This window comes from Sinisalibacter aestuarii (genome assembly GCF_027923545.1).
Classification (GTDB): domain Bacteria; phylum Pseudomonadota; class Alphaproteobacteria; order Rhodobacterales; family Rhodobacteraceae; genus Sinisalibacter; species Sinisalibacter aestuarii.
The window spans coordinates 337,489-386,641 of sequence record NZ_BROH01000002.1; the positions used below are offsets into that span (position 1 = coordinate 337,489).

44 protein-coding genes and 1 tRNA gene (1 of these 45 cut by a window edge) are annotated in these 49,153 nt (G+C 66.5%); 23 read left to right on the forward strand and 22 right to left on the reverse strand.

From position 1 onward, the window contains the following. The 12 genes from QMG28_RS06510 to QMG28_RS06565 all read right to left on the reverse strand — a co-directional run. Nucleotides 1–2,376: the 5' portion of a Z1 domain-containing protein gene (locus QMG28_RS06510; RefSeq protein WP_281841403.1), read on the reverse strand. 201 nt of this gene lie to the left of the window's left edge; 2,376 of the gene's 2,577 nt are visible here — the first part of the coding sequence; it begins with the start codon at nucleotides 2,374–2,376; its stop codon lies off the left edge, out of view. 187 nt (nucleotides 2,377–2,563) lie between these two features. After that, nucleotides 2,564–2,638 (reverse strand) — tRNA-Phe (locus QMG28_RS06515). Nucleotides 2,639–2,717: 79 nt separating this feature from the next. Beyond that, on the reverse strand, nucleotides 2,718–2,900 hold the full coding sequence (locus QMG28_RS06520; RefSeq protein ID WP_281841404.1) for a DNA gyrase inhibitor YacG: 183 nt from the start codon (nucleotides 2,898–2,900) through the stop codon (nucleotides 2,718–2,720). Next, on the reverse strand, nucleotides 2,897–3,931 hold the full coding sequence (locus tag QMG28_RS06525; RefSeq protein WP_281841405.1) for a ribonuclease E/G: 1,035 nt from the start codon (nucleotides 3,929–3,931) through the stop codon (nucleotides 2,897–2,899). Before QMG28_RS06525 ends, QMG28_RS06520 begins: the two co-directional genes overlap by 4 nt. Continuing rightward, nucleotides 3,928–4,524 carry a Maf family protein gene (locus tag QMG28_RS06530; RefSeq protein WP_281841450.1) on the reverse strand — a complete coding sequence of 199 codons (597 nt, stop codon included), beginning with the start codon at nucleotides 4,522–4,524 and terminating at the stop codon, nucleotides 3,928–3,930. Before QMG28_RS06530 ends, QMG28_RS06525 begins: the two co-directional genes overlap by 4 nt. Then, complete coding sequence (infA, locus tag QMG28_RS06535) at nucleotides 4,508–4,726, reverse strand: translation initiation factor IF-1 (RefSeq protein ID WP_281841406.1); 219 nt, start codon at nucleotides 4,724–4,726, stop codon at nucleotides 4,508–4,510. The genes QMG28_RS06530 and infA overlap by 17 nt, the downstream gene beginning before the upstream one ends. Nucleotides 4,727–4,805: 79 nt before the next feature. Continuing rightward, on the reverse strand, nucleotides 4,806–5,687 hold the full coding sequence (locus QMG28_RS06540; RefSeq protein WP_281841407.1) for a carbon-nitrogen hydrolase family protein: 882 nt from the start codon (nucleotides 5,685–5,687) through the stop codon (nucleotides 4,806–4,808). Between the two features lie 3 nt (nucleotides 5,688–5,690). Further along, a complete protein-coding gene (locus QMG28_RS06545) occupies nucleotides 5,691–6,164 on the reverse strand; it encodes an arsenate-mycothiol transferase ArsC (protein ID WP_281841408.1) in 474 nt (157 codons plus the stop codon). Between the two features lie 3 nt (nucleotides 6,165–6,167). Then, complete coding sequence (locus tag QMG28_RS06550; RefSeq protein WP_281841409.1) at nucleotides 6,168–6,647, reverse strand: UPF0262 family protein; 480 nt, start codon at nucleotides 6,645–6,647, stop codon at nucleotides 6,168–6,170. Nucleotides 6,648–6,712: 65 nt separating this feature from the next. Beyond that, a complete protein-coding gene (locus QMG28_RS06555) occupies nucleotides 6,713–7,498 on the reverse strand; it encodes a metal ABC transporter permease (protein WP_281841451.1) in 786 nt (261 codons plus the stop codon). Further along, the gene (locus tag QMG28_RS06560) at nucleotides 7,488–8,237 is read right to left on the reverse strand and encodes an ATP-binding cassette domain-containing protein (protein ID WP_281841410.1); all 750 of its coding nucleotides are present in this window, start codon (nucleotides 8,235–8,237) and stop codon (nucleotides 7,488–7,490) included. Before QMG28_RS06560 ends, QMG28_RS06555 begins: the two co-directional genes overlap by 11 nt. Next, on the reverse strand, nucleotides 8,234–8,728 hold the full coding sequence (locus QMG28_RS06565) for a transcriptional repressor (RefSeq protein ID WP_281841411.1): 495 nt from the start codon (nucleotides 8,726–8,728) through the stop codon (nucleotides 8,234–8,236). The genes QMG28_RS06560 and QMG28_RS06565 overlap by 4 nt, the downstream gene beginning before the upstream one ends. Before the next feature lie 93 nt (nucleotides 8,729–8,821). On the opposite strand from QMG28_RS06565, the gene QMG28_RS06570 reads away from it, so the two are divergent. After that, nucleotides 8,822–9,760, forward strand: coding sequence for a zinc ABC transporter substrate-binding protein (locus tag QMG28_RS06570; RefSeq protein WP_281841412.1), 939 nt, complete (start codon nucleotides 8,822–8,824; stop codon nucleotides 9,758–9,760). 73 nt (nucleotides 9,761–9,833) lie between these two features. Here the strand turns inward: QMG28_RS06570 and QMG28_RS06575 are convergent, their stop codons facing one another. From QMG28_RS06575 to QMG28_RS06590, 4 genes are all read right to left on the reverse strand, one after another. Beyond that, nucleotides 9,834–13,409: a hydantoinase B/oxoprolinase family protein gene (locus tag QMG28_RS06575; protein ID WP_281841413.1), complete on the reverse strand. Its 3,576-nt coding sequence runs from the start codon at nucleotides 13,407–13,409 to the stop codon at nucleotides 9,834–9,836. 52 nt (nucleotides 13,410–13,461) lie between these two features. Further along, the gene (locus QMG28_RS06580) at nucleotides 13,462–14,769 is read right to left on the reverse strand and encodes an NAD(P)/FAD-dependent oxidoreductase (protein WP_281841414.1); all 1,308 of its coding nucleotides are present in this window, start codon (nucleotides 14,767–14,769) and stop codon (nucleotides 13,462–13,464) included. A 75-nt stretch (nucleotides 14,770–14,844) separates the two neighbouring features. Further along, on the reverse strand, nucleotides 14,845–16,239 hold the full coding sequence (locus QMG28_RS06585; protein ID WP_281841415.1) for an aspartate aminotransferase family protein: 1,395 nt from the start codon (nucleotides 16,237–16,239) through the stop codon (nucleotides 14,845–14,847). Between the two features lie 78 nt (nucleotides 16,240–16,317). After that, nucleotides 16,318–17,004 (reverse strand): GntR family transcriptional regulator, encoded by a 687-nt coding sequence (locus QMG28_RS06590; RefSeq protein WP_281841416.1) that lies wholly within the window; start codon nucleotides 17,002–17,004, stop codon nucleotides 16,318–16,320. Nucleotides 17,005–17,143: 139 nt separating this feature from the next. On the opposite strand from QMG28_RS06590, the gene QMG28_RS06595 reads away from it, so the two are divergent. The 6 genes from QMG28_RS06595 to QMG28_RS06620 all read left to right on the forward strand — a co-directional run bounded on the left by QMG28_RS06595 (nucleotide 17,144) and on the right by QMG28_RS06620 (nucleotide 23,909). Further along, the gene (locus QMG28_RS06595; RefSeq protein ID WP_281841417.1) at nucleotides 17,144–18,229 is read left to right on the forward strand and encodes a polyamine ABC transporter substrate-binding protein; all 1,086 of its coding nucleotides are present in this window, start codon (nucleotides 17,144–17,146) and stop codon (nucleotides 18,227–18,229) included. Nucleotides 18,230–18,295: 66 nt separating this feature from the next. Continuing rightward, entirely contained in the window at nucleotides 18,296–19,450 is a 1,155-nt protein-coding gene (locus QMG28_RS06600) for an ABC transporter ATP-binding protein (RefSeq protein WP_281841418.1), read from the forward strand. Next, nucleotides 19,447–20,337 carry an ABC transporter permease subunit gene (locus QMG28_RS06605; protein WP_281841419.1) on the forward strand — a complete coding sequence of 297 codons (891 nt, stop codon included), beginning with the start codon at nucleotides 19,447–19,449 and terminating at the stop codon, nucleotides 20,335–20,337. Before QMG28_RS06600 ends, QMG28_RS06605 begins: the two co-directional genes overlap by 4 nt. Nucleotides 20,338–20,428: 91 nt before the next feature. Continuing rightward, a complete protein-coding gene (locus QMG28_RS06610) occupies nucleotides 20,429–21,241 on the forward strand; it encodes an ABC transporter permease (RefSeq protein ID WP_281841420.1) in 813 nt (270 codons plus the stop codon). Further along, nucleotides 21,238–22,590: a glutamine synthetase family protein gene (locus QMG28_RS06615; protein WP_281841421.1), complete on the forward strand. Its 1,353-nt coding sequence runs from the start codon at nucleotides 21,238–21,240 to the stop codon at nucleotides 22,588–22,590. Before QMG28_RS06610 ends, QMG28_RS06615 begins: the two co-directional genes overlap by 4 nt. Continuing rightward, on the forward strand, nucleotides 22,587–23,909 hold the full coding sequence (locus QMG28_RS06620) for an NAD(P)/FAD-dependent oxidoreductase (RefSeq protein WP_281841422.1): 1,323 nt from the start codon (nucleotides 22,587–22,589) through the stop codon (nucleotides 23,907–23,909). The genes QMG28_RS06615 and QMG28_RS06620 overlap by 4 nt, the downstream gene beginning before the upstream one ends. Before the next feature lie 270 nt (nucleotides 23,910–24,179). Here the strand turns inward: QMG28_RS06620 and QMG28_RS06625 are convergent, their stop codons facing one another. The 4 genes from QMG28_RS06625 to QMG28_RS06640 form a co-directional block, all read right to left on the reverse strand. Next, nucleotides 24,180–24,359: a hypothetical protein gene (locus QMG28_RS06625; protein ID WP_281841423.1), complete on the reverse strand. Its 180-nt coding sequence runs from the start codon at nucleotides 24,357–24,359 to the stop codon at nucleotides 24,180–24,182. Nucleotides 24,360–24,458: 99 nt separating this feature from the next. After that, nucleotides 24,459–24,767 carry a DnaJ family domain-containing protein gene (locus QMG28_RS06630; RefSeq protein WP_281841424.1) on the reverse strand — a complete coding sequence of 103 codons (309 nt, stop codon included), beginning with the start codon at nucleotides 24,765–24,767 and terminating at the stop codon, nucleotides 24,459–24,461. 3 nt (nucleotides 24,768–24,770) lie between these two features. After that, nucleotides 24,771–25,241 carry a GFA family protein gene (locus tag QMG28_RS06635; protein ID WP_281841425.1) on the reverse strand — a complete coding sequence of 157 codons (471 nt, stop codon included), beginning with the start codon at nucleotides 25,239–25,241 and terminating at the stop codon, nucleotides 24,771–24,773. Nucleotides 25,242–25,343: 102 nt separating this feature from the next. Next, entirely contained in the window at nucleotides 25,344–26,915 is a 1,572-nt protein-coding gene (locus tag QMG28_RS06640) for a bifunctional metallophosphatase/5'-nucleotidase (protein WP_281841426.1), read from the reverse strand. Between the two features lie 218 nt (nucleotides 26,916–27,133). On the opposite strand from QMG28_RS06640, the gene QMG28_RS06645 reads away from it, so the two are divergent. The 3 genes from QMG28_RS06645 to arsC are packed head-to-tail and all read left to right on the forward strand — an operon-like array spanning nucleotide 27,134 to nucleotide 28,880. Next, on the forward strand, nucleotides 27,134–27,475 hold the full coding sequence (locus tag QMG28_RS06645) for a DUF952 domain-containing protein (RefSeq protein ID WP_281841427.1): 342 nt from the start codon (nucleotides 27,134–27,136) through the stop codon (nucleotides 27,473–27,475). Continuing rightward, entirely contained in the window at nucleotides 27,472–28,536 is a 1,065-nt protein-coding gene (locus QMG28_RS06650; RefSeq protein ID WP_281841428.1) for a quinone-dependent dihydroorotate dehydrogenase, read from the forward strand. The genes QMG28_RS06645 and QMG28_RS06650 overlap by 4 nt, the downstream gene beginning before the upstream one ends. After that, nucleotides 28,533–28,880: an arsenate reductase (glutaredoxin) gene (gene arsC / locus QMG28_RS06655; protein ID WP_281841429.1), complete on the forward strand. Its 348-nt coding sequence runs from the start codon at nucleotides 28,533–28,535 to the stop codon at nucleotides 28,878–28,880. The genes QMG28_RS06650 and arsC overlap by 4 nt, the downstream gene beginning before the upstream one ends. Nucleotides 28,881–28,898: 18 nt before the next feature. On the opposite strand, the gene QMG28_RS06660 is transcribed toward arsC, so the two are convergent. Then, a complete protein-coding gene (locus QMG28_RS06660) occupies nucleotides 28,899–29,711 on the reverse strand; it encodes a DUF6544 family protein (protein ID WP_281841430.1) in 813 nt (270 codons plus the stop codon). A gap of 180 nt (nucleotides 29,712–29,891) precedes the next feature. On the opposite strand from QMG28_RS06660, the gene xdhA reads away from it, so the two are divergent. The 11 genes from xdhA (at nucleotide 29,892) to QMG28_RS06715 (ending at nucleotide 42,399) form a co-directional block, all read left to right on the forward strand. Continuing rightward, the gene (gene xdhA, locus QMG28_RS06665; protein ID WP_281841431.1) at nucleotides 29,892–31,271 is read left to right on the forward strand and encodes a xanthine dehydrogenase small subunit; all 1,380 of its coding nucleotides are present in this window, start codon (nucleotides 29,892–29,894) and stop codon (nucleotides 31,269–31,271) included. After that, nucleotides 31,268–33,544: a xanthine dehydrogenase molybdopterin binding subunit gene (xdhB, locus tag QMG28_RS06670; RefSeq protein ID WP_281841432.1), complete on the forward strand. Its 2,277-nt coding sequence runs from the start codon at nucleotides 31,268–31,270 to the stop codon at nucleotides 33,542–33,544. Before xdhA ends, xdhB begins: the two co-directional genes overlap by 4 nt. Then, nucleotides 33,541–34,533 carry a xanthine dehydrogenase accessory protein XdhC gene (gene xdhC / locus QMG28_RS06675; RefSeq protein ID WP_281841433.1) on the forward strand — a complete coding sequence of 331 codons (993 nt, stop codon included), beginning with the start codon at nucleotides 33,541–33,543 and terminating at the stop codon, nucleotides 34,531–34,533. The genes xdhB and xdhC overlap by 4 nt, the downstream gene beginning before the upstream one ends. Beyond that, the gene (locus QMG28_RS06680; protein ID WP_281841434.1) at nucleotides 34,508–36,025 is read left to right on the forward strand and encodes an ABC transporter ATP-binding protein; all 1,518 of its coding nucleotides are present in this window, start codon (nucleotides 34,508–34,510) and stop codon (nucleotides 36,023–36,025) included. The genes xdhC and QMG28_RS06680 overlap by 26 nt, the downstream gene beginning before the upstream one ends. Then, nucleotides 36,022–37,113, forward strand: coding sequence for an ABC transporter permease (locus QMG28_RS06685; RefSeq protein ID WP_281841435.1), 1,092 nt, complete (start codon nucleotides 36,022–36,024; stop codon nucleotides 37,111–37,113). Before QMG28_RS06680 ends, QMG28_RS06685 begins: the two co-directional genes overlap by 4 nt. Further along, on the forward strand, nucleotides 37,113–38,036 hold the full coding sequence (locus QMG28_RS06690; RefSeq protein ID WP_281841436.1) for an ABC transporter permease: 924 nt from the start codon (nucleotides 37,113–37,115) through the stop codon (nucleotides 38,034–38,036). The genes QMG28_RS06685 and QMG28_RS06690 overlap by 1 nt, the downstream gene beginning before the upstream one ends. Nucleotides 38,037–38,062: 26 nt before the next feature. After that, nucleotides 38,063–38,812: an ion transporter gene (locus tag QMG28_RS06695; RefSeq protein WP_281841437.1), complete on the forward strand. Its 750-nt coding sequence runs from the start codon at nucleotides 38,063–38,065 to the stop codon at nucleotides 38,810–38,812. Nucleotide 38,813: 1 nt separating this feature from the next. Beyond that, a complete protein-coding gene (locus tag QMG28_RS06700) occupies nucleotides 38,814–39,890 on the forward strand; it encodes a BMP family ABC transporter substrate-binding protein (protein ID WP_281841438.1) in 1,077 nt (358 codons plus the stop codon). 135 nt (nucleotides 39,891–40,025) lie between these two features. Beyond that, a complete protein-coding gene (locus QMG28_RS06705; RefSeq protein WP_281841439.1) occupies nucleotides 40,026–40,817 on the forward strand; it encodes an EF-hand domain-containing protein in 792 nt (263 codons plus the stop codon). Nucleotides 40,818–40,939: 122 nt separating this feature from the next. After that, nucleotides 40,940–41,290, forward strand: coding sequence for a DUF1801 domain-containing protein (locus QMG28_RS06710; RefSeq protein ID WP_281841440.1), 351 nt, complete (start codon nucleotides 40,940–40,942; stop codon nucleotides 41,288–41,290). Nucleotides 41,291–41,328: 38 nt separating this feature from the next. Further along, on the forward strand, nucleotides 41,329–42,399 hold the full coding sequence (locus QMG28_RS06715; RefSeq protein ID WP_281841441.1) for an NAD(P)/FAD-dependent oxidoreductase: 1,071 nt from the start codon (nucleotides 41,329–41,331) through the stop codon (nucleotides 42,397–42,399). 61 nt (nucleotides 42,400–42,460) lie between these two features. Here QMG28_RS06715 and QMG28_RS06720 read toward each other — a convergent pair whose 3' ends face one another. Beyond that, on the reverse strand, nucleotides 42,461–45,046 hold the full coding sequence (locus QMG28_RS06720; RefSeq protein WP_281841442.1) for a cation-translocating P-type ATPase: 2,586 nt from the start codon (nucleotides 45,044–45,046) through the stop codon (nucleotides 42,461–42,463). Nucleotides 45,047–45,244: 198 nt separating this feature from the next. On the opposite strand from QMG28_RS06720, the gene QMG28_RS06725 reads away from it, so the two are divergent. Both QMG28_RS06725 and QMG28_RS06730 read left to right on the forward strand, forming a co-directional pair. Then, nucleotides 45,245–47,926, forward strand: a complete 2,682-nt coding sequence (locus tag QMG28_RS06725) for a bifunctional acetate--CoA ligase family protein/GNAT family N-acetyltransferase (protein WP_281841443.1) — start codon at nucleotides 45,245–45,247, stop codon at nucleotides 47,924–47,926. A gap of 106 nt (nucleotides 47,927–48,032) precedes the next feature. Next, a complete protein-coding gene (locus QMG28_RS06730) occupies nucleotides 48,033–48,956 on the forward strand; it encodes a histone deacetylase family protein (protein ID WP_281841444.1) in 924 nt (307 codons plus the stop codon). Nucleotides 48,957–49,153: the final 197 nt, after the last annotated feature.

The window sequence follows — 49,153 nt, forward strand, 5'->3', positions numbered from 1 at the left end:
ATTGGCGTCGATCGGATAGATCAGAAGCAGCGGCACCGAGGGCCGCTGAGCCTTGTAATGGTTCCAGTCGTCTGGACCAACGACCGTCCCTTCGACATCGATCAGGATGTCCCGTTTAGACATCAGGGCCTTGATGTCAGCATAGCGGGCGGGCGCATCCTTCAGCTTCGCACGGCGGTTAGTCGGCACCTTCCCGAGCCCACCGAGCTCTCGCGCCGAAGTCGTCCCCTTGCCCGGTGTAATGACACCGACGTGCCAGGTCGCAAGCGCAACCCCGCTCTGATCAAGGTAACCCAGTAGGTGGGACTTCTTCAGGCTCATGTGTTCATCCGAGATCGAGGTATCGAGAATGAACCTGCGGACTGCCTCAAATGGGACATCTTTGAACAGCACACGGCGCTCCCGGTTCACCGGCAGACCGCTGCGGGAAATGGCCTTATCGATCAACGCGGATGCCGTTTTCCAGTTACCTCTGAGAAGGTCAGTGTTCAGATGGTCGAAGCGGATTGTCTGAATGTGCTGCCCGTCGAAACTCATGCTCGTACGGTGGGCATGTTTCATTTTGCTCGCCGCCGTGATCGCCATACCGGGGATCTCCCGGACCCTGACGGCAAAGTCCATCGGCGTCAGCTTCTTCTCTTGATAGTAGTCGATGTCTCTCCGGATTTCTTCCTCGATCACAGCGAGAGACCGAAACTTCGAGATCAGATCCGAGGTTGTCCAGAGCCTAGGCAAGTCGTCGTAACCCCCTCGGTAGCCGAACCATCGCCCCATCTGAAGCAGCGTGTCATATTGCCGTGAAGTCCTGAGGAAATAGGAGACAGTCAGGCCCTCCAGCGTGAGACCGCGAGCGAGAACAGTTCCGCCGACGACAATGGAAGTGGCGGGGCCATTCTCGTAATTCAGCCGCGACTGGCTGATGCCATTCTCGACCGGGAAATCCAAAGCATCGAGCACGGAGCCCAGCTCCGCACGGACTGCATCGAACGCTTCGGGTATCTGGTTCATTTCCTCCGGTGCTGTCCTGCTGCATTCATCTTCATACAGGGTATTGAAACGGGCGGAGATTTCGCCGGTGCCGCCGACGAGATCAGCAGCATGCATCGCCACCCACGACTCAATGAGCTCCGACATGTACTGGTGCTGCGCTACAAACTGCGAAGCATGAACCAGCATCGTCATGTGCTTATCGGCGTGCCCCCGAAGCCGCCGGATTGCGCAGGTCGCAATGAACCAGAGAATCGCATCTTCAAGGCTTCGCGTCATCTCCGGACGGAAACTCTCTTTCTCGGCGTTCTTCGTTGGGCGCACCCGCTCAGGGTCATCGTCCGCGAGGACACGGACCATATCGCGACCTTCAGCTTCATCCTCCGCCGAGTCCGAACCAAAGACCTCCGTGGCCCCGAAATAGCCTTTAGGGCGTTCGAGTGCAGTGATGAAATCGCGGGGGTAAAGATCGTCTAGATCATCGTCGTTGATCGGGAAGGGATTGATGAACACGTTGGCGAAGGGGGTCGCCGTATAGCCGACATATGAGACTGCCGGCAGGGCTTTCAGAACGCGGCGGATCTCCTCGTTAATCCGGGTCATATCGTAGTCACCGCGTGCAGAGTTCACCGAGGCCTGATCACATTCGTCATCGATCAGAAGAACCTTGAGCTTCTTCAGAATGATCGGCGGGGTTTTCTCGATCGTCTTCTTCAATTTCCGAAGACGGCTCCCCTCCTTCTTCATGACGATCAGCTGCGCCTGACCTTCCTGCGGCATGTGAAACGAACGGTTGGGTGGGAGAATGAAATCGCCATCTTCTTCGCCGGTCGTGTAGAGCTGCCAAAGATGCCGATGTCGGTTCACGACGTCGGCGTCGAACCGATCCTGCGTCTGCTTGCGCAGCTTGTTGGTTACACCCCCAAGAACGATGATCAGGTTGTAGCCGGCATCGACCGCCTTCGCGATCACCGCAGTCATGTTGGCTGTTTTCCCTGACTGCACATAGCCGACAACGAGACCTCGACACGCGAACTGCTCACGTGTCGGATTATCGAGAAGGGACACCACCTCGTTCGAGGCCTCGTCGATCGACGCGATCGTATCCGGGTCCCAACCCTTGGTGTTCTCAAGGTAGGAATGGAGTGCCGACCAGTGAGGATCGTTCGGGCCCGGGCCGTCATACCACTTCTCGCGGTCGTTGATAATCGAATGCCGGCGCAGGATTTCTACATCTTGCCCGGAACTTTGCACGACGCGCGCTGCCTCATCGACATCTGCTCGCATGGAATCTTCGAAGCCAGCACCGAACATGTCCGCGAGTTCCTGCTTGATGACATCCGCCACCTCGGCCGCACTTCCGTAGCTCGCGCGTCGATCGCGGATCATCTTTACAAACTTAGAAACTTGAGGAGTGCTATTCACCGCCCAAACCTTTCTCACCATCGCCCCACTTTCGGGAAGGGTAGCCGTGGTCCCGACGAAACCTCAACCTGAAATTGTTTGCCGTGACATCACCGCTGAGAAACGGGAAACGGAAACCGCTCCGGGCCAGCAAACAGAATGATGGTTGAAATGGTGCCCGGGGGCGGAATCGAACCACCGACACGAGGATTTTCAATCCACTGCTCTACCCCTGAGCTACCCGGGCACGGGTGAACGTCTTGCGTTCGGGTCGCGGTTTTCTAGTCGGCGGGCGGGGCGGTGTCCAGAGGGAATTTGCCGGAAATTCAGTGTGGCTTCTGTTGCTGCCGCGCGAGCTCCTCCGCCGCCTCGTCGGGTTCCTCCGCCGCGTCGCCGGGAATGGTGTAGCTGCCGCTGAGCCAGCGGCCAAGATCGACGTCGGCGCAGCGCTTCGAGCAGAAGGGGCGGTATTTGGCGGCGCTCTCCTTGCCGCAGATCGGGCAGCTCATAGAAGGCCCTCCGGCAGCGGGCGGCGTTCGCGTTTGCGTTGCAGCTCGACATTGCCGAGCGGCGTCCAGCCAGCGATGCTCGTCTCGATCGGGTCGGCGCGGAAGGCCGCCTTGAGCGCTCCTTCGAGCTGGCGGCGGTCCTTCTTGGGCGTCGGCGCGAAATCGACGATGATCTGCCCGCCGAGGCCGCGCAGGCGCAACTGTCGCGGCAGGTCGCGGGCCAGCGCGAGATTGGCCTTGATCGCGGCGGCGGGCGACGTGTCGCCCCCTGTGTTCACATCGACGGCGACGAAAGCGCGGGTTGGTTCGATAACGACAAATCCGCCGCCCGCAAGCGGGGCTTTCGGCGTGTATAATGCGGCAATCATCTCATCGACGCCATGAGTCGCGAAGCTCCCGCCCGCATCCGCGAGCAGATCGGGCGCCGGCCAGTCGCGCCAGGCGATCTCGTGCGCGTCGGGGCCGTCGACCAGCAATTCGGGCCTGGCGCCGGTGGCATCGGCCAGCACCGCCTGTGCCAGATCGCGCATCGCGGCGATATCGTTGGCGATCGCGCCGTCATCGCCTTCGGCGGCTTCGGAGCGCAGGATCAGCCCGGTCGTTCCCGGCGCGCCCATCTCCGCATGGGCGATCTCAAGAAGCCGCACCCGCGCCTCTTCGTCATGGATGCGGCGCGAGATATTGATGCCCGGCGCATCGGGGGTGACGATGGCGTAGCGCGACTTGAACAGCACCCGGTCGGTCACCGGCACCGCCTTGCCCTCCTCGGCCCAGCCCGTCACCTGCACGATGAGCGGCTGACCCGGTTTCAGCCCCTTCGCGCCGCGCAGGAAGGCGGAGCCGTCGGGCAGGCGCAGAAACATGCCGCCCTGCCCCTTCACCGGCCTGTCGCAGATCGCGCGGTAGATCGCGCCGGGGCGCGGGGTATCGTCTTCGGGGTCGATCAGCAGATCGTCGAGCCTGCCGTCGACCAGCCGCGCGGCGGCTTTGCGGCCTGCGAGGGTGTCGAGGGCGATCACGCTGCCCTTCATGCCCAGCCCTCGCGCACCGGGTAGCCCGCCGCCTGCAACAGCGCCGCGGCCTCGGCCACAGGCAGCCCCATGACGGCGGTATAGCTGCCCTGAATCCACGGGATGAAGGCCCCGGCAGGCCCCTGGATCGCGTAGGCGCCGGCCTTGCCGTGCCAGTCGCCGGAGGCGATATAGGCGTCGATCTCGGGTTTCGAGAGCCGCTTCATCTTCACCACGGTCACCACGTCGCGCGCCCAGGTGCGGGCCTCGCGGCGCACCACCACCGAGGTGATGACCTTGTGCCGCCGGCCCGAGAGCAGGCGCAGAAACGCCGCCGCCTCGCCGGCATCGGCAGGCTTGCCCATGATCCGGCGGCCAAGCGCCACCGTGGTATCGGCGCAAAGCACCACCTCGCCGGGCGCGGCCTCCATCGCGGCGGCCTTTTCGGCGGCGATCCGGCGGCAATAGTGCAGCGGGGTTTCGCCCGGCCGGGGATCTTCGTCGATATCCGGCGGGCGCACCGCATCGGCAACCAGCCCGAGCGTCGCCAGCAGCTCCGCGCGGCGCGGACTGCCGGAACCGAGGATCAGCTGCGGCTTAGCGGAAGCGGTAATTGATCCGGCCCTTGGTCAGATCATAAGGGGTCATCTCGACCTGCACACGGTCGCCCGCGAGCACGCGGATCCGGTTCTTGCGAAGTTTGCCCGCCGTGTGCGCGATGATGGTATGGCCGTTTTCCAGCTCGACCAGGAATGTCGCGTTCGGCAGGAGTTCCTTCACGACACCGGGAAATTCGAGCAGTTCTTCCTTGGCCATGTTGTCTCCTGTATTCGTTACCCGCCATGCTGCGGGCGCCCCCTAAATGGCCCCAACGCCCCAGATTTTCAAGCGCTAATCAAGTGAGTGCGACGCATTGCACGGGATTGGCGCGGGCGGGCTGCTCGGCCCAGTGCACCATGGTGAGCACGTTGCCGTCCGCCCGGGCGGCGCGCACGGCGGCAAGATCGACATCGGCGAAGACCCAGCCGGGCCTGTTCATCGCCCCTTGCGCGATCACGCCGCTGGCGGGAAAGCCCCGGTCCGGCGGGCCGTAAATGGCCGCCGCACCTGCGTTTTCGTCAAGCAGGGGCGACCAGGGCGCGCGGCCCTGCGTCGGCGAGTGCACCACCACGCACTGGCCCTCCAGAGCGCGGGCCATCGCACCGATCCGCACCCGGTTATAGCCCTCGTCCAGCTCGGTCTGCGAGGGCACCAGCAGCACCTCCGCCCCGGCTTCGACAAGGCTGCGCGCCAGCAGCGGAAACTCGGCATCGTAGCAGATCAGCACACCGATCCGGCCCAGCGCGGTCTCCATCAGCACCAGCGGATTACCGGGCACCGCGCCCAGCTCATCGCGCTCCCAGCGGGTCATGATCTGCTTGTCATGGGCCTGGCGGCGGCCATCGGGGGTGAAGAACATCGCCCGGTTCACCAGCCGCCCGGCCTCGAAGACGGGGCCGGAGCCTGCGAGGATATGCACGCCATGTTCAGTGGCGAGCCGGGCATGCAGCGCCCAGCTATCCTCCATCGCCGCGCTTACCGCCGCCAGCGAGGCGGGCAGATCCGCCGCCACCGCGCGGCCCGCGAAAGCGGCGATCTCCATCGCCGCATATTCGGGAAAGACCAGCAGATCGGCCCCCTCCGCCGCCGCCTCCGCCACCCAGGACGAGAGCTTGTCGGCGTAGCAGGAAAAGCCCTCCATCCAGTCGATCGGGTAGCAGGCCGTGGCGATCTTCATGGCTCAGCCCTCGTAATCGGCATCGGGCAGCGGCGGGCCGAACCGGGCCAGCATCCGGTCGCGGATCTGGTCACGGGTCTGGCGATAGGCCCCCAGCTTTTCCTCCCGCGCGGTGCCCAGCCCGGTCGGGTCCATCACCGGCCAGTATTCCACCTCGAGGTGATGAAAGCGGGTCAGCTCCAGCACCCGGCGCTGGCTTGCCGGGCTGAGCGCGACGATCAGGTCATAGGCGGACAGATCGTCGCCCCATTCCTGCATCTGGTCGAAGCTGCGCACCTTGTGCTGGTGCAGGGGCACGCCGATCTCTTCGCAGACGGCGACGCTGAAGCCATCCACCTCCAGCTCGCCCTTCACCCCGGCGGACTGGACATAGACCCTGTCGCCGTAGAACTTTTTCATCATTCCCTCGGCCATGGGCGAGCGTACCGCGTTGTGATCGCAGCAAAACAGGATCGACTGGGGGAGCGCCTTGCCCAAGCCCTACCCCCAGTGCAGCACGCAGATGAGGGTAAAGAGGCGGCGGGCGGTATCGCGGTCCACCTCGGCCTTGCCGGCGAGCCGCTCCATCACCACCCGCGCGCCCTCGTCATGGATGCCGCGCCGGGCCATGTCGATGGTTTCGATCTGGGCGGGCGGCAGCTTTTTCACCGCGTCGAAGTAGCTTTCGCAGATCTGGAAGTAATCCTTCACCACCTGCCGGAACGGCCCGAGCGACAGGTGAAATTCGCCCGCCTTCTCGCCCCCCGGCTCGGTGGCGATGTCGACCACCAGCCGCTTGTCGCGGATCGACAGATGCAGCGCATAGGGGCCTCCGGGCGGGGTCTGGTCGCCACGGGCGACGGGGGCGAAGCTGTTCTGTTCGAGAAGATCGAACACCGCCACCTTGCGCTCCTGCTCGATCTCGGGCGTGGGAGCGGCAAGGCCGGTATCGTCGATCTCGATCTTTGCGATGCGGTTCATGGGGCCATCCGGGGCTGTCTCGCCCAAGGGTTAGCCCAAGGACCGGATGGGCACAACGGCAGGGCTCAGTGGCGGCGGCCAAAGAGGGCGACGAGCAGGAACAGCCCGGCGGCGACGGTGACGATGCTGGGGCCTGCCGGCGTGTCGAAGCTGTAGGAGGCCCAGAGCCCGCCCAGCGCCGCAGCCGCGCCGATCGCCGCCGCGCCGAAGGCCATTCCCTCGGGCGTGCGCACGAGGCCGCGCGCGGCGGCGGCGGGGATGATGAGCATGGCGGCGATCAGCAGCGCCCCCACCACCTTCAGTGCCACGGCAACCACCACCGCCAGCGCCAGCGTGAGCACCAGCCCCTCGCGGTCGGCGTCGATGCCGGAGGCGGCGGCCAACTCGCGCGAGAGCGTCGCCGTCAGCAGCCGCGACCAGCGCCAGCCGAGCAGCGCCACCACGAAACCCGCGCCGCCCCAGATCACCGCGAGATCGGGCCGGGTGACGGCGAGGATGTCGCCAAACAGAAAGGCCGAAAGGTCGACCCGCACGCCGGGCACGAAAGAAATGGCCACGATCCCGAGCGCCAGCGCCGAATGCGAGAGCACCCCAAGCGTGGCATCCATCGCGTGGCCCTTGGTGGAAAGCCAGCTCACCGCCGCCGCCATCGCCAGCGCCACCAGCAGCGTGCCGAGCGTGACCGGGGCCGAAAAGATCAGCGCCAGCGCCACACCCAGAATGGCGGCATGGGCCGTGGCATCGCCGAAATAGGCCATCCGCCGCCAGACCACGAAGCTGCCGAGCGGCCCGGCCGCCAACGCGATGCCCACACCCGCCAGAGCGGCGCGCAGGAGGAAATCATCCAGCATGATCGCCTCCGTGGCCGTGGCTGTGGTCATGATCGTGTTCGTGGTCGTGGTCGTGCTGATAAAGCGCCAGCGCGCCATGGGTGCCGTGGCCGAACAGCGCGCGGTATTCCGGCGCGCTCTGCACCACGGTCGGCGTGCCCGAGCAGCAGACATGGTGGTTGAGGCAGACCACCCGGTCGGAGGCGCTCATCACCACATGCAGATCGTGGCTGACCATGAACACGCCCATGCCCGTCTCGCGCCGGACCTGTTCGAGAAGCTCGTAAAAGCTCGCCTCGCCCGGCTGGTCGAGGCCCTGGGTGGGTTCGTCGAGCACCAGAAGCTGCGGATCGGTGAGCAGCGCGCGGGCCAGCAGCACGCGCTGGAACTGCCCGCCCGAAAGCGCCGTCATCTGGCGCTGTTCAAGCCCTTCGATCCCGGAGCGCGCGGCCACCGCCGCCACCTCCGCCGGCGCATGCCGGGTGGGCAGCGACAGGAAGCGCGTCACCGTCATCGGCAGGCTCGCGTCGATATGCAGTTTCTGCGGCACATAGCCGAGCCGCAGACCGGGCACGCGGGTGACGGTGCCGCGATCGGGGCGCACCACGCCGAGCAGCACCTTGACCAGCGTCGATTTACCCGAACCATTGGGGCCGACGAGGGTGACGATCTCGCCCGGCTCAACCTCCACATCCACCCCGTCCAGCACCAGCGCCCCGCCATAGGAAACGTGGATATCGCGCGCCGCGATCAGGCTCATGCATCGGTCTCCCGGCAGGCCGGGCACAGGCCCAGCGCCTCGACATGGGCCCGCTCGATGGCAAAGCCGATCTCGCCCGCCGCCCGTTCGAGCGAATCCTGCACGCTGCGCCCCGGCGCTTCGGCGACCACGTGGCAGTGCTCACAGATCAGGAAAACGGGCGCGTGCTTATGCCCGCCCGGATGGGTGCAGGCAGTGAAGGCGTTAAGCCGCTGGATGCGGTGGACAAGCCCCTGATCGACCAGAAAATCGAGCGCCCGGTAGGCCACCGGCGGCTGGTGGCCAAACCCGTCTTCCGCCAGCCGGTCGAGCACATCGTAGGCCCCCATCGCCTTGTGGGTTTCAAGCAGAATCTCCAGCGCCCGCCGCCGCACCGGGGTAAGCCGCGCGCCGGTCTCGGCGCAGATTTCCTCGGCCCGCGCCAGCGCCTCGGCGGCGCAGGTGGCGTGGTCATGCGGCGCGAAGGCCTGGGCGGGATCATGGGCGTGCATCTTGTCTCTTGCGCTCCGGTTTTGGTGATATTATAACATCACCCTCACATAGCGTAATGCTATAACATCACTTAGCTCTCCACAAGGTGCCCCATGTTCCGAACCGCCTCCCTGCTCTCGCTTCTCGCCCTGCCCGCTTTCGCCGAGCCACCCAAGGTGGTGGCCGATATCGCCCCCGTACACGCGCTGGTGGCGCAGGTGATGGAGGGAGTGGGCGAACCGGACCTGCTGCTCGATCAGGACGCCAACCCCCATGCGGCGCAACTGCGGCCCAGCCAGGCGCGTATGCTGGCGGAGGCCGATCTTGTGATCTGGGTCGGCCCGGAGCTCAGCCCCTGGCTCGAACACACGATCGACGGGCTGGGCACGGCGGATTCGCTGGTGCTGATGGAGAGCCCCGCGACCACGCTGCGGGATTTTGCGGCGCCGGCGGAGGAGGATGACCACGATCACGGCGAAGACCATGACGATCACGCGGATGATGATCACGCAGAAGACGATCACGACCACGGCGACAAAGACCCTCACCTTTGGCTGTCGGTCGACAATGCCCGCGCCTGGCTTGGCCTCTTTGCCGACGAGCTTGCCACGCGCGACCCCGACAATGCCGACACCTACCGCGCCAATGCCCTGAAGGCCCAGGCCGGGATCGACGGTCTCGCCGCCGGCATCGAGGCCACCCTTGCCCCCCATGCCGGGGCCGAGATCGTCACCTTCCACGCGGCCTTTGGCTATTTCGCAGACCGCTTTCCGGTGACCGTCGTGGGCAGCGTCCGCCCCGGCGACGCCGCCTCCCCCTCCGCCGCCGCGCTCGCCGCGCTGCGTGACCTCGTGGCCGAGCACGACATCGCCTGCGCCTTTGCCGAACCGGCCTTCGATCCCGGCCTGATCGACGCCATAGCCGGCGATACCGGCCTCAGGATCGGCGTGCTCGACCCGACCGGCGCCTTGCAGGAGCCGGGGCCGGGGCACTATGCGGCCACGCTCCAGACCATTGCCGACGGCATCGTTGAGTGCATCGAACGCGAGTAAGCTCTGCCCGGCCATGCTGGTGAGAGGCCGGGGCATCCGCTCCGGCCTCTTTTTTTGTGCGCTGGTATGAGCCTCAGCCCCAGCCGCCACCGCCCGGCGTGCGCATCTCGAAAACGCCGCCCGCCGGCAGGGCCACCTCGGCGTTGCCGCCCAGCACCTCGCGCCGCCCGTCCGGCCATTCGGCGATGTTCTCGCCCAGCGCCCCCGATGCGCCGCCACCCATGCCGAAGGGCGGCACCTTGCGGCTGAGCGACAATGTGGTCACCGTCACCGGCGCGAGGAACCTGAGCCGCCGCACCACGCCATTGCCGCCATGCCAGCGCCCCGCGCCGCCCGAACCCGAGCGGATCGCAAAGCTTTCGAGCCGGACGGGAAAGCGCTTTTCCAGCACTTCGGGATCGGTCATCCGGGTATTGGTCATATGGCTCTGCACCGCATCGCATCCATCGAAGCCCGGCCCCGCCCCGGTGCCGCCGGCAATCGTCTCGTAATTCTGGAAGTCGTCATTGCCCCAGATGAAATTGTTCATCGTGCCCTGGCTCGCGGCCATCGCCCCGAGCGCGCCCATCAGCGCATTGCAGGCGGCCTGGCTCACCTCGGTATTGCCCGCGATCACCGCCGCCGGATAGGCCGGATTGAGCATCGAGCCTTCCGGCACGATAATCTCAAGAGGCTTCAGGCAGCCCTCGTTGAGCGGGATCGCGCTGCCCACCAAGGTACGAAATGTGTAAAGAACCACGGCGCGGGAGATCGAAAGTGGGGCATTATAGTTGCCTTTGTGCTGGCCGGAGGTGCCGGTGAAATCCACCACCGCGCGGCGGTTCGCCCGGTCCACCCGCACCGCCACCCGGATCTCGACGCCATGATCCAGCGGATAGACAAAGCTGCCATCGCTCAGCCGGTCGATCACCCGGCGCACGCTTTCCTCGGCATTGTCCTGCACATGGCCCATATAGGCGCGCACCACATCGAGGCCGTAGTTTTCGACCACGCGCAAAAGCTCGCGCCGCCCGGTCTCGTTCGCCGCCACCTGCGCCTTGAGATCGGCGATGTTCTGGTCAGGCTGCCGGGCGGGCCATCGGCCCGAGGCAAGCACGCCACGCGCATCGGCCTCCAGAAAACGTCCGCCATCGACCAGCTTCACATTGTCGATCAGCACACCCTCCTGCTCGATCCGGGTGCTGTCGGGCGGACCGGAGCCGGGCGTGCGCCCGCCGATATCGGCATGATGCCCGCGCGAGCCGAGCCAGAACGCCACCGCGCCGCCGACGAAAACCGGCGTTACCACCGTTACATCCGGCAGATGGGTGCCGCCGTTGAAGGGCGAGTTGAGCATGTAGCTGTCGCCGGGTTTCAGCCTGCCCGCAATCTCGCGCATCACCGTGCGGATGCTTTCGGCCATCGAGCCCAGATGCACCGGCACATGCGGCGCATTGGCCACCAGATCGCCCGCGCCGTCGAAGATCGCGCAGGAAAAATCCAGCCGCTCCTTGATGTTCACGCTCCACGAGGTGTTGGCGAGCGTCGCCCCCATCTGGTCGGCGACCGACATGAACAGGTTGTTGAACACTTCCAGCAGCACCGGATCGGCCCCGGTGCCCGCCGCCAGGGGCCGGGCCCTGGCCGCGATACGCTCAAGGATCAGGTTGCCCTGCCCGTCCACCCGCGCCGCCCAGCCAGGCTCGACCACATTGGTGCCGGTCGGCTCGGTGACGATAGCCGGGCCGTGCAGCGCGGCGCCTTCGGGCAGGCTCTGCCGGTCATACAGCGCCACCTCGCCCCAGCCGCCGAAATAGCCCGGCACCTGCGCGACCGGCACGCCATCGCCCTCGGGCGCACGGCCCGAAACCTCCGCCCCCGTCGCGCCCACCGCTTCGACCGCCAGCGCCTCGAACAGGAGCGCGCGTTCGGGCGAATGGAACCCAAACCGCGCCTCATGCGCCGCCTCGAAGTCCGCCCGCATCCGCGCCGCGCCGCACAAGTCCACATCCAGCGCCTGATGCGAGCCCTCGTAGCGCAGAAACACCCGGCGCGCGGTCTCGACCGAGGCCACACCCTGCGCGCGCACCTCCCGCTCGGCTTCCGCCGCCAGCGCATCGAGCCGCGCCCCCGCTTCGGCCAGCGCCGAAACCGGCGCATCGAACTGCGCCTCGCGCAGCGCGCGAATATCGGCCAGCCCCATGCCAAAGGCCGAGAGCACGCCCGCATGGGGGTGCAGAAACACCCGTTTCATCCCCAGCGCATCGGCCACCCGGCAGGCATGTTGCCCGCCCGCACCGCCGAAACATTGCAGCGTGTAGCCGGTCACGTCATGGCCGCGCTCGACGCTGATCTTCTTGATCGCCGCGGCCATATTGTCGACGGCGATCCGCAGGAACCCCTCGGCCACCTCCTCGGGCGCGCGCTCCGGCTCTCCGGTGGCCGCCGCGATCTCGCGCGCCAGCGCCGCAAAGCCCGCGCGCACCGCCGCCATATCGAGCGCTTCATTGCCACCGGGGCCGAACACATGGGGAAAATGCGCCGGGTTCAGCCGCCCCAACATCACGTTGCAATCGGTCACCGTGAGCGGCCCGCCGCGCCGGTAGCAGGCCGGGCCGGGATCGGCCCCGGCGCTTTCCGGCCCGACCTGATAGCGCCCGTCGCGGAACGACAGGATCGACCCGCCCCCCGCCGCCACCGTGTGAATGTCCATCATCGGCGCGCGCATCCGCACGCCGGCCACCTCGGTCTCGAAGCTGCGCTCATAGGCGCCGGCATAATGGCTCACATCGGTCGAGGTGCCGCCCATGTCAAAGCCGATCAGCCGGTCATACCCCGCCGCTTCAGCGGTGCGCACCATACCGACGATCCCGCCCGCCGGGCCGGAGAGGATCGCATCCTTGCCCTGAAACCGGCGCGCATCGGTCAGCCCGCCATTGGACTGCATGAAGTAGAGCCCGCCCGTGGCGCGGCCAAGGTCGAGCGCCGCCTCCACCTGCGCCACGTAACGGCGCAGGATCGGCGAGAGATAGGCATCCACCACCGTGGTATCGCCCCTGCCCACCAGCTTCGCCAGGCGCGAGACCTCGTGGCTGGCGCTCACCTGGGTAAACCCCGCCTCCCGCGCAAGCTCGGCGGCGCGGATCTCATGCGCCGGGTTCACATGGGCATGAAGGAAGGCGATGGCCACCGCGCCGATCCCTTCCGCCCGCGCCGCCGCCAAGGCAGCCGCCAGCGCCTGCTCATCGAGATTTGTGATCACATTACCGACAGCGTCGAGACGTTCCTGCGCCTCGACCACCCGTTCATAGAGCAGATCGGGCCGCTTGATTTGCAGGGAAAACAGGTCGGGCCGCGTCTGGTAGCCGATCCGCAGGAGATCGCCGAAGCCTTTTGTGATCACAAGAAGAACCCGGTCGCCCTTGCGCTCCAGCAGCGCGTTGGTGGCCACCGTGGTGCCCATCTTCACCGCCCGGATCGCATCATCGGGGATCGGCACGCCCGGCGCGAGGCCAAGGCATTGACGAATGCCCTCCACCGCTGCGTCAGCGTAGCGCCCGGCGTTTTCCGACAGCAGCTTCAGCGTCTCCACCGCGCCATCCGGCCGGCGCGCCACCACATCGGTAAAGGTGCCGCCCCGGTCGATCCAGAATTCCCACGCGCCGCTCATACCGCCTCCGCTGCCACCGGATATGGGTCCGACAGGGGGGCCGGAATGTCAATCAGAGCTTGTCGCGCAGCGAGAACCAGAGCATCGCCAGCACCAGGAGCGGCGTGCGCATCGCCGGACCGCCGGGAAAGCGCAAGGTCGGCACCGAGGCCATCAGGTCAAACCGCCCCGCCTGCCCCAGCATCGCCTCCGCCGCCAGCTTGCCGCCCAGCGTGGCCAGCGCCACGCCGTGGCCGGAATAGCCCCCGGCGGTGAGGATATTGCCCGAGATCCGCTCGAAATGCGGCATCCGGTTCACCGTGATCCCCAGCGTCCCGCCCCAGGCATAGTCGATCTTCGCCTGCGCGAGCTGCGGGAAAATCTCCAGCATCGGCCCGCGCGCCTTGGCGGCGATATCGGCGGGAAACCGGTAGCCATAGCTCTCGCCGCCGCCGAACAGCATCCGTCTGTCTTCCGACAGCCGGAAATAGTTGATGACGAATTTCGAATCCGCCACCGCCTGGTTTTCCGGGATCAGTTCATCGGCCAGCGCCCCGAGCGGTTCGGTGGCGATCATGAAATTGTTGATCGGCATCACCTTCGACGCGATCCGCCTGTCGAGATCGCCGAGATAGCCGTTCGTGGCCCAGAGCAGGTAGCGCGCCGAAACTTTGGCCTTGGCGGTGCCGAGCCGCACCGGCTCGCTCTCCGACACCCACCCGACCCGCGAGCGCTCGAATATCCGCGCGCCCGCCTCCCGTGCGGCGCGCGCCAGCCCCAAAGCATAGTTCAGCGGGTGCAAATGCCCGCCCCCCATATCCTCCACGCCGCCAAAATAGGCCCCGGACCCGACCTTTGCCCGGATCTCGTCCCGCGCCAGCGGGCGGATCCTGTCATAGCCGTAGTCACGGTTCAGCTTTTCGGCATAGGCGTGGGAATGGGCCACGAAGCGCTGGCGGTGATCGGCATGGATCAGCCCCGGCACATAAGCGGCCTCGGGCGCGTAGCGCCTGGCATAGTCGATGGTCAGATCGACGCTTTCGACCGCGATATCCCACAACCGGCGCGCCATGTCAGGGCCGACCATCTCTTCCAGCCCGTCCTGATCCACCCGCTGGCCCGGATGCACCTGCCCGCCATTGCGCCCCGATGCGCCAAAGCCCACCCGATGCGCTTCCAGCACCACCACATCCATGCCCGCCTCGGCCAGATGCAACGCTGCCGAAAGCCCGGTGAAGCCGCCGCCGATCACCGCCACGTCGCAGGCAATCTCGCCCAAAGCCTCGTCGAACGGCTCCAGCGCCGTCGCCGTCGCGGCATAATACGAGCCGGGATATTCCCCAGGCCGGTCATTGGCGGTGAGAATGTCGAGCCGCGCCATGATGCCCTTTCATCTTGCCCAAAATATCCCGGGGAGCGCGAGGGGCAGCGCCCCTCGCCCCGCCCGCCGCAGGCGTCACCCGGCGGTTTTCAGAAGCCCTGCCTCCTTCACCGCGGCATAGCCCTCGTCGAGCGATTTCACGGCGCGCTCGAACAACAGGTCGATATCGGCTTTCGTCATCACCAGCGGCGGGGCGACGATCATCCGGTCGCCGACATGGCGCATGATGAGGTTGTTGGCAAAGCACTTCTCGCGCACCATGTAGCCCACCGTTCCGGCCGGGCTTTCGAACGGCTTGCGCACCGATTTGTCGGCGGTCAGCGCCAGCGAGGCCATCATGCCGACGATCTTGGTCTCGCCCACGAAGGGGTGATCGCCAAGCTGGTGCCACTTCTCGGCGAGGTAGGGCGCGGCCTCGTTCTTCACATGGTCGACGATCTTTTCGTCTTCCAGAATGCGCAGGTTTTCCAGCGCCACGGCGGCGGCAACCGGGTGGCCGGAATAGGTGTAGCCATGGGCGAATTCCTCGCGGCCCAGCACCTCGGCCACATGGTCCGACACCACCGAACCGCCGATCGGCGCATAGCCCGACGAGAGCCCCTTGGCGATGGTGATGATATCGGGGCGCAGCCCGTAATATTGCGTGCCGAACCATTCGCCGGTGCGCCCGAAGCCGGTGATGACCTCGTCGACGATCAGCAGGATGTCATGCGCGTCGCAGATCCGCTGGATCTCGGGCCAGTAGCTGTCGGGCGGCACGATCACGCCGCCCGCGCCCTGCACCGGCTCGGCGATGAAGGCGGCCACGTTCTCTTCCCCCAGTTCCGCGATCTTGGCTTCCAGCTCGCGCGCGCGCATCAGGCCGAATTCCTCGGGGCTCATATCGCCGCCTTCCAGGTACCAGTGCGGCTGGCCGATATGGGCGAAGCCGGGCAGCAGCCCGCCCTGCGCCTGCATCCCCTTCATCCCGCCAAGGCTCGTCGCGCCGAGGGTGGAGCCGTGATAGGCGTTGTTGCGGCCGATGATGATCTGCTTCGAGGGTTTGCCGAGATTCTGCCAATAGGTGCGCACGAGGCGGATATTGGTGTCGTTCGCTTCCGACCCGCCGGAGGCGAAGAAGACGTGGTTGAGATTGCCCGGCGCCAGTTCCGCCACCTTGTCGGCCAGCGCGATGGCGGGCACATGCGTCGACATGAAGAAGGTGTTGTAATAGGGCAGCTCCTTCATCTGGCGATAGGCCACATCGGCCAGCTCGTCACGGCCATAGCCGATATTCACGCACCACAGCCCCGCCATCGCATCGAGGATCTGTTCGCCCTCGCTGTCGGTCAGCGTCACGCCGGTGGCGCGGGTGATCACGCGCGCGCCTTTTTCGGCCAGAAAGGCGTTGGCGGTGAAGGGGTGCATGTGGTGCGCGGCGTCCAGCGCCTGCAACTCGGCTGTGGGCAAGTGATTCGTAATCTTGTTCATCTGCAGCTCCTCGGGTGGGAATCGGCGTTCACAATATGATCAAATGTTGGGCTGTCAACGCGCCCTCTGCCTGTTTGATCAGGCGTCGGCGGCGGTGAGGCTTCGTGTCACAGATGCGATTCCCTGCTCGATATCGCCAAGAATGGCCGCCGCCACGCCCTCGGCGTCGCGGGCGCGCATCGCCGCCAGCGCCTCGCGGTGCATGTCGGGCAGGTTGGCCGTGCCGTGGCGTCCGAGCATGACCCGCAAAGACGGGCCGGACCGCAGCGACAGCATCTCGGAAATGCCGATCAGCACATCGGCGCCGGAGAGCGCATAGAGCCGGGCGTGGAAAAGATGGTTGTGCTCCAGATAGCCCCGCACGTCGCCGCGCTCGATTGCCTCATCGACCTTCGCATCCACCCTGGAGAGCATCGTGATATCGTCATCCGTCAAGTTTTCAACGGCGCGGCGCGCCAGTTCCGGCTCGACGGCGCGGCGCGCGAAGGCCAGTTCGCGATATTGTTCGAGCGACATTTCGGGCACCTCCACCCGGCGGTTGCCCTTGAACACCAGCGCGCCCTGGCTGGTCAGCCGGCGGATCGCCTCGCGCACCGGGGTCATGCCCAGACCGAGCGCATCGACCAGCCCCTGGATCGTCACCGGCTGGCCCGGGGCCAGCTCGCCGTAGAGCACCATATCGCGCAGGCCGCGATAGGCGCGTTCATGGTCGGGCAGTTTCGCAGGGTCGTGGTTCATCCCGGTCACTCGTTCTTCGTTGTCCATTGCGCTTGTGCGCCAAGCCTATAATCTCAAAAATCAGGGTATCGCCTCGCGGGGGATTTGACCATATCCGCCGTTACGGCTAGTTTTGATCAAAAGTCCAACACCGGCCACAGCGCCGATCAAGGGAGAAAGTGGAGAAATGAAGACAAAGCTGATGCTGCTGAGCACGAGCTTCGCGCTGATCGCAGGCGCCGCGGCTGCCGAAGAGGTGCGGGTCTACAACTGGTCCGACTATATCGACGAAGAGCTGCTACAGAAGTTCGAGGACGAAACCGGCTATGACCTGATCTACGACGTGTTCGATTCCAACGAAGTGCTGGAAACCAAGATGCTCGCCGGCGGCTCGGGCTATGACGTGGTGGTGCCGACCGGCTCCTTCCTCGCCCGCCAGATTCAGGCCGGCGTGTTCCAGAAGCTCGACATGGCGAAGTTGCCCAATATCGGCAATATGTGGGACGTGATTTCGAGCCGCACCGCGCGCTATGACCCCGGCAACGAATACGCGATCAACTACATGTGGGGCACCACCGGCATCGGCGCCAACGTGGGCAAGGTGCGCGAGATTCTCGGCGAGGACGCGCCGATCGACAGCCTGGCGCTGGTCTTCGATCCGGCCAATATGGAAAAGCTCGCCGAATGCGGCGTGATGATGCTCGACGCCCCGGACGAGATGATCCCGGCGGCGCTGAAATACATCGGCGAAGACCCCAACTCGATGGATGCCGACGTGGTGGCCAAGGCCGAGGCCGTGTTCACCCCGATCCGGCCCTATGTGCAGAAATTCCACTCCTCGGAATATATCGAGGCGCTGGCGAACGGTGAGGTCTGCGTGGCTTTCGGCTGGTCGGGCGACATCCTGCAGGCGCGCGACCGCGCCGCCGAGGCCGACAATGGCGTCGAGATCGAATACCATGCGCCGAAGGAAGGCGCGCTGATGTGGTTCGACCAGATGGCGATCCCGGCCGACGCGCCGAACCCGGATGGCGCGCATGCCTTCCTCAACTTCATCATGGACGCCCAGAACATGGCGCAGGCGTCGAACTACGTCTATTACGCCAACGGCAACCTGGCGAGCCAGGAATTCCTGATCGAAGACGTGATCGACGATACCGCGATCTACCCGGATGAGGCGACGCTGGAGAACCTCTACGTCAAGGATGGCTACGACCCGCAACTTCAGCGGTCGGTCACCCGGATGTGGACCAAGATCAAGTCGGGCATCTGAGCCCTGTGATCACCCCCGCGCCACCCGGCGCGGGGGTTCTTCTTCTGCGAGCTGCCCGAGGTGCCCATGGCGGAGAAACCCCGCAAACCGAAACCGATAACCGACCTGTTCGCGCCATGGACCGATCCGGACGCCAAACCGCTGATCGAGTTCCGCTCGGTCACCAAGAAATTCGGCGACTTCACCGCAATCGACGACCTCACGCTCGACATCTACGAGAAGGAATTCTTTGCCCTGCTCGGCCCGTCCGGCTGCGGCAAGACAACGATGATGCGGATGCTCGCGGGCTTCGAAAGCCCCACCGAAGGCGAGATCCTGCTCGGCGGCAAGAACATGGTCGGCATCCCGCCCAATGAACGCCCGGTCAACATGATGTTCCAGAGCTACGCGCTCTTCCCCCACCTCTCGGTGTGGGACAACATCGCCTTCGGCCTCAAGCGCGACAAGATGCCAGGCGACAAGATCGCCACCCGGGTCGAAGAGATGCTGCGCCTGACCCGGCTCGAGCAATTCGCCCGCCGCAAGCCGCACCAGATTTCCGGCGGCCAGCGCCAGCGCGTGGCCCTCGCCCGCTCGCTCGCCAAGGCGCCGAAGCTGCTGCTGCTCGACGAGCCGCTCGGCGCGCTCGACCGTAAACTGCGCGAGGAAACGCAGTTCGAGCTGATGGACATTCAGGAAAAGACCGGCACCACCTTCGTGATCGTCACCCACGACCAGGAAGAGGCGATGACCGTCGCCTCGCGCATCGCGGTGATGGACCACGGCAAGATCATCCAGGTCGATACGCCGGCCCAGGTCTACGAGATGCCCAACTCGGTCTATGTCGCCGATTTCATTGGCGATGTTAACCTGATCGAAGGCACCGCCACCCGGACCGGCCCCGATCTTTGCGAGATCCGCTTCCATGAGGGCGAACCGCCGATCACCGCCGAGGTGACCAGCGAGATTTCCGATGGCCAGACGGTCACCTACGCCATCCGCCCCGAAAAAATCCGCGTGTCGCGCGATCAGCCCGAAGACCGCTCAAATGTCGCCTTCGGCAAGATCATCGACATCGGCTATCTGGGTAATGTCTCGACCTATCACGTCGAGCTGGCAGACGGGCAGATGGTGAAGGCCGCGATGACCAATGCCACCCGCGTGGCCCGGCGCGACTTCACCTGGGAAGACGAAGTCTGGCTGTCGTGGCGCGAAAGCGCCGGCGTGGTGCTCACCCAATGAGGCGCGCAGCCCTCATCGCCCTGCCCTATATGTGGCTTCTGGCACTGTTCTTCGTGCCGTTCCTGATCGTGCTCAAGATCAGCGTCTCGGATTACGCGCTGTCGATCCCGCCCTACACCCCCACGCTCGATCTGAGCCAGGGCTGGCAGGGCATCCGCGACTGGTGGGCGGGGCTCGACTTCGAGAATTTCATCTTCCTCACCACCGACTCGCTCTACTGGAGGGCCTATCTGTCGTCGCTGAAGATCGCGGTCTTCTCCACGATCATGACGCTGATCGTCGCCTATCCCATCGCCTACGGCATGAGCCGGGCAAAGGACGAGTGGCGCCCGACGCTGCTCATGCTGGTAATCCTGCCATTCTGGACCTCGTTTCTGATCCGCGTCTATGCGTGGAAGGCGATCCTGGCGCAGGAGGGCTTTCTCAACCAGGTGCTGATCAATCTCGGACTCATCGGCGAGCCCCTGACGATCCTCAACACCAACACCGCCGTCTATATCGGCATCGTCTACACCTACCTGCCCTTCATGGTGCTGCCGCTCTATGCCGCGCTGGAAAAGCTCGATGAAAGCCTGCTCGAAGCGGCCGAAGACCTTGGCTGCTCGCGCGCCTCGGCCTTCTGGCTGATCACCCTGCCGCTCTCCAAGCAGGGGATCATCGCGGGGAGCTTTCTCGTCTTCATCCCGGTGATGGGCGAATTCGTGATCCCGACGCTGCTTGGCGGCTCCGACACGCTGATGATCGGCAAGGTGCTGTGGGAAGAGTTCTTCTCCAACCGCGACTGGCCGGTCGCCTCCGCGGTGGCAATCGTGCTGCTGGCGATCCTGATCATTCCCATCGTCCTCTTCATCAAGAACGAGGAAAAGCAATGGGAGAAAGACATATGACGACGCTGGGCAATTTCGTCGCCGCCCCGGTTTCTTTGAAAGAAACCGCGCCGAAATCTTACCAGGATTTCGTCTGCACGGAGGGCCGCGCATGAGACGGCTCAGCTGGTTCAACGCCACCTCGCTCACCCTCGGCTTCGCCTTTCTCTACCTGCCGATGGTCGTGCTCGTCGTCTATTCGTTCAACGCCAACAAGCTGGTCACGGTCTGGGCCGGGTTCTCGACCCGGTGGTACGGCGAGCTGTTCCGCAACGAAGCCTTCCTCGATGCGGCCTGGGTGACGCTGCGGGTGGCGCTGGTCTCGTCGACGCTGGCGACGATCCTCGGCACGGCGGCGGCCTATGTGCTGGTGCGCGGCGGCCGGTTCTTCGGCCGGACGCTGTTTTCGGGGATGCTCTATGCGCCCCTCGTCATGCCCGACGTGATCCTCGGCCTGTCGCTCCTGCTCCTGTTCATCTCGATCGGGCTCGACCGGGGGATGATCACCATCATCCTCGCCCATACCACCTTCTCGATGGCCTATGTCGCGGTGGTGGTCACCTCACGGCTGGTGGCCTTCGACCATTCGCTGGAAGAGGCGGCGCGCGATCTGGGCTGCAACCGCTGGGATGCGTTCCGCCTCGTCACCCTGCCGATCATCGCCCCGGCGGTGATCTCGGGCTGGCTGCTCGGCTTCACCCTGTCGCTCGACGATCTGGTGATCGCCTCCTTCACCTCCGGCCCCTCCTCCACCACCCTGCCGATCAAGATCTTCTCCGCCGTCCGCCTCGGCGTGAGCCCTGAAATCAATGCGCTCTCGGCGATCCTGATCGGGATCGTCACCGTGGGCGTGATAACCACCTCGCTGATGTCCAAGCGCGCGATCGCTAAACGAATCCGCGACGAAAACAGAGCTGAAACATGACTGACTTTCTTGCCGAATACGCCGCCTTCTGTGAGACCCACGGAAGGCCGGACCGGGTCGAATTGATGCTATGCGACATCAACGCCATCCTGCGCGGCAAATGGCTGCCGGGGGACGATGAGGTCAAACTCGCCGAAGGCGGTGTGCGCCTGCCGCTGTCCACCTATGCGCCCAACATCCTCGGTGAAGAGGTCGAAGGGACCGGCCTTGGCATCAGCATCGGCGATCCCGACGGGCGGCTCTTCCCTGTGCCCGGCAGCCTCAGGCCGGTGCCCTGGGCGACCAACGGCACGAAAGTGGCACAGGTGCTGGTGGAAATGCACGACGAAGACGGCGGCGTTGCCCCCTACTCGCCCCGCCGCCAGCTCGAAGCCATGCTCGACCGCTTCACCAGGCGCGGCCTCACGCCGGTGGTGGCGACCGAGCTGGAATTCTACCTCTACAAGCCCCGCGCCGAGGAAGACGATGCGCCGACGCCGCCCGACCGTTCGCCCATCGCGCAGAACTACGATCTCGACGTGCTCGACCGCACCCAGGCCATCCTCGACGCCATCCTCGACGGCGCCATCGACCAGGGGATGACCCCCGACACGCTGATCGCCGAATACGGGCCGGGCCAGTTCGAGATCAACTTCCACCACACCGACAACGTGCTCCAGGCCGCCGACGATGCGCTGATCTTCCGCCGCCTCGTGCGCGCCACCGCCCGCAAACACGGGATGAGCGCCACCTTCATGGCGAAACCCTATGCCGATTACCCCGGCAACGGGATGCATGCCCATGTCTCATTGCTCGACAAGACCGGGCGCAACATCTTCGACGATGGCGGCGACGAACCCTCGGCGACGCTGAAACAGGCCATCGCCGGCACGCTCGATACGATGGACGATCTGCAGGCGATCTTCGCGCCGCACATGAATTCCTACCGCCGCTTCCAGCCCAATTCCTTCGCGCCGCACGCGCCCGACTGGGGGCTCGACAACCGCGCCGCCGGGGTCCGCGTGCCGGAAGTGGCCGGGCCCGGCGCGCGGCTGGAGCACCGCATCTCGGGCGCCGATACCAATCCCTACCTCGTGCTGACCGCCATTCTCGGCGGCATCCTCCATGGGCTCGACAACCCCGATCTGCCGCTGCCCCTGCCGCTCGACGACGAAAACGGCGACCACGCCGAGCCGCTCACCGCCGACTGGGCCACCGCCGTCGACACCTTCGCCGAAAGCCCGGTGGCCGAGGCGGTGTTCTGCGACGGCTACCGCGACATCTACACCGCCGTGCGCCTCGACGAGATCGCCCAGCTTACCTCGGCGATCAGCCAGATCGAATATCGCACCTATCTTGGCCGGTTGTGAAACGCCTCTGGGAGCCTTTCGCCTATTCTGACGGCCCCCGCGCCGACTGCGCCTGGGCCCTCGACCGCGATTGGCCAGTGCTGGACAGCGAGGCCGAGACCGATATCGCCATCGTCGGCGGCGGCTATACCGGCCTGTCGGCGGCGCTGCATCTGGCCGGGGCGGGCGAGCAGGTGATGGTGCTGGAAGCCCATGCGCCCGGCTGGGGCGCCTCGGGGCGCAATGGCGGCTTTTGCTGCCTCGGCGGCGCAATGGCCTCCGACGAAACGCTCACCCGCCGCTTCGGCGCCGATCAGGCCGGGCTTTGGGTCGAGGCCGAGAAAGCGGCCATTCACCTCGTTGCCGGATTGCTTGCGCAACATGGGATCGACGCAAAAACCCATTCCCACGGCGAATTGGTGCTCGCCCATTCCCCGCGCGCCTGGCGCGGCTTCGCCGCCGACCGCAGCCGCTACACCCGCCACGGGATCGAAACCGAGCTTCTGCCATCCGCCGCTTTGGCCGAACGCGGGCTGAAAGCCAGCAGCATGCAGGGCGGGATGCATGTGAAAATCGGCTTCGGCCTCGATCCCGGCGCCTATGCCATCGGCCTCGCCCGCGCCGCCCGGGCCGCCGGCGCCGATATCCGCGGGCAATCGGAGGTGCGGCGCATCACCCGCGAAGGCGGCACCTACCGCCTGACAACCCCGCAGGGCAGCCTGCGCGCCCGCCGCCTGCTCTTCGCCACCAATGGCTATTCCGCCGAGGATCTGCCCCGCTGGCTCGCCGGGCGCTTCATGCCGCTGCAATCGAGCGTGATGGTCACCCGCCCGCTCACCGAAGCCGAGCGCGCGGCACAGGGCTGGACCTCCGACCTCATGGCCTACGATTCACGCCGGCTGCTGCACTATTTCCGGCTGATGCCCGACGGGCGCTTCCTCTTCGGCATGCGCGGCGGGCTGAAGGCGCACCCGGCCCGCGAAGCGCGGGTCATGGCGCGGATGCGCGCAGATTTCGAGGCGATGTTTCCAGCCTGGGCCGGCGTCGAAACGGCGCATTCCTGGTCCGGGCTCGTCAACCTTTCGCGCGGTCAAACGCCCTATCTCGGCCCGGTACCGGAGATGGAAAACGCCTGGACGGCGATGGCCTATCACGGCAACGGCGTGGCGATGGCCAGCTATTCCGGCGCGATCATGGCCGATCTGATCCGCGGCCGCGCGCCCGACCGGCCCTTTCCCACCGTGATGCAAGCGCCGCTCGCCCGCTTCCCCCTCGGCCGCCGGCGCCGAGTGCTGCTCGCCGCGATGACCCCGCTTCTCGCCCTCGGCGACCGGCTCTGAACGCCCCTCGCAGAGCCGGCCCGTCTTCATCTTGCATCAACGAACGACGGGTGAGCAAACGGCAGGATCATGTATTGTACTTATATTCCAATGAGATGCGCCAGAACTACAACGCTAGAATCCTAGAATCGTAGAGTCCCGAACCTCACGCCCCCGGGCATAGCCCGCGAGCCACCGCAGAATACGCAGCCGTGCCGCGCAGAGGCTCGCCGCCCGGGCTTCGGAGGCATGGAAACGAGGACGCCGCCTGCGCGGTTGGCAAAGGCGCGGCTAGCGCGGCGCCCAGAATTCGCCGGTCTGATCCGGGCAGGCCGGATCGGTGATCATCTCGCCCTGAAACCGCGGCGCATTGAAATCGAAATCGCGCAGCAGACGAAACAGGAGCCGCAGCCGCAGCGCCCGTTCCTCATAGGCCGTCACCAGCCCAAAACTGTGCTCCATCACGGTCATGACAGCCGCTCCCGGACATGCCACCCCCACCGTCTGACCGGCAGTCAAACGCAAAAATGTGGTCCAGGTATGGGCAAATCGTGTGGACATGGCGGCAGATCAGCGCCGCCAGGCTTTGCGGGCAATGTCGATGCGGGCTTCCATCATCGACATGTCCTTCATGATCTCATGGCGTTTGGTGCGGTCGCCGGTCTCGGCCAGTTCCGCGCGCAGCCTTTTCAGCTCGCGTCCGAGCGATACGAATTCCGGCACCGCGCCGTTCTCGCGGATCAGCCGGTTGATCAGGGCGTTTTGCGGATCGTCCTCGGGCGGCAGCGGCTTGCCCGCGCCGGGCAGATTGTCGAACTCGCCCGCCGCCTCCGCCTCGCGGATGCGCTGGGTGATCAGGTCGATCAGCGGATGGTCCATCTCTCACGCCTCCCGTGCGCGTTCGGCCTGGAACCGCTCGTAAGCCTCGGGCCGCCAGACCTCGGAGCGGCGATAGAACGCCTCGAACACCGGCACCGCGCCCGACAGCTCAAGCCAGGGCTGTTTCGTCGAGGTGAAGATATGCACATCCGGCGCCACCGCCAAGGTGTCGTCGAGCGTGCCCATCTTCACATAGGAGAATTTCGGCCCGGTGCCGTGATAGGAGGCCCAGAGCGCCACGCCGCAGCTGGGGCAGGCCATCACCCGCTGCCCCTTGCCCGAGGCGGTGGGCAATTCGCGCGCCACCGGCGCCCCTTCCGTCACCTCGATATGCCGGGTCTCGATCATGCCGTTGAGCGCAAAGGCCGAACCGCTTTCGCGCTGGCACCAGGTGCAATGGCAGGCATGAACGATGAGCGGGTCGGCGTGAAGCCGGTATGCGATCTCGCCGCAGGTGCAATGGCCGGTTGTCATGGAAATCCCTCCCCTTCTTCGTTCCGGAAATACCTTGGGGGAGCGCGAGGGGGCAACGCCCCCTCGCCTTGATCGGGCCGTCCGAAGGCGGCCCGAGCTTGCTTACTTCGCGCTGATACGCCCGTCGACATAGGGCGTATAGGGCGAGCGTTCGGCGAGATATTCCGCCGTCACATCCGCAAGGTCCGGACCGAAATCGTAGACGTTGCTGGCGTTGACAAACATGCTGTAGCCGTCACCGCCGTTGCGCACGAAGTTGTTCGACACCACGCCGTATTCGGCCGCCGGGTCGATCGGTTTCCAGTCCATACCGTCGGCGACCATCACGTCAGACACCCGGCTGCCCGGCTCCGCCGCCGCATCCCAGGTGAATTTGAGGCCGGCAATCTGCGGGAAGCGGCCCGCGCCTTCCTCGACCTGGCTCACGCCGTTCTCAAGCGCGTCGATCATCACCTGACCGGAGACGAAGAAGGTCGACAGGGTGTTCTGGAACGGCAGCACGGTCAGCACTTCGCCCTTGGTCACTTCGCCCGCGTCGATCGAGGCCCGCACGCCGCCACCGTTCTGGATGGCGATGGAAATGCCCTGATCCTTCACCCGGTCGAGCATCGCATCGGCAATCAGGTTGCCCATCTGGCACTCCATCGCCCGGCAGCTGTCGCGTTCGCCGTTGATCGCTTCCGCGCTCTCGGCGACCACCTCGTTGCGGATTTCGTCCAGTGGCGCCGCCGCCTCGGCGATCCGCGCCTTGGTATCGGCATCTTCCATCACCTGGCCGTCCATGGTCAGCGGCTCGCCGACCGCCTCGACGATGTTGCCATCGTCGTCGAAGGTGACATTGAGCTCGCCGAGGAACTTGCCATAGGCATAGGCCTGCACGATGGCGGTGTTGTTCACCATCGTCGGATACGGACCCTTGGCGTCTTCCGAGGTGTTCGACAGATAGGTGTTGTCATGCCCGCCAACGATCACGTCGACACCCGTGGTCTCGGCCGCCACACGCTGATCGACAAGATAGCCCGAATGGCTGAGCACGATGATCTTGTTCACGCCTTCGGCGGTGAGCTTGTCCACTTCGGCCTGCACCGCGCCCACCGGATCGGTGAAGACGACATTCGGCCCCGGCGACGACAGCTCGTCAGTGTCGATCGGGGTGAGGCCGATGAGGCCCAGCCGCTCGCCGCCACGCTCGATGATGACCGATTTCTGGACCGCCTCGTGCAGCAGCGCCTCGCCGGAATAATCCGCGTTCGACATCAGCACCGGGAAGTTCACCGTATCGACGAATCCGCGCAGGATTTCCGGCCCGTCGTCGAATTCGTGGTTGCCCACGGTCATCGCGTCGTAACCCATTTTGTTCATCATCTCGGCCGCAAGCGCGCCCTTGTAATAGGTGTAGAACAACGTGCCCTGGAACTGGTCGCCACCGTCGACGAGAATGTAATTGTTCGTCCGCGCCTTCGCCTCGTTGATGGCGGTCACCAGACGGGCGGAGCCGCCAAAGCAATTGCCCTCCTGGTTGTCCTCTTCCGAGCAGCCGGAATCGAAGGCGGAAATCGGCTCGAACCGGGCATGAAAGTCGTTCGTGTGCAGAATGGTCAGCGTGTAATCGGCCTGCGCCACACCCGTGGTCAGAGCGAGCGCAGCGACCGAAGCCAGAAATTTATGTGTCATGAAGACCCCCTAGTGTTGGAACTGTCCCGAGATTGCGCGAGTCTGTTGCCGCTGTCAAAGTGGAACATGTGGTCAAATTGCATTGCAGGATCACCGGCGTATGACAAAACCGCTTCTCCGGCGGCCACACCCCGGGCAAAAGCGCCATCCCGGCGGCACCGGGGGCCGCGCCACCACGAAGCATTGACGCTGGCGGCAAGCGCTGGCATCTGAACCCCATGCTGATCTACAAGATCTTCCGCGCCCCGGAATGGGCGGCCTTCGAAGCCTCGGGCGTCACGCCGGGCGCCCCGGTCGATCTGGCCGATGGCTTCATCCATTTCTCCACCGCCATGCAGGCCGCCGAAACCGCCGCGAAGCATTTTGCCGGGGAGCAGGGGCTGGTGCTGGTCGCGGTTTCCGTCGACCGGCTCGGCACCGATCTGAAATGGGAGCCCTCGCGCGGCGGCGCGCTGTTTCCGCATCTCTACCGCGAACTCGACGCAACCGACGTGGTCTGGACCCGTCCGCTCCTTGCCGGTCCCGACGGGCTGCACCGCTTTCCGGAGGAGATGGAATGACGGCATATGAAAAGCTGGGCATGGCCGTGCTGCACCGGTTCGGACCGGAACGCGCGCATCGTCTGTCGCTGATGGCGCTGAAGGCGGGGGTCGCGCCGGTGCCCGGGCTCTATACCAGCCCTATGCTGCAAACCACCATTGCCGGCATGAAGCTGCCCAACCCGGTCGGCCTTGCCGCCGGCTACGACAAGAATGCCGAGGTGATCGACGCGCTGGCGCGCGCCGGTTTCGGCTTCATCGAGGCGGGCGCCATCACCCCGCGGCCGCAGCCCGGCAACCCGGCGCCGCGGCTGTTCCGGCTCACAGAGGATGAGGCGATCATCAACCGGATGGGGTTCAACAACCAGGGCATGGAAGCCGCCGCCCAGCGCCTGCGCCGCCGCTCGCACCGCCATCCGGTGCCGGTGGGGCTGAATCTGGGCGCCAACAAAGACAGCGAAGACCGCGCCGGCGATTTCGTGAAAGTGTTCGAAGCCTGCGGCGATTTCGTCGATTTCGTGACCGTCAACGTCTCGTCGCCCAACACCGAACGGCTGCGCGACCTGCAGGGCGCGGATGCGCTGCGCGCGCTGCTTGGCCGGGTGCTGGACGAACGCGAAGCGATGGACAAATACACCCCCGTCTTCCTCAAGATCGCGCCCGATCTCGGCGACGACGAGATCGAGGCCATCGCCGAGGTGGCCCGCTCGGTGCGGCTCGACGGGATCATCGCCACCAACACCACGATTCAACGCAAAGGTGTGAAAAGTAAAAGCCGTAAGGAGCAGGGGGGGCTTTCCGGGCCGCCATTGTTCGAAAAGTCCACGCGGGTGCTGGCCAAGTTGTCGGCGCTCACGCAGGGCCACCTGCCCCTGATCGGGGTTGGCGGGATCGACAGCGCCGAGACGGCCTGGGCCAAGATCACCGCCGGGGCCAGCGCCGTGCAGCTTTACACCGCCCTCGTCTATCATGGCCTCGGCCTTGTCGACGAGATCCTGCGCGGGCTGGAAGAGCATCTGCGGCGCGACGGGTTCACCCATATCTCGCAAGCCGTGGGCACGAAGAGAGGAGACTGGCTATGAGCGACGTAACCATCTGGCACAATCCGCGCTGCAGCAAGAGCCGCCAGACATTGGCTCTGGTCGAAGAGCAGGGCGTGACCCCCGTGATACGCAAATATCTCGAAGACGCGCCGAGCGAAGCCGAAATCCGCGCCGCCCTCGCCGCTCTCGGGCTGCGGCCCATCGAGGCGATGCGCACCGGGGAAGCCGAGTTCAGGGAAATGGGGCTGAGCCGCGACAGCGACGACGACACGCTGATCCGCGCGATGGCCGAAATGCCCAAGCTCATCGAACGCCCTATCGTGTTCAAAGACGGCAAAGCCCGCCTTGGCCGGCCACCCGAACAGGTGCTCGACATTCTCTGAGCGAACCCGGGGCGGCGCCTACTCGATCGCCGACAGCGCCGTGACCCGGCCCAGGAAGTAGCTCTCGTAGCCGTCCGGATAGACATAGCCGACCTCGCCCCGCGTGGGGATCCGCCGCCCGTCGATCTCGGCATAATCCGAAAAGGCTCCGCGCCAGTCGAGCGGCACGACGCGCCCGTCGGGCAGGGTTGCGGGGCGGCCGCGCGCCTGCACGCCGACAATGTCGCCGGCAGCATCGAGCGTGAAAACCACTTCCGCCGGGCCGCCTTCGGTGCCCATCCGCGCCGCCACACCCTCGGCCCGCATCTCCCACGTAATCGCCCGGTTCGTCAGGATCGCATCGGGCGACCAGGGCAGCTCGGCAAGGTAGCGCAGCCCCTCGCTCAGCGCCGCCTCCGGCCCCTCATAGGCATCGAGGCGGAAAGCCCCGAAGAACCGCACATCGAGCAGGCCCGCGCCATCGGCATAGGAATCCAGCACCCGCACCACAGGCAGCGGACCGAGCCGCATCTCTGCAAGCCAGGCAAAGCCGGGCCGGGCGGTGGCGATGGTCTGGCGGGCGGCAAGTGCCGTCCACCCGGCGCCGGGCTTGAGCCGCATCTCGGCGCTCTGCTTCAGCGCAAGCGCGCGCGCCGGGTCAGATCCCGCAAGGCCGCGCCGGGCGAAGGCGGCCACCTCGGGCGGCAAATCCTGCCGTGGCGCGCCGGGAGAGGCTTCGGCCAGACGCGCATCCAGCCGCGCAACGCCGCGTGAAAACCCGGCGGCAAAGATGAGCGTCACCGCCACGGCCAGCGCCAGCAGCGCAGCGATCCCGGCAAAGACGATTTTCATGGCAGCCTCCCTGTACGTGCCCCGATCCTACGCATCCGCGCGCCGCGCCGCTTTGCCCGGGATCAAGCCCGGCTTGCCATATGCGATTTTCTGCGCTTTGCTGGTCGGAACGATAGACCGCCCCCTTCTACGCCGCATCGAAGGGGGACGGGGTCAACAGGGTAAGGCGGCGGGATTGTCATGGATATCGCGTTTCTTCTGAACGGAGAGACCGTCGAATTGCGTGGGGTCGATCCGACCGAAACCGCGCTCGACTGGCTGCGCGAGGCGCGCGGGCTTACCGGCACAAAGGAGGGCTGCAACGAGGGCGATTGCGGCGCCTGCACGGTGATGGTGACGGATGAGGCCGGCACCCGCGCGCTCAATGCCTGCCTGCTCTTCCTGCCCCAGCTCGACGGCAAGTCGCTCACCACGATCGAGGGGCTCGCCGCGCCCGATGGCAGCCTGCACCCGGTGCAGGAGGCGATGGTGGAGCATCACGGCAGCCAATGCGGCTTCTGCACGCCGGGCATCGTGATGAGCCTCGCCGCGGGCCAGATCGCGGGCGAGACGGATCACGACCGCCAGCTTGCGGGCAATCTCTGCCGCTGCACCGGCTATGCGCCGATTGCGCGCGCCGCCGATATCGCCTTGCGCAAGCCGGTGCCGAAATGGCTGCGCGATCTGCCCGGCGGCCCGGCGCACCGGCACGGCGACAACCCGCATCTGCCCCGCAGCATCGACGCGCTGGCGGATTACCTGATGACCCACCCCTATGCCCGCATCGTCGCCGGGGCGACGGATATCGGCCTGTGGGTGAACAAAGACATGCGCGATCTGGGCGAGGTGGTCTTCGTCTCGCAGATCGCCGAAATGGCCCGGATCGAAACCGCGCCCTACATGATCCGCATCGGCGCGGCGGCGACAATCGAGGCGCTGCGTCAGGAGATGGTGCAGCATCACCCGCATTTCGCCGCCATGCTCGCGCGCTTCGCCTCGGCGCAGGTGCGCGGCGCGGCGACGGTGGGCGGCAATATCGCCAACGGCTCGCCGATCGGCGACGGCCCGCCCGCGCTGATCGCGCTCGGGGCCACGCTGATCCTGCGCCGGGGCGAGGCGAGCCGCGAGATCCCGCTTGAGGATTTCTTCATCGACTACGGCAAGCAGGACCGGCAACCGGGCGAGTTCGTCGAGGCGATCACCATCCCGCGCATGCCAGGCGCGGCGGACCGGCTGAAGGTCTACAAGATTTCAAAAAGGTTCGATCAGGACATTTCAGCCGTGCTTGGAGCCTTCAATATCGCCGTGGAGGACGGAAAAGTGCAATCTGCCCGGATCGCCTTCGGCGGCATGGCGGGTGTGCCAAAACGTGCGGCGGCGGTCGAGGCGGCGCTGACCGGCCAGCCGTGGAGCCGCGAAACCATCGAGGCCGCGATGGCGCAGTTCGCCACCGATTTCACCCCGCTCGACGATCTGCGCGCCAGCGCCGGATACCGGCTGACGACGGCGGCAAACCTGCTCCTGCGCTACTGGCTCGAAGATCAGGGCGTGGCGGTGTCGCTTCAGGAGGTGCATTCATGAGCGTCGCCAGGCCCCTGCCCCATGACAGCGCGCGCGGCCACGTGACCGGCGCGGCGCGTTACATTGACGATATCCCGATGCCCGCCGGCACGCTGCACCTTGCCTTCGGCCTCAGCCATGAGGCGCGCGGCGTCATCGTCTCGGCCGATCTCTCCGCCGTGCGCAGCGCTCCCGGCGTGATGGCGGTGCTGACGGCGGCCGATCTCGACCGGCCCGCCGATTGCTCGCCCTCGGCCCATGACGAGCCGCTGCTCGCCACCGGCGAGGTGCACTACCACGGCCAGCCGATCTTCCTCGTCATCGCCACCAGCCACCGCGCGGCGCGGGCGGCGGCGCGGCGTGCCAGGGTCGAGATCGACCCGCGCCCGGCGCTCATCACCATCGACGAGGCGCTCGCCGCCGAAAGCTACTTCGAAGGCGGCCCGCTCACCTGGGCGCGCGGCGACGTGGAGGCGGCGCTGACCGGGGCCGCCCATGTGATCGAAGGCGAGATCGAGATCGGTGGCCAGGAGCATTTCTACCTCGAAGGTCAGGCCGCGCTCGCCCTCCCCGGCGAAGCGGGCGAGATGTTCATCTCCAGCTCGACCCAGCACCCGAGCGAGATCCAGCACAAGGTGGCCGAGGCGCTCGGCGTGCAGATGAACGCGGTCCGGGTCGAAACCCGGCGCATGGGCGGCGGCTTTGGCGGCAAGGAGAGCCAGGGCAACGCGCTGGCCATCGCCTGCGCCGTGGCGGCGCAGAAAACCGGCAAGCCCTGCAAGATGCGCTACGACCGCGACGACGACATGGTCATCACCGGCAAGCGCCACGATTTCCGCATCCGCTACCGGGCGGGCGTGAATACCGGCGGGCGGCTGGTCGGGGTCGATTTCACCCATTACGTGCGCGCCGGGTGGAGCGCCGATCTCACCCTGCCGGTGGCCGACCGGGCGATGCTGCATGCCGACAACGCCTATTTCATCCCGGCGATCCGGATCGAAAGCCACCGGCTGCGCACCAACACCGCCTCTGCCACCGCCTTTCGCGGCTTCGGCGGCCCGCAGGGCATGGTGGGCATCGAGCGGGTGATGGACCACATCGCCCATGCGCTCGGGCTCGATCCGCTCGCGGTGCGGCGCAAGAACTTCTACACCAAGACCAAGGTGCAGGAGACCCATTACGGCCAGCCCGTGACCGGCTTCGTCCTGCCCGATATCGTGAAGGTGCTGGTCGACTCGTCGGATTACGAAAACCGCCGCGCGGCGATCCGCGACTGGAATGCCGGGAGCGAGACGATCAAGCGCGGCATCGCGCTCACGCCGGTGAAATTCGGCATCAGCTTCACGCTCACCCATCTCAACCAGGCGGGCGCGCTGGTGCATGTGTATCAGGACGGGTCGATCCACCTCAATCACGGCGGCACCGAGATGGGACAGGGCCTGTTTCAGAAGGTGGCGCAGGTGGCGGCGGCGAGCTTCGGCGTCGGGCTCGGCCAGGTGCAGATCACCGCGACCGATACCCACAAGGTGCCCAACACCTCCGCCACCGCCGCCTCTTCCGGCTCCGATCTCAACGGCATGGCGGTGAAGGCCGCCTGCGACGAGATCCGCGGCCGGATGGCCCGCTATCTGGCGCAGAAGCACGGGCTGAAGCCCCGGCATGTGGGCTTCAAGGGCGGCAAGGTGAAGCTGGGCAATATGCGTCTGTCCTTCGCCGAGGCCGCGCAGGAATGCTACGAGGGCCGGGTGAGCCTTTCGGCCACCGGGTTTTACAAAACGCCCGATGTGTCGTGGGACCGCGCCACCGGCACCGGCCATCCGTTCTACTATTTCGCCCATGGCGCGGCGGTGACGGAAGTGGCGATCGACACGCTCACCGGCGAATACCGGATGCTGCGCGCCGACATCCTGCACGATGTGGGCGAAAGCCTGAACCCGGCGCTGGATACCGGCCAGATCGAGGGCGGCTTCGTCCAGGGCGTCGGCTGGCTCACCACCGAGGAACTGGTGTGGGACGACAGGGGCCGCCTCGCCACCCATGCGCCCTCGACCTACAAGATCCCCACCGCCTCCGACCGGCCGGAGGTGTTCAACGTCGCGCTCTGGGGCCAGCCCAACACGGTGCCGACGATCTACCGCTCCAAGGCGGTGGGCGAGCCGCCGCTGATGCTGGGCATCTCGGCGTTGATGGCGCTGTCCGACGCGGTCGCGGCCTGCGGCAATGCCTACCCGCTGCTTGACGCGCCGGCCACGCCCGAACGGGTGCTGCGGGCGGTGCAGAAGGTGCGCGGGTGAGCCTCGACCGCACGGCTCTGGCGCAGGCCGTGGCCCGCCACGGCGCGGTGGTGCGCATCGTGGTGGCCGAGGTGCAGGGCTCCGCCCCGCGCGACACCGGCACGTCCATGCTGGTCTGGGCCGACGGCGAGGACGGCACCATCGGCGGCGGGACGCTGGAATACGACGCCACCGCCGCCGCGCGAGACATGCTGGCGCGGGGCGAGGCGCGGCGGTTTCGCACCGCGCTGCTCGGCCCCGATCTCGGCCAGTGCTGCGGCGGGGCGGTGGCGCTGTTGTACGAGCGCTGGGATAGTGCGGCTCTGGCCGGCATTGGCGACGGGCTGCACCTGCGCGCGGCAACCGAAACCGCCCCCGCAACGCCGCCCCTCGCCGCCGAGCGCCTGCGCGCGCAGGCACGCCATTCGGGCGCGCGCCCGGACCCCCGGCTGATCGACGGCTGGTTCGCCGAACCCGTCACCGGCCCCGCCACCCCGGTCTGGATCTGGGGGGCGGGCCATGTGGGCCGGGCGCTTGTCGCCACGCTCGCGACCCTGCCGGATCTGTCGCTCACCTGGGTCGACACCGCGCCCGAACGCTTTCCCGACACGATTCCCGCAGGCGTCACCGCCCTGCCCGCCCCCGAGATCGCCACCGCCGCGCGCCTGGCGCCGCCCGGCGCCCACCACCTCGTGCTCACCTTCTCGCACGCGCTCGATTTCGCGCTCTGCGATGCGCTGCTGCATCACGGATTCGCCTCGCTCGGCCTGATCGGCTCGGCGACGAAATGGGCACGCTTCCGCACACGTCTTAGGCAGGCGGGCCATGGCGACGCCGCAATCGGGCGCATCCAGTGCCCGATCGGGGTGAAAGCGCTGGGAAAACATCCCCAGGCCATTGCCGTGGGCGTTGCCTACGGTCTACTCATGGGAGTGGCGAAAAAAGAGGCAACGCGCCCGGCGCCGCACGAACAGGGGGACGGGGATGACGGACGCGCTGCTGACGCTTGAAGGTCTGACCAAGGCCTATCCCGGCGTGATCGCCAATTCGGACGTATCCTTTTCCATCAAGCCCGGCGAAGTCCATGCCCTGCTGGGCGAAAACGGCGCCGGCAAGTCGACGCTGGTGAAAACCATCTACGGGCTGGTGAAGCCCGACACGGGCCGCATGATGCTGAACGGCGCCGAATTCTCCCCCGCCAATCCGCGCGCCGCACGCGCCGCCGGGGTGGCGATGGTGTTTCAGCATTTCTCGCTGTTCGAAGCCCTGAACGTGGCCGAGAATATCGCCCTCGGCATGGACAACCCGCCGCCCACCGGCGAATTGGCTGGCCGCATCCGCGACGTGAGCGAAGCCTATGGCCTGCCGCTCGATCCGGGCCGGATGGTGGGCGATCTGTCGGCGGGCGAGCGCCAGCGGGTCGAGATCATCCGCTGCCTGCTGCAAAACCCGCGCCTGCTGATCATGGACGAACCCACCTCGGTGCTCACCCCGCAGGAGGTGGACATCCTGTTTCACACCCTGCGCAAGCTGGCCGGCGAAGGCACGTCGATCCTGTATATCAGCCACAAGCTCGAAGAGATCCGCAGCCTGTGCGAAGACGCCACGGTGCTGCGGCTGGGCAAGGTGGTGGCCACCTGCGACCCGCGTGAGAAGACGGCGCGGGAACTGGCCGAGATGATGGTGGGCACCAGCCTGCACACGCCCGAACGCGAGGGCGGCGAAACCGGCGAGGTGCTGCTCAGCGTCGCCGGGCTGTCGCTGCCCGCACCCTCGGATTTCGGCACGCCGCTCAAGGACATCTCGTTCGATCTGCGCGCGGGCGAGGTGCTGGGGATCGGCGGCGTTGCCGGCAACGGGCAGGACGAATTGCTGGCCGCCCTCTCGGGCGAGCGCGCCGTGCCGCCCGGGATGGTGCGCTTCAAGGGGCGCGACATTGGCCGGCTGCGGCCCAATGCCCGCCGGGCGCTCGGCCTGCTCGCCGCTCCGGAAGAGCGGCTGGGCCATGCCGCCGCGCCCGAAATGAGCCTGACGGAAAACGCGCTTCTCACCGGCGATACCCGCGAACAGCTCACGTCCAACGGCTTCATCAAATGGGGCAAGGTGCGCGATTTCGCCGCCCGGGTGATCGATGCATTCGACGTGCGCACGCCGGGCACCGAGACTGCGGCGGGCGCGCTGTCGGGCGGCAATTTGCAGAAATTCGTGATCGGGCGCGAGATCCTGCAACGCCCCGAAGTGTTCGTGGTGAACCAGCCCACCTGGGGCGTGGACGCCGCCGCCGCCGCCGCGATCCGGCAGGCGATCCTCGATCTGTCGGCCAAGGGCGCGGGCGTGATCGTGATCAGCCAGGATCTCGACGAGCTGATGGAAATCTCCGACCATTTCACCGCACTGAACGAGGGCCGGATCGCAAGGATCCGCCCGGCGCGCGACCTCACCATCGACGAGATCGGCCTGATGATGGGCGGCGCACATGACATGGCGGAGGCGATCGTATGAATATCCGGCTGGAAAAACGCCCCGCCCCTTCGCGCATGTTGCTCGCGCTGACGCCGCTGCTCGCGGTGGTGGCGACGATGATCGCGGGCGGGATCATGTTCTGGGCGCTCGGCGCCAACCCCGCCGAGGCGATCCGCACGATCTTCTGGGATCCGCTGTTCGATGAAACCTTCGGCGCCTATTCCCGCCCGCAGCTTCTGGTCAAGGCCGGGCCGCTGATCCTGATCGCCATCGGCCTCGCGCTCGGCTTCAGGGCCGGGATCTGGAATATCGGCGCGGAAGGGCAATACATCATCGGCGCCGTGGTCGGCGCCGGCGTAGGCCTGGCCTTCTATCCCACGGAAAACAGGCTGATCTTTCCGCTCATGGTGGTGGCGGGCGCGTTTGGCGGCTGGGCCTGGGCAATGATCCCGGCCATCCTCAAGACGCGCTTCGGCACCAATGAAATCCTCGTCTCGCTGATGCTGGTCTACGTCGCCGAGAATATCCTCGCCTCCGTCTCATCAGGGCTTTTGAAAAACCCCGACGGCATGGGCTTTCCCGGCTCGCGCAACCTCGCGCGCGACTATCCGGCGGCCTCCAACCTCGAACTCATCCCCAATTCGGGCATGCACTGGGGCGTGGTCGCGGCCTTCGTCGCGGTGATCTTCGCCTATGTGCTGATGACCCGGCACAAGATGGGCTTTGCCATCCGGCTCACCGGCGAGGCCCCGCGCGCGGCGCGCTTCGCCGGGGTCTCGCCCACCCGGCTCGTGCTGTTCGCGCTCGGCACGGCAGGGGCGCTGGCGGGCATGGCCGGGCTGTTCGAGGTATCCGGTCCCGCCGGCCAGATCTCGATCGACTTCGGCTCGGGCTACGGCTTTACCGCGATCATCGTCGCCTTTCTCGGGCGGCTGCACCCGGTGGGCATTCTGCTCGCCGGGCTGCTGATGGCGCTCACCTATATTGGCGGCGAGCTGGCGCAGCTCATGCTGGGGATGCCCGCCGCCGCGATCCAGCTGTTCCAGGGGATGCTGCTGTTTTTCCTGCTGGCGATGGACGTTTTCGCCAATTACCGCATCCGTATCGGACAGAGGGAGGTGGCGTGATGGAGCTCGGCCAGATTAACCCGATCCTGCTCATCGCCTCGCTGATGGTCGCCTCGACCCCGATCCTGCTGGCCGCAATCGGCGAGATGGTGGTGGAAAAGGCGGGTGTGCTGAACCTCGGCGTCGAGGGGATGATGATCACCGGCGCGGTGGTCGGCTTCGTCACGGCGGTGAATTCCACCAGCCCGGTGCTCGGCTTCATCGCCGCCGCCTGCGCCGGTGCGGGGCTGAGCCTGCTCTTCGCACTCGTCACCCAGTATCTGAAGTCGACACAGGTCGCGACCGGCCTTGCGCTCACGCTGTTCGGCCTTGGCCTCTCGTCGCTGATCGGCAAGCCCTATGCCGGGATGAAGGCCCCGCCGCTCGGCAAGATGCACATCCCCGGCCTGTCGGAAATCCCGGTTCTCGGCCCGATCCTGTTTCAGCACGACCCGATGGTCTACCTCTCGGTCCTGCTCGTCGCCGCCGTCTGGGCCTGGCTCAAATACAGCCGCTCCGGCCTGATCCTGCGCGCGGTGGGCGAAAACCACGCCGCCGCCCATGCGCTCGGCTACAAGGTGGTGCGGGTGCGCATCCTCGCCATCCTCTTCGGTGGCGCGACGGCGGGGCTGGGCGGAGCCTATGTGAGCCTGGTGCGCGTGCCGCAATGGGTCGAGGGGATGACGGCGGGCGCCGGCTGGATCGCGCTGGCCATCGTCGTCTTCGCCTCCTGGCGGCCCTGGCGGGTGCTGCTCGGCGCCTACCTTTTCGGCGGCGTCTCGGTGCTGCAGCTCAACCTGCAGGCAGCGGGCGTGGCGATCCCGGTCGAATACCTGTCGATGTCGCCCTACCTTGTCACGATCCTCGTGCTGGTCATAATCTCGCTGCGCGGCAATCACGGCGCTCCGGGATCGCTCGGGCGGGTGTTCCATGCGTCGCACTAGCTGCAGGCGGCCAGACAGGGGGACAAGTGAAACGGCACGAGATCATCGCGCTGCTCGACGGCGACCACGAGCGCCACGGCAACAAGGTCGGCCTCGCGATCGACACGCTGATCGTGCTGTCGGCCATCTCGATCGCCCTCGAAACCGAGCCGTCGCTGCCGGCGGCCCTGCGCACCTGGCTGCGCGGGTTCGAAATCTTCGTCCTCGCGGTGTTCAGCCTCGAATATATCGTCCGTGTCTGGGCGTCGCCGAAACCGCTGCGCTACATCTTCAGCATCTGGGGCGTGATCGACCTGATGTCGATCCTGCCCGCCATCGCCTTTCTCAACCCGCATTGGCAGGCGCTGCGTGCGCTCAGGCTCGTGCGCCTGCTGAAGCTGTTCCGCACCTCGCGCTCGCTCGAACGGCTGGCGACAGCGCTCGGCAATGTGCGCGGCGAGCTGATGGTCTTCGGCGCGATCTGGGCGCTGATGCTCTATGTCGGCGCGGTCGGCATCTTCCTGTTCGAGCACGACGCCCAGCCCGAAGCCTTTTCGTCGATCATGACCAGCCTGTGGTGGGCGGTGGCAAGCTTCACCACGGTGGGCTACGGCGACATGGTGCCGATCACCACCGGCGGGCGGATCTTCACCACCCTGGTCCTCTTCATCGGTCTTGGCATCATCGCGGTGCCGGCGGCCATCGTGACGACGGCCCTGCTCGAAGCGGCACCCGGCCCGCGCAGGCACCCGGACGCGCCTCATCCCAAACCTGACGAAACCAACAACGGAGAGTAACATGCACCTTCTCAAAACCCTCGCGGCCAGCGCCGCCCTGGCCGTCGGCTTTGCCGGCGCCGCCGCGGCGCAGGACCCGGTCAAGGTCGGCTTCATCTATGTCGGCCCGGTCGGCGACGGTGGCTGGACCTATGAACACGAGCAAGGCCGGCTGGCCGTCGAAGCGCATTTCGGCGACGCGGTCGAGACCGTGATTCAGGAAAATGTGCCCGAAGGGGCCAACGCCGAGGCCGCGATCACTCGCATGGCCGTGTCGGGCGCCGATCTGATCTTCACCACCTCATTCGGTTTCATGGACCCGACCATCGCCGTCGCCGAGAAGTTTCCGGATGTGAAATTCGAGCACGCGACCGGTTACAAGACCGCCGACAATGTCGGCGTCTATTCCGCCCGCTTCTATGAGGGCCGCGCCGTTCAGGGCACCATCGCCGGGCACCTGACGCAGTCGAACATCATCGGCTATATCGGCTCCTTCCCGATCCCGGAAGTGATCCGAGGCATCAACTCGGCCTATATCCACGCCAAGAAGGTCAACCCCGACGTTCAGTTCAAGATCATCTGGGCCTATACCTGGTTCGACCCGACGAAAGAGGCTGATGCCGCGAAGGCGCTGATCGACCAGGGCGCGGACGTGATCCTGCAGCATACCGACTCGACCGCACCGCAGGCGGCTGCGCAGGAAGCCGGTGGTGTCTATACCTTCGGACAGGCCTCCGACATGTCCGAATACGCGCCGATGCCGCGGGTCTCGTCGATCATCGACAACTGGGCGCCCTACTACATCGCCCGCACCCAGGCCGTGATCGACGGCACATGGGAAAGCGACAACACCTGGGACGGCATCGGCCCGGGCATGGTGGGGATCGGCGAGATTTCCGACGCAGTGCCGGCGGAAGTGAAGGCCGAGGCGCTGGCGCTGAAAGACGCGATCGCCTCGGGCGAATACCATCCCTTCACCGGCCCGCTGAACCGGCAGGACGGCTCGGCCTGGCTCGCCGAGGGCGAAGTGGCCGATGACGGCACGCTGGTGGGAATGGACTTCTTCGTCGAAGGCATCGTGGGCGAGATCCCCAACTGATCGCCGCCCCGGCAAACCCTGCAAAGGCCCCGCTCCGTGCGGGGCCTTTTCATGACAGATTGTCGCAGCCGCGCCGGAACCCGGCCCGCGCTCCGTTTCATGCCTGACAACAACGCACGAACCGGAGGACTTCTGATGAAACGCACCGCCATTCTTTCCGCCACGATCCTCGCCCTCGCCCTGCCCCTGTCGGCAGGTGCACAGAGCTTCAACCCTGGCGCAAACTTCCTCACCAACTGGGACGACAACGGCGACGGCAAAGTGACCGTCGAAGAAGTGCTCGACCGGCGCGGCATTCTGTTCGACTCTTTCGACGCCGACGAAAACGGCATTCTCTCCGCCGAAGAACTGGCCGATCACAACGCGATGCGCGATGCGATGCAGGACGCGCAGGACCGGCCCGACACCGCCTGGCGCGGCCAGGGCTATCAGGATGGCTTTGGCCGGGGTCCGGGCGGTCAGGGCCGTGGCCGGCAGCTCGGCGGTTTCCCGGGCGGAAGCCGGATGCAGGGGCCGCAGGGCTATGGCTACCAACAGGCGCAGCCGGGCTGGGGCCCGATGGGCGGCCCGCAAGGTGGCTGGGGCCAGCCGCAAGGCTACGGTTATGGCGCCGGTCCGGGCTGGGGGCCGCAACAGGGCTGGGGCCCGCAGCAGGGTTGGGGTCCGCAACAGCCGGGCTGGGGCCAGCCCCAGGGCTGGAACATGGGGCCGCAGCAGGGCATGGGCCAGCCGCAAGGCTTCGGCCAGCCCGGCATGGGGCCGCAGAACATGCAGCAGCAGATGGGCCTCGGGCTCGACGCTGACGGCGACGGCCGGATCAGCCGCGACGAATTCGTGAAGGCCGGCGAAGGCTGGCTGCCGCGGTTCGACCGCAATGGCGACGGCACGGTCGACGCGGCCGACTTCCCGACCGCCCCGCAGCAATAAAAACCACCGCCGCCGGGCGTCCCCTGGCCCGGCAAGGCCCCGCGTGCCGATCCTCCACGCGGGGCCTTTTCCTGCGCGCCACCCCCTTCCCCTCGCCCATGCACCATGTCAGGGTCGCCCGCATGGACGATTGGCCTTCGATATCCGCCGCCCTTGTCGCGGTGATCCGCACCGCGCTTCCCGAGGCGGTCGAGGACGTGAAATGGAACGCGCCGAGCTTTGCCATCGACGGGCAGCATCTGGTCACGCTGATGCGGCCCAAACATGGCGGCGCGCGGGTGGTTCTGCACCGCGATGCGAAGGCGGTCGACACCAAGACGGGCACGCGCCTGCTCGCCATCGCCGACTCGCGGCTGAGATGGGCAACCGACCAGCGGGCGCAAATCGGCTTCGCATCGCTTGCCGAGGTCGAAGCCGGTGCCGACTGGCTCGCCGGACTGGTGCGGGACTGGGTGCGCGCAGCGCGGGATTGAGCCTTTCTTCCGCGCCGGCCCCGTGCCAGAACGCGACCATGGACGATTTTCTCATCATCGGCGGCGGCATCGCCGGCCTCTCCGCAGGCGCCCGGCTCGCCGCCCTCGGCACCGTCACCCTGCTCGAAGCGGAAGACGCGCTCGCCTACCATGCCTCGGGCCGCTCCGCCGCGCTTTACGAGGCCGAATACGGCCGCCCCTCCACCGTCGCCCTCGCCCGCGCCTCGCGCGATGAATTCATGTCGACCCCGGGTCTGCTCAGCCCCCGCGGCCTGATGTTCGTCGCCGCCCCCGGCGAGGAAGCGGCGCTGGCCGCCGATCTGGCCGAGATCGACCTCGCCCCGATCTCGCCTGCCGAGGCGCAGGCGCTGGTGCCGGTGCTCGACCCGGCCAGGATCGCCGGCGCCGGCTATCACGAGGCGTCGTGGGATATCGACACCGATCTGATGCTTCAGGCCTATGCCCGCAGCCTGCGCGCGCATGGACGGATCGTCACCCGTGCCCGCGTCAGCGCCATTGCCCGCACCGGCACCGGCTGGGCCGTCACCGCCGGCGCCGAGACCTACGAGGCGCGCCAGATCGTCAATGCCGCCGGCGCCTGGGCCGACGAGATTGCCGCGCTTGCGGGGCTGCCGCCAATCGGCCTCACCCCGAAACGCCGCTCCATCGCCCGCGTCGCCGCCCCCGAAGGGCATGACCCGGCGCGCTGGCCGATGACCATCGGCGCGGGGGAGACGTGGTATATGAAGCCCGATGCCGGCGCGCTGCTGATCTCGCCCGCCGAGGAAGACCCCACCACCCCACATGACGCCTGGGCCGACGACATGGTGCTGGCCGAAGGCATCGCGCGCTGGGAAGCGGTGGTGACCACGCCGGTGGACCGGATGATCGCCAACTGGGCCGGCCTGCGCACCTTCGCACCCGACGGCAACCTCGTGCTCGGCCCCGACAAGCGCGACGCAAGCTTCATCTGGTCGGCGGGGCAAGGCGGCTACGGCTTCCTCTCCGCCCCCGCCGCCTCGCAACTCGTCGCCGACCGGGTGGCGGGCCGCAAAAGCCCGCTCGACGCCGAAACCCTCAACGCCACCGACCCCGTCCGCTTCGCCTGATCCCCTTCATCTTGCCTCAAAGATCCCGGGGGGTCCGGGGGGCTGGCCCCCCGGCCCTGCCCTATCCGTTCGTCCGCCGCCGGATCATCTTCACCGCTTCCGGCACCACCAGCAGCGGCAGCGCGAACAGCGCGATCATCTGCCAGTGCTCCCAGCCGAGCGGTGCGGCGCGCAAAAGCTGTTGCAGCGGCGCCCAGTAGACGGCGGCAAGCTGCGCGCCGACCATGGCAAGCAGCGCAAGGATCAGCAGACGGTTGGAAAACCAGCCGATCTCGGTGCAGGAATGGTGGAAGGACCGGAATGCGAAAACCGAGATCTTCTCGAAAAACACCATCGCGGTGAAGGCCACCGTGCGCGCCACCGCCTCATCGGCACCCGCGCCGAGGAAATGATAAAAGATCCACAGACTCGCCGCGCCGGTATAGCTGCCGAAGGCGAGGATCATGGCAAAGCCCGCCTTGCCGATCACGCTCTCGTTCTTGCGCCGTGGCGGGCGGTTCATCGTATCGGGCGTGGCCTTCTCCAGCCCCAGCGCCACCGCCGTCACGCCATCGGTGATCAGGTTCATCCACAGGATCTGGGTGGCCAGAAAGATCAGCGGTCCGCCGATCAGGATATTCACGAGCAGCGCCACCACCTCGCCGGCATTGGACGACAGCAGGTAGCGCACGAATTTGCGCACATTCTCGAATTGCCGCCGCCCCTCGCGCACGGCGCGCACGATGGTGGCGAAATTGTCGTCGAGCAGCACCAGATCGGCGGCGTCCCTGGCCACGTCGGTGCCGCGCACGCCCATCGCCACGCCGATATCGGATTGCTTCAGCGCCGGCGCGTCGTTCACCCCGTCGCCGGTCATCGCCACGATCTGGCCCTTGGCCTGCAGCGCGCGCACCAGCCGCATCTTGTGCGCCGGCGCCGTGCGGGCAAAGAGCACCTTTGCCTCCAGCGCCGCGTCGAGTTCCTCGTCCGACAGCGCCTCGACATCGCGGCCGCTCAGCACCCGGTCGATCTCCAGCCCCACCATCCCGGCCACCGCTTTGGCCGTGGCCGCGCCGTCGCCGGTGATCATGATCACCCGTATCCCCGCCGCCCTGGCGGCCCGGATCGCCGCTTTCACCTCGGCGCGCGGCGGGTCCATCAGCCCGACGAAGCCGAGAAAGGTCAGATCCTGCTCATCAACGGGCGGCGTCGGACCCGGCTGGATAGCCTGGGCGAGCGCGATCACCCGCACGCCCTCGGCGGCAATCGCCTCATAAGCGGCGGTGAACCGCGCCCGCTCCCCGGCGGTGAGATCGCGTTCCTCGCCATCCAGACGATAGCGCGTTGCCCGTTCGAGGATACGTTCCGGCGCGCCTTTCACCTGCAGGATCCAGGCCCCGCGCCAGGCCGCCAGCACCGACATCCGCTTGCGCTCGGAGGTGAAGGGCAGCTCCGCCACCACCGGCTCGCCTTCGGGCACCGGGCACCAGCCCTTGTAGGCCAGCGTCACCAGAGCCGCCTCGGTGGGCGTGCCATGCATCGTCCAGCCGGTCTCGCCCCGCTCGATCCGCGCCCGGTTGCAGATCATCGCCGTCTCAAGCAGGCGCGACAGCTCGTCATCATCCTCGGCGCGCACCCGCTGGCCGTCTTCCGTCTCGATATGCCCCGCCGGATCGTAGCCGCCGCCGGTCACCCGGTAGGCACCGCCCGGGGTCCAGATCCGGGTGGCGGTCATCTTGTCTTCGGTGAGCGTGCCGGTCTTGTCGGTGCAGATGACACTCGCCGCGCCCAGCGTCTCCACCGCCTGCAAGCGCCGCGCCAGCGCCTGCTTGCGCACCATCGCCGCCGCACCGAGCGCCAGCGTGATCGTGACCACCGCCGGCAGCCCCTCGAGCACGATCGCCACCGCGAGCGACAGCGCCATCAGAAACATCTCATGCAGCCCGTGGCCGGTATACAGCCCCGCCCCCGCCACCACCGCCGCAAGCCCGAGCGCGGCAATGGCCATCTGCCGGGCCAGCCCGGCGAGCACCACCTGCAGATGGGTGGTCTTCTCGCCGACCGAGGTGGTCAGTTCGGCGATCTCGCCAAATGCCGTGGCCCGGCCCGTGGCCACCACCTGCGCCTCGGCATGGCCCGCCACCACGGCGGTGCCCATGAACAGCTTCGGCTCCGGGTCGCCGACCGATTTCGACACCGGCAGGGATTCGCCGGTGAGCGCGCTTTCGTCGACCCTGAGATCGACCGTGGTCAGCAAGTCCAGATCCGCCGGCACCTTGTCGCCCGCCGAGAGCAGCACCACGTCGCCGGGCACGATTTCGGCGGTGTCGATCAGCTCTTCAGAGCCATCGCGCAGCACCCGCGCCTTCTGCGCCAGCATCGAGCGCAGCGCCTCAAGCGCGTTTTCCGCCTGCCATTCCTGCACGAAGCCGAGAATGCCGTTGAGCACGACCACCAGCCCGATGGCAACCGCGTCGATCACCTCGCCCAGCGCCGCCGCGATCACCGCGGCGACGATCAGGATCACCACCAGAAGCCCGGTAAACTGGCGGGCGAGGATCGCGGCCCATGACACGCGCTTCGTCTCGCCCAGCGTGTTCGGCCCGTATTGCTCAAGCCGCGCGAGAGCCTCGGCGCTGGTCAGCCCATCGTTGCGTTTTACTTGCATCGCCGCCTCGTTTCTCGCCCGCCAAGTCTATCACATGGGAAAACCGGCGAAAGGGTGGCAGAGTGACGGGAAAAGGTGACTCGGGGCAAGTTTGTTGACCGATGTCAAAGAAGTTTCAATCGTTTCGGGCCTACTGCGCCCGGGAGGACAAGAAGGCCCGCCGGGTGAGGTATGCCCGGTCATAAGGAGCAGAATACGATGGATGCGAACCCCCTCGCAAAAATGATGAACCCAGGCGCGATCGCCATCTACGGCGCGTCCGAAAATGGCACGAGCGTCGGCAGCCGGGTGTTTTCGAACCTGCTGGCCGATGGGTTCGAGGGCAAGCTGTACCCGATCAACCCCAAGCACAAAAAGGTGCACGGGCTCGCCTGCTATCCCAGCGTTCTGGATGTGAGCGATGAGGTCGACCTGGCGGTGATCGCCACCCCCGCGCGCACCGTGCCGGGGATCATCCGCGATCTCGGCGAAGCCGGCGTCAAGAACGCGATCATCCTGTCGGCCGGGTTCGGCGAGGGCGGCGGCGACGGGGCGGAATACGAACAGGAACTGATCGCGGCGGCGCACCGCGCGGGCGTGCGCTTCATGGGGCCGAACTGCGTGGGCCTGGTGCGGCCCTGGCACAAGATGAACGCCACCTTCCTGCGCGCGGGCACGCCGAAGGGGCGGCTGGCGCTGATCAGCCAGTCCGGCGCGCTGAACTCGGCGATTTCCGACTGGGCGGGGCCGCATCACCTGGGCTTCTCGGCGCTGGTCAGCCTCGGCAACGCCACCAATATCGACTTCGGCGACGTGATGCAGTTTCTCGCCACCGATCCGCATACCGATGCGATCCTGCTCTATGTCGAAGGCATCCAGCACGCGCCCTCCTTCCTCTCGGCGATGCGCGCGACCACCCGGCTGAAGCCGGTGATCGTGCTCAAATCGGGCCGCCACGCGGCAAGCTCGAAGGCGGCCAGCACCCATACCGGCGCGCTGATGGGCGCGGATGACGTGTTTGACGCGGCGCTCAAGCAGACCGGCGCGGTGCGCGCCCTGTCCTTCGGCCAGCTCTTCGCGGCGGCCGAGATTCTCGGCTCCAACAAGCGCGCGAGCGGCAACCGCCTCGCCATCGTCACCAATGGCGGCGGCGCCGGCGTGCTTGCCGCCGACCGCGCCGGCGACACACGGGTGGATATCGCCGATCTGTCGCCCAGGACGCTGGAAAAGCTCGACGCGGTGCTGCCGAAATTCTGGAGCCACGGCAACCCGATCGACGTGCTCGGCGATGCCGGCGCAAAGGAATACGGCGCTGCGATCAAGGCCGCCTATGAAGACCCGAATGTCGACGGCCTGCTGGTGCTGCTGACGCCGCAGGCGATGACCGATGCCACCTCCATCGCGCGCGCGGTGATCGAGGCGCTGCCCAAGAAGCGCACCAAGCCGGTGCTCGCGAGCTTCATGGGCGAAACCTCGGTGGCGGAGGCGCGCGAGATCCTGTCGTCGAACGGGATCGCCGATTTCGCCACGCCGGAGCCCGCCGTTTCGGCCTTCTCCTATCTCGCGCAACACCACCGCAACCGGATCCTGGCGCTGGAAACGCCCTCGCCGATGTCGGAAACGCACCACCCCGACCTCGAAGGCGCGCGGATGATCGTCGATGCGGTTCTGGCCGATGACCGCGACATGCTGTCGGACATCGAATCGAAGGCGCTGATGCGCGCCTTCCACATCCCGGTGAACATGACGATCGAAGCCCATACCGAGCCCGAGGCGCTGGTGGCCGCCGAAACCGTGGGCTTTCCGGTGGCGATGAAGATCAACTCGCCCGATATCAGCCACAAATCCGATGTGGGCGGCGTGCGGGTGAACATCACCGATGCCGCCGAGGTCATGATCGCGTTCCGCGATATCGTCGCCTCGGCCAAGGCAGCCCGGCCCAATGCACGGATCAAGGGCGTGACCGTCGAGCCGATGTCGCAGCTCAAGGGTGCGCGCGAACTGGTGATCGGCGCGAGCCGCGACCGGGTGTTCGGGCCTACGATCCTGTTCGGCGCGGGCGGCACGATGGTGGAGGTGCTGAAAGACAGCTCCGTCGCCCTGCCGCCGCTCAACTCGGTGCTCGCCGACCGGCTGATCAACCGCACCAAGGTATCGCGCCTGCTCGACGCCTTCCGCGACCGCGAGGCGGTGGACCGGGACGCGGTGATCGACGTGCTGATGCGGGTCTCCGACATGGTCTGCGAATTGCCGCAGGTGGTCGAGCTCGATATCAACCCGCTCTTCGCCGGCCCGGGCGGCGTGCTCGCCGTGGATGCGCGGGTGAAGGTCGCCCGGCCCCCGGCGCGCAACGGGCGCTACGATCACGTGGCGATCCACCCCTATCCGCGCCACCTGATCTCGGAGGCGCACCTGGCCGACGGCACGCCGCTCATCATCCGCCCGATCCGGCCCGAAGATGCCGAGAGCGAGCAGAAATTCGTCCGCGAATTGTCGGACGAGGCCAAGATGTTCCGCTTCATGGGGGCGATCAACGAGCTCAGCCCGGAAATGCTGGTGCAATTCACCCAGATCGACTACCGCCGCGAAATGGCGCTCGTCGCGATGGCGCTGCACGAGGGCAAGGAGGAGCAGGTGGGCGTGGCGCGCTACGTCATCAATCCCGATGGCAAGAGCTGCGAATTCGCCATCGTCGTCGGCGACCAGATCCAGCATCAGGGGATCGGCACGCGGCTGATGAAGGCGCTGTTCTCCGCCGCGCGCGATCACGGGATGATAGTGATGGAGGGCACGGTGCTCAAGGCCAATGCGCCGATGCTCAAGCTCATGCACGAGCTTGGCTTCACCCAACGGATGGACCCGGACGATCCCGAGCTGGTGCTGGTGGAGCGCTATCTCTGACGGGGCCCGCGCGGCCCGCCGGGGTGAGTGAATTTGCCGCCGGATCATCCGCTTGCGGGCGGTCCGCGCGGCGCCTAACTTTGCCGGACCCCACAGGGAGGAAACGGTGCTCGGCCTGATTTCGCATTACGACTGCCACGACCATGTGACCGGCGATCTTCACCCCGATGCGCCGGTCCGGCTGGAGGCGATCACCAACCAGCTGATCGCCTCGGGCATGGATTACGTGCTACGCCACTACGATGCCCCGCTGGTGGCGCGGGCCGATCTCGAACGGGTGCATGACCCCGCCTATCTCGACCGCGTCTATGCCCTGGCCCCGGCCAGGGGCGCGCCGCCGGTGGAGATCGACGGCGACACGGTGATGAGCCCGGGCACCTTGCGCGCCGCCGAACGCGCGGCCGGCGCCGGGGTGATGGCCGTCGATCTGGTGATGAAGGGCGAAATGCGCGAGGTGTTCTGCGCCGTCCGCCCGCCGGGGCACCACGCGGTGCGCGGCCAGGCGATGGGCTTTTGCCTGTTCAACAACATCGCCGTGGCGGCAGCGCATGCGATGGATGTCTACGGGCTGGAGCGCGTCGCGGTGGTGGATTTCGACGTTCATCACGGCAACGGCACGGAAGATATTTTCCGCAACGACAAGCGGGTGCTGTTCTGCTCGTCCTTCCAGCACCCGTTCTATCCGTTTACGGGCCACGAGAAGGAAACCGAAAACCTGGTCGACGTGCCGCTGCCCGCCGGCACCGGCTCGGCCGAGTTCCGCGCGGCGATCAGCGAGCACTGGCTGCCGCATCTCGACAGGTTCAGGCCGCAGATGCTGTTCGTCTCCGCCGGGTTCGATGCGCATATGGCCGACGACATGTCATCGCTGGCGCTCACCGACGAGGATTATGGCTGGCTCACCACGGAACTGAAGAAGATCGCCGAACGCCATGCCGGGGGGCGGATCGTCTCGATGCTCGAAGGCGGCTACGAACCGCATGCGCTGGCCCGCTCGGTGATCAAGCATATCGACGCGCTGCTGGGGTAGCGCCGTAGCCCAGGCGATAAACGCTGAACCCCGCCTGATGGGCGGGGTTTTCGTTGCGATCACCCGAGTGCCGGTTTTCCGGTTTTCCGGTTTTCCGGTTTTCCGGTTTTCCGGTTTTCCGGTTTTCCGGTTTTCCGGTTTTCCGGTTTTCCGGTTTTCCGGTTTTCCGGTTTTCCGGTTTTCCGGTTTTCCGGTTT

What these genes read in the sequence shown, in the direction of transcription:
- QMG28_RS06550 (WP_281841409.1), bottom strand. Translation starts at nt 6,647, where the DNA reads ATGAACCGCATCGCAAAGATCGAGATCGACGATACCGGCCTTGCCGCT.
- QMG28_RS06645 (WP_281841427.1), top strand. Translation starts at nt 27,134, where the DNA reads ATGCTGATCTACAAGATCTTCCGCGCCCCGGAATGGGCGGCCTTCGAA.
- QMG28_RS06720 (WP_281841442.1), bottom strand. Translation starts at nt 45,046, where the DNA reads ATGCAAGTAAAACGCAACGATGGGCTGACCAGCGCCGAGGCTCTCGCG.
- QMG28_RS06540 (WP_281841407.1), bottom strand. Translation starts at nt 5,687, where the DNA reads ATGAAGATCGCCACGGCCTGCTACCCGATCGACTGGATGGAGGGCTTT.
- QMG28_RS06640 (WP_281841426.1), bottom strand. Translation starts at nt 26,915, where the DNA reads ATGACACATAAATTTCTGGCTTCGGTCGCTGCGCTCGCTCTGACCACG.
- arsC (WP_281841429.1), top strand. Translation starts at nt 28,533, where the DNA reads ATGAGCGACGTAACCATCTGGCACAATCCGCGCTGCAGCAAGAGCCGC.
- QMG28_RS06565 (WP_281841411.1), bottom strand. Translation starts at nt 8,728, where the DNA reads ATGCACGCCCATGATCCCGCCCAGGCCTTCGCGCCGCATGACCACGCC.
- QMG28_RS06525 (WP_281841405.1), bottom strand. Translation starts at nt 3,931, where the DNA reads ATGAAGGGCAGCGTGATCGCCCTCGACACCCTCGCAGGCCGCAAAGCC.
- QMG28_RS06705 (WP_281841439.1), top strand. Translation starts at nt 40,026, where the DNA reads ATGAAACGCACCGCCATTCTTTCCGCCACGATCCTCGCCCTCGCCCTG.
- xdhB (WP_281841432.1), top strand. Translation starts at nt 31,268, where the DNA reads ATGAGCGTCGCCAGGCCCCTGCCCCATGACAGCGCGCGCGGCCACGTG.
- QMG28_RS06690 (WP_281841436.1), top strand. Translation starts at nt 37,113, where the DNA reads ATGGAGCTCGGCCAGATTAACCCGATCCTGCTCATCGCCTCGCTGATG.
- QMG28_RS06560 (WP_281841410.1), bottom strand. Translation starts at nt 8,237, where the DNA reads ATGAGCCTGATCGCGGCGCGCGATATCCACGTTTCCTATGGCGGGGCG.
- QMG28_RS06590 (WP_281841416.1), bottom strand. Translation starts at nt 17,004, where the DNA reads ATGGACAACGAAGAACGAGTGACCGGGATGAACCACGACCCTGCGAAA.
- QMG28_RS06610 (WP_281841420.1), top strand. Translation starts at nt 20,429, where the DNA reads ATGAGACGGCTCAGCTGGTTCAACGCCACCTCGCTCACCCTCGGCTTC.
- QMG28_RS06715 (WP_281841441.1), top strand. Translation starts at nt 41,329, where the DNA reads ATGGACGATTTTCTCATCATCGGCGGCGGCATCGCCGGCCTCTCCGCA.
- QMG28_RS06650 (WP_281841428.1), top strand. Translation starts at nt 27,472, where the DNA reads ATGACGGCATATGAAAAGCTGGGCATGGCCGTGCTGCACCGGTTCGGA.
- QMG28_RS06685 (WP_281841435.1), top strand. Translation starts at nt 36,022, where the DNA reads ATGAATATCCGGCTGGAAAAACGCCCCGCCCCTTCGCGCATGTTGCTC.
- xdhA (WP_281841431.1), top strand. Translation starts at nt 29,892, where the DNA reads ATGGATATCGCGTTTCTTCTGAACGGAGAGACCGTCGAATTGCGTGGG.
- QMG28_RS06725 (WP_281841443.1), top strand. Translation starts at nt 45,245, where the DNA reads ATGGATGCGAACCCCCTCGCAAAAATGATGAACCCAGGCGCGATCGCC.
- QMG28_RS06600 (WP_281841418.1), top strand. Translation starts at nt 18,296, where the DNA reads ATGGCGGAGAAACCCCGCAAACCGAAACCGATAACCGACCTGTTCGCG.
- QMG28_RS06520 (WP_281841404.1), bottom strand. Translation starts at nt 2,900, where the DNA reads ATGAGCTGCCCGATCTGCGGCAAGGAGAGCGCCGCCAAATACCGCCCC.
- QMG28_RS06635 (WP_281841425.1), bottom strand. Translation starts at nt 25,241, where the DNA reads ATGACAACCGGCCATTGCACCTGCGGCGAGATCGCATACCGGCTTCAC.
- QMG28_RS06710 (WP_281841440.1), top strand. Translation starts at nt 40,940, where the DNA reads ATGGACGATTGGCCTTCGATATCCGCCGCCCTTGTCGCGGTGATCCGC.
- QMG28_RS06660 (WP_281841430.1), bottom strand. Translation starts at nt 29,711, where the DNA reads ATGAAAATCGTCTTTGCCGGGATCGCTGCGCTGCTGGCGCTGGCCGTG.
- QMG28_RS06700 (WP_281841438.1), top strand. Translation starts at nt 38,814, where the DNA reads ATGCACCTTCTCAAAACCCTCGCGGCCAGCGCCGCCCTGGCCGTCGGC.
- QMG28_RS06630 (WP_281841424.1), bottom strand. Translation starts at nt 24,767, where the DNA reads ATGGACCATCCGCTGATCGACCTGATCACCCAGCGCATCCGCGAGGCG.
- QMG28_RS06625 (WP_281841423.1), bottom strand. Translation starts at nt 24,359, where the DNA reads ATGACCGTGATGGAGCACAGTTTTGGGCTGGTGACGGCCTATGAGGAA.
- QMG28_RS06575 (WP_281841413.1), bottom strand. Translation starts at nt 13,409, where the DNA reads ATGAGCGGCGCGTGGGAATTCTGGATCGACCGGGGCGGCACCTTTACC.
- QMG28_RS06595 (WP_281841417.1), top strand. Translation starts at nt 17,144, where the DNA reads ATGAAGACAAAGCTGATGCTGCTGAGCACGAGCTTCGCGCTGATCGCA.
- QMG28_RS06615 (WP_281841421.1), top strand. Translation starts at nt 21,238, where the DNA reads ATGACTGACTTTCTTGCCGAATACGCCGCCTTCTGTGAGACCCACGGA.
- QMG28_RS06585 (WP_281841415.1), bottom strand. Translation starts at nt 16,239, where the DNA reads ATGAACAAGATTACGAATCACTTGCCCACAGCCGAGTTGCAGGCGCTG.
- QMG28_RS06605 (WP_281841419.1), top strand. Translation starts at nt 19,447, where the DNA reads ATGAGGCGCGCAGCCCTCATCGCCCTGCCCTATATGTGGCTTCTGGCA.
- infA (WP_281841406.1), bottom strand. Translation starts at nt 4,726, where the DNA reads ATGGCCAAGGAAGAACTGCTCGAATTTCCCGGTGTCGTGAAGGAACTC.
- QMG28_RS06555 (WP_281841451.1), bottom strand. Translation starts at nt 7,498, where the DNA reads ATGCTGGATGATTTCCTCCTGCGCGCCGCTCTGGCGGGTGTGGGCATC.
- QMG28_RS06570 (WP_281841412.1), top strand. Translation starts at nt 8,822, where the DNA reads ATGTTCCGAACCGCCTCCCTGCTCTCGCTTCTCGCCCTGCCCGCTTTC.
- QMG28_RS06680 (WP_281841434.1), top strand. Translation starts at nt 34,508, where the DNA reads ATGACGGACGCGCTGCTGACGCTTGAAGGTCTGACCAAGGCCTATCCC.
- QMG28_RS06580 (WP_281841414.1), bottom strand. Translation starts at nt 14,769, where the DNA reads ATGGCGCGGCTCGACATTCTCACCGCCAATGACCGGCCTGGGGAATAT.